The sequence below is a fragment of the Streptomyces diacarni genome, assembly GCF_003323715.1.
Lineage (GTDB): Bacteria > Actinomycetota > Actinomycetes > Streptomycetales > Streptomycetaceae > Streptomyces > Streptomyces diacarni.
The window spans coordinates 57372-114080 of sequence record NZ_QOIN01000042.1 but is presented as its reverse complement, the minus strand read 5'-3'; the positions used below and the strand labels follow the sequence as shown (position 1 = coordinate 114080).

Annotated in this window: 50 protein-coding genes and 1 pseudogene (1 of these 51 cut by a window edge); 31 read left to right on the top strand and 20 right to left on the bottom strand. The window is 71.1% G+C overall.

The genetic code is table 11. From position 1 onward, the window contains the following. On the bottom strand, positions 1–616 hold the 5' portion of the coding sequence (locus DTL70_RS13020; RefSeq protein ID WP_245979337.1) for a helix-turn-helix domain-containing protein. It extends 254 nt beyond the left edge of the window; only the first 616 of its 870 coding nucleotides appear in the window; the start codon lies at positions 614–616; its stop codon lies beyond the left edge, outside the window. 195 nt (positions 617–811) lie between these two features. Here DTL70_RS13020 and DTL70_RS13015 point away from each other — a divergent pair, with 195 nt between their 5' ends. Both DTL70_RS13015 and DTL70_RS13010 read left to right on the top strand, forming a co-directional pair. Further along, positions 812–2587 (top strand): ABC transporter ATP-binding protein, encoded by a 1776-nt coding sequence (locus tag DTL70_RS13015; protein ID WP_181860906.1) that lies wholly within the window; start codon positions 812–814, stop codon positions 2585–2587. Next, entirely contained in the window at positions 2584–4296 is a 1713-nt protein-coding gene (locus tag DTL70_RS13010; RefSeq protein WP_114022073.1) for an ABC transporter ATP-binding protein, read from the top strand. The genes DTL70_RS13015 and DTL70_RS13010 overlap by 4 nt, the downstream gene beginning before the upstream one ends. Positions 4297–4736: 440 nt before the next feature. Here the strand turns inward: DTL70_RS13010 and DTL70_RS13005 are convergent, their stop codons facing one another. The 6 genes from DTL70_RS13005 to DTL70_RS12980 all read right to left on the bottom strand — a co-directional run bounded on the left by DTL70_RS13005 (position 4737) and on the right by DTL70_RS12980 (position 13089). Beyond that, complete coding sequence (locus tag DTL70_RS13005) at positions 4737–5924, bottom strand: DNA cytosine methyltransferase (protein ID WP_245979336.1); 1188 nt, start codon at positions 5922–5924, stop codon at positions 4737–4739. A gap of 69 nt (positions 5925–5993) precedes the next feature. After that, positions 5994–6968: a DNA cytosine methyltransferase gene (locus DTL70_RS13000; RefSeq protein ID WP_114022072.1), complete on the bottom strand. Its 975-nt coding sequence runs from the start codon at positions 6966–6968 to the stop codon at positions 5994–5996. Positions 6969–7071: 103 nt separating this feature from the next. Next, entirely contained in the window at positions 7072–10044 is a 2973-nt protein-coding gene (locus DTL70_RS12995; protein WP_114022071.1) for a Z1 domain-containing protein, read from the bottom strand. A gap of 10 nt (positions 10045–10054) precedes the next feature. Next, the gene (locus DTL70_RS12990) at positions 10055–11053 is read right to left on the bottom strand and encodes a PD-(D/E)XK motif protein (protein ID WP_114022070.1); all 999 of its coding nucleotides are present in this window, start codon (positions 11051–11053) and stop codon (positions 10055–10057) included. Further along, positions 11043–12572, bottom strand: coding sequence for an ATP-binding protein (locus DTL70_RS12985; protein WP_114022069.1), 1530 nt, complete (start codon positions 12570–12572; stop codon positions 11043–11045). The genes DTL70_RS12990 and DTL70_RS12985 overlap by 11 nt, the downstream gene beginning before the upstream one ends. Before the next feature lie 73 nt (positions 12573–12645). Beyond that, the gene (locus DTL70_RS12980; protein ID WP_245979335.1) at positions 12646–13089 is read right to left on the bottom strand and encodes a very short patch repair endonuclease; all 444 of its coding nucleotides are present in this window, start codon (positions 13087–13089) and stop codon (positions 12646–12648) included. Positions 13090–13470: 381 nt separating this feature from the next. Between DTL70_RS12980 and DTL70_RS12975 the strand changes: the two genes are divergently transcribed. From DTL70_RS12975 to DTL70_RS12940, 8 genes are all read left to right on the top strand, one after another. Continuing rightward, entirely contained in the window at positions 13471–13854 is a 384-nt protein-coding gene (locus DTL70_RS12975; RefSeq protein ID WP_114022067.1) for a WXG100 family type VII secretion target, read from the top strand. Between the two features lie 55 nt (positions 13855–13909). Further along, on the top strand, positions 13910–14215 hold the full coding sequence (locus DTL70_RS12970) for a WXG100 family type VII secretion target (RefSeq protein ID WP_114022066.1): 306 nt from the start codon (positions 13910–13912) through the stop codon (positions 14213–14215). After that, positions 14212–15954, top strand: a complete 1743-nt coding sequence (locus tag DTL70_RS12965) for an RNase A-like domain-containing protein (protein WP_181860905.1) — start codon at positions 14212–14214, stop codon at positions 15952–15954. The genes DTL70_RS12970 and DTL70_RS12965 overlap by 4 nt, the downstream gene beginning before the upstream one ends. After that, a complete protein-coding gene (locus tag DTL70_RS12960) occupies positions 15951–16538 on the top strand; it encodes a hypothetical protein (protein ID WP_147266774.1) in 588 nt (195 codons plus the stop codon). The genes DTL70_RS12965 and DTL70_RS12960 overlap by 4 nt, the downstream gene beginning before the upstream one ends. A 44-nt stretch (positions 16539–16582) precedes the next feature. Then, positions 16583–16882 (top strand): RNase A-like domain-containing protein, encoded by a 300-nt coding sequence (locus DTL70_RS12955; protein WP_114022064.1) that lies wholly within the window; start codon positions 16583–16585, stop codon positions 16880–16882. 9 nt (positions 16883–16891) lie between these two features. Continuing rightward, positions 16892–17587: a contact-dependent growth inhibition system immunity protein gene (locus tag DTL70_RS12950; protein WP_114022063.1), complete on the top strand. Its 696-nt coding sequence runs from the start codon at positions 16892–16894 to the stop codon at positions 17585–17587. Between the two features lie 94 nt (positions 17588–17681). After that, positions 17682–19067: a hypothetical protein gene (locus DTL70_RS12945; protein WP_114022062.1), complete on the top strand. Its 1386-nt coding sequence runs from the start codon at positions 17682–17684 to the stop codon at positions 19065–19067. A gap of 378 nt (positions 19068–19445) precedes the next feature. Then, on the top strand, positions 19446–19931 hold the full coding sequence (locus DTL70_RS12940; RefSeq protein WP_245979333.1) for an ANTAR domain-containing protein: 486 nt from the start codon (positions 19446–19448) through the stop codon (positions 19929–19931). Between the two features lie 19 nt (positions 19932–19950). Here DTL70_RS12940 and DTL70_RS12935 read toward each other — a convergent pair whose 3' ends face one another. The 3 genes from DTL70_RS12935 to DTL70_RS12925 form a co-directional block, all read right to left on the bottom strand. Beyond that, complete coding sequence (locus tag DTL70_RS12935) at positions 19951–20310, bottom strand: hypothetical protein (protein ID WP_114022060.1); 360 nt, start codon at positions 20308–20310, stop codon at positions 19951–19953. A 168-nt stretch (positions 20311–20478) separates the two neighbouring features. Further along, complete coding sequence (locus DTL70_RS12930; protein ID WP_114022059.1) at positions 20479–21129, bottom strand: phosphoribosyltransferase; 651 nt, start codon at positions 21127–21129, stop codon at positions 20479–20481. A 140-nt stretch (positions 21130–21269) separates the two neighbouring features. Next, positions 21270–21938: a dienelactone hydrolase family protein gene (locus tag DTL70_RS12925; protein WP_114022058.1), complete on the bottom strand. Its 669-nt coding sequence runs from the start codon at positions 21936–21938 to the stop codon at positions 21270–21272. A gap of 349 nt (positions 21939–22287) precedes the next feature. Here DTL70_RS12925 and DTL70_RS12920 point away from each other — a divergent pair, with 349 nt between their 5' ends. From DTL70_RS12920 to DTL70_RS12910, 3 genes and pseudogenes are all read left to right on the top strand, one after another. Then, positions 22288–23868 (top strand): CitMHS family transporter, encoded by a 1581-nt coding sequence (locus tag DTL70_RS12920; RefSeq protein ID WP_114022057.1) that lies wholly within the window; start codon positions 22288–22290, stop codon positions 23866–23868. 208 nt (positions 23869–24076) lie between these two features. Beyond that, positions 24077–25850 (top strand): annotated as a pseudogene (locus DTL70_RS12915) (sensor histidine kinase). After that, positions 25847–26599 (top strand): response regulator, encoded by a 753-nt coding sequence (locus DTL70_RS12910; protein ID WP_114022056.1) that lies wholly within the window; start codon positions 25847–25849, stop codon positions 26597–26599. Before DTL70_RS12915 ends, DTL70_RS12910 begins: the two are co-directional and overlap by 4 nt. On the opposite strand, the gene DTL70_RS12905 is transcribed toward DTL70_RS12910, so the two are convergent. After that, complete coding sequence (locus tag DTL70_RS12905) at positions 26572–26868, bottom strand: DUF397 domain-containing protein (RefSeq protein ID WP_342776490.1); 297 nt, start codon at positions 26866–26868, stop codon at positions 26572–26574. The genes DTL70_RS12910 and DTL70_RS12905 overlap by 28 nt on opposite strands. 231 nt (positions 26869–27099) lie before the next feature. Then, on the bottom strand, positions 27100–28083 hold the full coding sequence (locus tag DTL70_RS12900; protein ID WP_114022055.1) for a formylglycine-generating enzyme family protein: 984 nt from the start codon (positions 28081–28083) through the stop codon (positions 27100–27102). 214 nt (positions 28084–28297) lie between these two features. On the opposite strand from DTL70_RS12900, the gene DTL70_RS12895 reads away from it, so the two are divergent. After that, a complete protein-coding gene (locus DTL70_RS12895) occupies positions 28298–28735 on the top strand; it encodes a VOC family protein (protein WP_114022054.1) in 438 nt (145 codons plus the stop codon). A 37-nt stretch (positions 28736–28772) separates the two neighbouring features. On the opposite strand, the gene DTL70_RS12890 is transcribed toward DTL70_RS12895, so the two are convergent. Next, positions 28773–30248 (bottom strand): GAF and ANTAR domain-containing protein, encoded by a 1476-nt coding sequence (locus DTL70_RS12890; protein ID WP_114022053.1) that lies wholly within the window; start codon positions 30246–30248, stop codon positions 28773–28775. A gap of 135 nt (positions 30249–30383) precedes the next feature. Between DTL70_RS12890 and DTL70_RS12885 the strand changes: the two genes are divergently transcribed. The 3 genes from DTL70_RS12885 to DTL70_RS12875 all read left to right on the top strand — a co-directional run bounded on the left by DTL70_RS12885 (position 30384) and on the right by DTL70_RS12875 (position 33745). Continuing rightward, positions 30384–31361, top strand: a complete 978-nt coding sequence (locus DTL70_RS12885) for a LysR family transcriptional regulator (protein ID WP_114022052.1) — start codon at positions 30384–30386, stop codon at positions 31359–31361. A 295-nt stretch (positions 31362–31656) separates the two neighbouring features. Then, complete coding sequence (locus DTL70_RS12880) at positions 31657–32055, top strand: hypothetical protein (RefSeq protein ID WP_114022051.1); 399 nt, start codon at positions 31657–31659, stop codon at positions 32053–32055. Positions 32056–32320: 265 nt separating this feature from the next. Next, entirely contained in the window at positions 32321–33745 is a 1425-nt protein-coding gene (locus DTL70_RS12875) for a carbohydrate-binding protein (protein ID WP_114022050.1), read from the top strand. A gap of 257 nt (positions 33746–34002) precedes the next feature. Here DTL70_RS12875 and DTL70_RS12870 read toward each other — a convergent pair whose 3' ends face one another. Continuing rightward, positions 34003–34542, bottom strand: coding sequence for a hypothetical protein (locus tag DTL70_RS12870; protein ID WP_114022049.1), 540 nt, complete (start codon positions 34540–34542; stop codon positions 34003–34005). Between the two features lie 123 nt (positions 34543–34665). On the opposite strand from DTL70_RS12870, the gene DTL70_RS12865 reads away from it, so the two are divergent. Both DTL70_RS12865 and DTL70_RS12860 read left to right on the top strand, forming a co-directional pair. Further along, the gene (locus DTL70_RS12865; protein ID WP_181860904.1) at positions 34666–35133 is read left to right on the top strand and encodes a MarR family winged helix-turn-helix transcriptional regulator; all 468 of its coding nucleotides are present in this window, start codon (positions 34666–34668) and stop codon (positions 35131–35133) included. Positions 35134–35500: 367 nt separating this feature from the next. After that, complete coding sequence (locus DTL70_RS12860) at positions 35501–35983, top strand: MarR family winged helix-turn-helix transcriptional regulator (RefSeq protein WP_245979352.1); 483 nt, start codon at positions 35501–35503, stop codon at positions 35981–35983. Between the two features lie 26 nt (positions 35984–36009). Here DTL70_RS12860 and DTL70_RS12855 read toward each other — a convergent pair whose 3' ends face one another. Continuing rightward, the gene (locus DTL70_RS12855; RefSeq protein ID WP_114022046.1) at positions 36010–36228 is read right to left on the bottom strand and encodes a DUF2277 domain-containing protein; all 219 of its coding nucleotides are present in this window, start codon (positions 36226–36228) and stop codon (positions 36010–36012) included. 116 nt (positions 36229–36344) lie between these two features. On the opposite strand from DTL70_RS12855, the gene DTL70_RS12850 reads away from it, so the two are divergent. Beyond that, positions 36345–36815 carry a Crp/Fnr family transcriptional regulator gene (locus DTL70_RS12850; RefSeq protein WP_114022045.1) on the top strand — a complete coding sequence of 157 codons (471 nt, stop codon included), beginning with the start codon at positions 36345–36347 and terminating at the stop codon, positions 36813–36815. A gap of 37 nt (positions 36816–36852) precedes the next feature. Here DTL70_RS12850 and DTL70_RS12845 read toward each other — a convergent pair whose 3' ends face one another. Both DTL70_RS12845 and DTL70_RS12840 read right to left on the bottom strand, forming a co-directional pair. Beyond that, a complete protein-coding gene (locus tag DTL70_RS12845) occupies positions 36853–38037 on the bottom strand; it encodes a rod shape-determining protein (protein ID WP_114022044.1) in 1185 nt (394 codons plus the stop codon). A 187-nt stretch (positions 38038–38224) separates the two neighbouring features. After that, positions 38225–40225 (bottom strand): ABC transporter ATP-binding protein, encoded by a 2001-nt coding sequence (locus tag DTL70_RS12840; protein WP_245979332.1) that lies wholly within the window; start codon positions 40223–40225, stop codon positions 38225–38227. A 196-nt stretch (positions 40226–40421) separates the two neighbouring features. Between DTL70_RS12840 and DTL70_RS12835 the strand changes: the two genes are divergently transcribed. Next, positions 40422–40661 carry a DUF397 domain-containing protein gene (locus DTL70_RS12835; protein ID WP_114022043.1) on the top strand — a complete coding sequence of 80 codons (240 nt, stop codon included), beginning with the start codon at positions 40422–40424 and terminating at the stop codon, positions 40659–40661. On the opposite strand, the gene DTL70_RS12830 is transcribed toward DTL70_RS12835, so the two are convergent. Further along, positions 40624–41376, bottom strand: a complete 753-nt coding sequence (locus DTL70_RS12830) for an ATP-binding protein (protein WP_181860903.1) — start codon at positions 41374–41376, stop codon at positions 40624–40626. The genes DTL70_RS12835 and DTL70_RS12830 overlap by 38 nt on opposite strands. A 274-nt stretch (positions 41377–41650) precedes the next feature. Between DTL70_RS12830 and DTL70_RS12825 the strand changes: the two genes are divergently transcribed. The 4 genes from DTL70_RS12825 to DTL70_RS12810 all read left to right on the top strand — a co-directional run bounded on the left by DTL70_RS12825 (position 41651) and on the right by DTL70_RS12810 (position 46916). Then, positions 41651–42556, top strand: coding sequence for a helix-turn-helix domain-containing protein (locus tag DTL70_RS12825; RefSeq protein WP_114022041.1), 906 nt, complete (start codon positions 41651–41653; stop codon positions 42554–42556). A 56-nt stretch (positions 42557–42612) separates the two neighbouring features. Continuing rightward, on the top strand, positions 42613–44070 hold the full coding sequence (locus tag DTL70_RS12820) for an aldehyde dehydrogenase family protein (protein ID WP_114022040.1): 1458 nt from the start codon (positions 42613–42615) through the stop codon (positions 44068–44070). A gap of 188 nt (positions 44071–44258) precedes the next feature. Further along, positions 44259–44921: a PadR family transcriptional regulator gene (locus DTL70_RS12815; RefSeq protein WP_114022039.1), complete on the top strand. Its 663-nt coding sequence runs from the start codon at positions 44259–44261 to the stop codon at positions 44919–44921. Between the two features lie 345 nt (positions 44922–45266). After that, positions 45267–46916, top strand: coding sequence for a threonine/serine exporter family protein (locus DTL70_RS12810; protein WP_114022038.1), 1650 nt, complete (start codon positions 45267–45269; stop codon positions 46914–46916). A gap of 290 nt (positions 46917–47206) precedes the next feature. On the opposite strand, the gene DTL70_RS12805 is transcribed toward DTL70_RS12810, so the two are convergent. Further along, entirely contained in the window at positions 47207–47695 is a 489-nt protein-coding gene (locus tag DTL70_RS12805) for an inorganic diphosphatase (RefSeq protein WP_114019035.1), read from the bottom strand. A gap of 133 nt (positions 47696–47828) precedes the next feature. Here DTL70_RS12805 and dacB point away from each other — a divergent pair, with 133 nt between their 5' ends. The 6 genes from dacB (at position 47829) to folE (ending at position 56083) form a co-directional block, all read left to right on the top strand. Beyond that, complete coding sequence (gene dacB / locus DTL70_RS12800) at positions 47829–49433, top strand: D-alanyl-D-alanine carboxypeptidase/D-alanyl-D-alanine endopeptidase (RefSeq protein ID WP_114022244.1); 1605 nt, start codon at positions 47829–47831, stop codon at positions 49431–49433. A 224-nt stretch (positions 49434–49657) separates the two neighbouring features. Next, on the top strand, positions 49658–50800 hold the full coding sequence (locus DTL70_RS12795; protein ID WP_114022037.1) for a zinc-dependent metalloprotease: 1143 nt from the start codon (positions 49658–49660) through the stop codon (positions 50798–50800). Positions 50801–51042: 242 nt separating this feature from the next. After that, the gene (tilS, locus tag DTL70_RS12790) at positions 51043–52428 is read left to right on the top strand and encodes a tRNA lysidine(34) synthetase TilS (RefSeq protein ID WP_114022036.1); all 1386 of its coding nucleotides are present in this window, start codon (positions 51043–51045) and stop codon (positions 52426–52428) included. A gap of 102 nt (positions 52429–52530) precedes the next feature. Next, a complete protein-coding gene (gene hpt / locus DTL70_RS12785) occupies positions 52531–53070 on the top strand; it encodes a hypoxanthine phosphoribosyltransferase (RefSeq protein WP_114022243.1) in 540 nt (179 codons plus the stop codon). 232 nt (positions 53071–53302) lie between these two features. After that, positions 53303–55324 (top strand): ATP-dependent zinc metalloprotease FtsH, encoded by a 2022-nt coding sequence (ftsH, locus tag DTL70_RS12780; protein WP_114022035.1) that lies wholly within the window; start codon positions 53303–53305, stop codon positions 55322–55324. Positions 55325–55477: 153 nt separating this feature from the next. Then, the gene (gene folE / locus DTL70_RS12775; protein ID WP_114022034.1) at positions 55478–56083 is read left to right on the top strand and encodes a GTP cyclohydrolase I FolE; all 606 of its coding nucleotides are present in this window, start codon (positions 55478–55480) and stop codon (positions 56081–56083) included. 124 nt (positions 56084–56207) lie between these two features. Here the strand turns inward: folE and DTL70_RS12770 are convergent, their stop codons facing one another. Further along, positions 56208–56696: a DUF3180 domain-containing protein gene (locus DTL70_RS12770; RefSeq protein ID WP_114022033.1), complete on the bottom strand. Its 489-nt coding sequence runs from the start codon at positions 56694–56696 to the stop codon at positions 56208–56210. Positions 56697–56709: the final 13 nt, after the last annotated feature.

The following is a 56709-nucleotide window of genomic DNA, read 5'->3' as shown; positions in this document are numbered from 1 at the left end:
ACCACAGCCGCTTGCGGCTCCAGCCGAGTTCGGCGGCCAGTCCGCTGATCCGGACGTGGTGGTGGTCGGCGAGGATGCGGTCCCAGGCCCAGGCCAGTTCCGCTTCGATGCCCGGCTGTGCGGCGGACCTGCGGGCCAGGAGTGTCTCGACCAGGGCGAAGCGTTCTTCCCAGGTTGCGGCCGCGCCCAGTTGGCCGGCGAGGCGCGCTGCCTGCCGGTGGCCCCACAGGTCGGCGAGGGGCACCACGGTGCCTTCCAGGTCGGCCGGTTCCACGCCGAGTACCTCGCGCGCGATCACGGGGGAGAGGCGGACCTGCATCCACTCGACGTGTGCGGCCTGTATGCGCGCCGCGCCACCGGAGCCGAATCCGAGCCCGGTGACCAGGCTTCCGGACTGCCGTCGCCCGGTGTGGTCGTGGATGACGGGTGCGCCGTCGCCGCAGGCCAGTGCCAGTGTCATGACCGGGTGCGGGTCGATCCTGTGGTCGACCGGCGCCGGGCCGCGGTCGCTGAACCCGGACAGGACGACGCCGGGCACGCGGCTGGGTCTGACGGGGCGGGCGAGGTCCCAGACGGCGTCGTTTTCGCGCGCGTGCGCGGCCGCGGCAGTTGGCACGAGCGCCATGGTACGTGGGCACTCATGCGCGGGCCTCGGCACGCAACCCCCGGCACGCAACCCCCGGCACGCAGATCCCGTCGCGCAGATCCCAGTTCACGCGAGCCCCGCTGCCCCCCAGGCCCCGGCGCGCGAGCCCGTCGACGGGAACATTCCTCCAATCCCTCGGTGTGCACCGGCGCCGAGGGTAGGCGCATGCCTGTTACCCCAACCGCTCGGCCGCCGGGCGTCAGACGCCTGGTGCGCCCGTACGCGGGCGGCTTCGCCGCCGTCGTGTCCCTGCAGATCATCGGTGCCGTCGCCGGTCTCCTGCCGCTGCTCGCGGTCGTCGCGCTGGGCCGGACGCTGCTGGCGCCCGGCCCCGCTTCTCCCGGGCACGTCCGCGGCGTCGTCGTCGCGGGCGCGGCCGGTCTCTTCGTGCGGCTGCTGTTCACGGCCGCGTCGTCCGGCGTCGGGCACCTGCTCGACGGCCATGTGCAGCTGTCGTTGCGCCGGCGACTGGCCGCGGTTTTGGGGCGGGTGCCGATCGGCAGGCTGTCGCGGTGGCGCGGCGGCGAGCTGGCGAAGCTGGTCGGTGAGGACGTCAGCGCGGTGCATCCGGTGATCGCGCACGCGCCCGGGGAGTTGGTGTCGGCGTTCGTGGTGCCGCTGGTCTCGCTGGCCTACCTCGTCACCGTGGACTGGCGGTTGACGCTGATCACGCTGGTTCCCGTGCTGCTGGCCGTGGCACTGGTGCCGCTGATGATGACGCGGGAGCGGCTGCGGGAGCAGCGGGAGTACGACGCGGCCATGGGGCGGATCGCGGGCTCGGTCGTCGAGTTCGTGCAGGGCATCGCGGTGGTCAAGGCGTTCGGCGGCGCCGAGCGCGCGCATCGCGAGTTCCGCGGTGCCGTGGACGACTTCACGCGCAGTTTCTCCGCGATGGTGCGCGGCCTGTCCGGCGTCGCGGCGGGGATGCAGGTGGCGCTGTCGCCGCCGTTCGTGCTGCTGGCGGTGCTGGTCGGCGGCGCGTACCGGATCACAGGTGGCGGCCTGGCGCCGGCCGATCTGCTGCCTTTCCTGCTGCTCGGCCTGGGGCTGACGGCTCCGGTGGCCGCGCTCGGGCACGGTTTCGACGACGTGCAGGCCGCGCGGCGGGCCCTGGGCCGGATCCGTGACGTGCTCGCCGAGCCGGCGCTGCCCGAGCCGGTGCGACCGGTCGCGCCGCGGGGGCACCGGGTGGAGTTGCGCGGGGTGCGCTTCGGGTACGAGGCCGAGCGCGAGGTTCTGCGCGGTGTGGACCTCGTGCTCGAGCCCGGCACGGTGACCGCGGTCGTCGGCCCTTCGGGGAGCGGCAAGTCGACGCTGGTGCGGCTGCTGCCCCGGTTCGTCGACCCGGACCAGGGCGCGGTGCTGCTCGGCGGCGTCGACCTGCGCGAGGTGGGCAGCCGCGAGCTGTACCGGAGGGTGTCGTTCGTCTTCCAGGACGTACGGCTGCTGCGCGCCTCGATCGCCGAGAACATCGCCCTGGCCGTACCGCACGCCGGCCACGACGACATCGTCCGCGCCGCCCGGCTGGCCGACATCCACGAGGTGATCCTCGCTATGCCGCGCGGCTACGACGCGGTGATCGGTGAGGACGCCCGGCTGTCGGGCGGCGAGGCGCAGCGCCTCTCGCTCGCCCGCGCCCTGCTCGCCGAAGCGCCCGTGCTGGTCCTCGACGAGGCGACCGCCTTCGCCGACCCGCGCACCGAGGCGACGGTACGCGAGGCGCTGGCGCTGACCCGGGGCGCGCGCACGACGCTCGTCATCGCCCACCGGATGGAGACGATCGCGGACGCCGACACCGTCGTCATGCTGCGTGACGGGGAGATCGTCGAGCGCGGCACCCCCGCGGAACTGCGCGCACGCGGCGGAGAGTTCGCCGCGTTCTGGCGGCTGCACGCCGGTGTGGCCGAGACCGGTGCGACAGGAGTGGGGGAGACCCGATGATCACCATGCTGCTGCGCGTGCTCGGCCCCGAGTACGCGGGGCGGGTGCGCCGCACCGTCGCCCTCATGACCGCGACCGCCCTCGCCGAAGGCCTCTCGTACGCCCTGCTGGTCCCCGTGCTGCGGGCGTTGTTCGGCGGTTCGCCCGACGACGCCCGGCCCTGGCTGCTCGCCTTCGGCGCCGCTGTCGCGGGCTACGCGGTGCTGCGTTACGTCAGCGACCGGTCCGGCTTCCGCGCCGGGACCACGATGCTGCACGGCATGTACGTCCGGCTCGGCGAGCACCTCGCCCGGCTGCCGCTGGGCTGGTACAGGCCGGGCCGCGTCGGCGAGGTGTCCGTCCTGGCGAGCCAGGGCGTCCTCAAGGCGATGAGTGTGATCGCGCACCTGCTGGCGCCGTTCATCTCCGCCTGCGTGACGCCGCTGACGATCGTCGGCGTGATGCTCGTCTTCAGCTGGCAACTGGGCCTCGCAGCGCTGGCCGCCGTGCCGGTCGTCGCCGCGGTCCAGCTCCGCACGGCACGTGCCACCACCGCCACCGACACCGAGCGCGTCGCCCGCGAACGCGAGGCCACAGGGCGCGTCATCGAGTACCTCCAGGCGCAGCCCGTGCTGCGGGCCGGCGGCCGCACCGCCGAGCGCTTCGGGCTGCTCGACGACGCCCTCGCCGGCCAGCAGCACGCCTCCCGCCGGGCCACGCTCTCGGCGCTGCCCGGCGTGCTGGGGCTGGCGGCCACCGTGCAGGCGGTGTTCACCGGGCTGCTCGCCCTGGGCGCCTACCTCGCTCTCGGCGGGGACCTCGGCGCGGCCGAGGTCCTGGCCGTCCTGGTGCTCGCCGCCCGCTGCGCTGACCCGCTGCTTTCGCTCGCCGAGATCGGCGGCAGCCTGCGCGCCGCCCGCGCAGAGCTGGCCCGCCTCGATCAGGTGCTGCGCATCGAGCCGCTGCCGGAGCCTGCCGTACCGCTCCGGCCGAGCGGCCATGACGTGGAGTTCGACGCCGTCACCTTCCGCCACGGCGGCCGCACCGTGACCGACGCGGTGTCGCTGTCGGTACCCCAGGGCGGGCGGCTGGCCGTCGTCGGCCCGTCGGGCGCGGGCAAGAGCACCCTGCTGCAACTGCTCGCCCGCTTCTACGACGTGGACGCCGGCGCCGTGCGGGTCGGAGGCGTGGACGTGCGGGAGATGGCGACGGCGGAGCTGATGGAGCGCGTCGCCATCGTCTTCCAGGACGTCTACCTCTTCGACGGCACCATCGAGGACAACGTGCGCCTCGGCCGTCCGGACGCGACCGGCGCCCAGGTGCGTGCCGCCGGTGCCGCGGCGCTGCTGGACGACGTGGTCGAGCGGCTGCCCGGCGGCTGGTCGGCGCACGTCGGCGAGGGCGGCGCGCTGCTGTCCGGCGGCGAGCGGCAGCGCGTCGCGCTCGCACGGGCCCTGCTCAAGGACGCGCCCGTCGTGCTGCTGGACGAGGTGACCTCCGCCCTCGATCCGGTCAGCGAGGCCGCCGTGCACACCGGGATCGAGCGGCTGATGAAGGGCCGCACGGTGGTGATGGTCGCACACCGGATGCGCACCGTCCGCCGCGCCGACCGGGTCGCCTTCCTGGACGGCGGCCGCGTCGTCGAGCAGGGCAGCCACGACGCGTTGCTGCGGCAGGGCGGGCGGTATGCCGAGTACTGGGATCTCACGGTGGGGGCGGGAAAAGGGTGAGACCGGGTCACTTCCGGTCACCAGGACGGCGTGTGTTCTCGGCGACCGTACGCGCGCTGCCGCCGTAGCCGTCGTCAGCGCGTGCCGCGATGACGCAGGGACACGGTGGCCGCACAGGCTGGACGGGCCGTACGTTCGCGATGAACACGACCCGCGTCGATCAACGCGATCCGGGGAGTGATCGGCGACAGGTCAGCGCGGACGTGGGCGCGTCCGCCGGAATCGCGTCTTTCGAGGAGGTGTCTCATCCCCTGGAACAGGGGTAGAAGCAGCGGTTCGTGGACCCCGTAACCGAGCTTGTGGCCGGTAGGTCGATGGTTTCAGCGCTTCCGATTGGCGACGGGACGTCGACCTAGAGGTAGCCGAGCCACGTGGGCAGGTCAAGCAGGACGCGCTCAGTACGACGCATGCCCCCCTCACGAAGGCGGCCGCCGGCATGCTCAGAAACGCAGTTGCACAGGCCCGTCGCGCAGAGCGGCGTAGATTGCTCCGGCAAGCGCGTGGGCCAATTGCACCGGAACTGCGTTTCCGATCTGTCGACCGATGTCGATCTTGCTTCCGCACCATCGGAACGTGTCCGGGAAGCCCTGGATCAGGGCCGCTTCGTAATGCGTGATCGGCCGCCAGGCGAAGGGGTGCAGGTAGCGGCCCTTCTCCGGCTTGTAGAACTCCGTGCGGATCGTCACCGACGGCCTGTCCCAGTACATGCGGCCCATGACGTCGTGCGACCCTGTGCGGTGAGCGATCCACTTCGGTGTGGACAGGTGGTCGGGCAGATCGTGCCGGTTGCCGCCCGGAGGGATCGCTTTGTAACGGGCCAGTGAGTGTTCGGTCGGTTGCCTGCCGATGTGCAGTTCCGGTGTCGTGTAGTACCCCGGAAGTTCGTGGTCGCCGAGAGGATTGCATGTGCGCACCGGTAGCTGGGTGCTCTCCGTGGGCAGCAAAGTTTTCGCGAAGACCGACGGGCCTACCCCGATCCAGGGGGCTGTACCATCCGAGCCCGACGGCGTGCGGGCATGGGACCGGGCAGGGTATGTGAGCCCCTTCAGGGCGTGCTCGTCGCGGTGAACCCCGATGACGATGGCACGACGGCGGGCTTGCGGAGCACCGTAGTCCGCAGAGTTCAGGACGGCATGTTCCACGAGTTCGTACTGCCTGAGAGGGCCGTCGGGCTTCTCCGTCGCGGCGTGCAGAGCAGCGAACTCAGGTGAACGCAGGAAGCCCTCGACGTTCTCGATGACGAAGATCTTCGGCTGAACCTCGTTGACCACTCGCACGTACTCGCGCCAGAGCTGGTTGCGCGGGTCGTTCGCATCTTCGAGACCGAGCGTCGAGAAGCCTTGACAGGGCGGCCCGCCAAGCACGACGTCCGCATGGATGCCCAGCTCACCCGGACGCCACTCCTGGATGTCGCCGGCCTGCACGTGGTGTCCGTGCCCGTCGTTCCCGCCGAAGTTCGCAGCATAGGTGGAGGCGGCCGCTCTGTCGTGCTCCACGGCGGCGACCGTGCGGAAAGCACCGGATCGGTGACCGTCTGGGCGGAACGAGGTGAATCCCTGAGTGAAACCCCCGCAGCCGGCGAAGAGATCAACGACCTTGATCGGGTTCGGGACGAGGTCATTGATCACGGGAGGATTGTATCCGCTGGTGCGACCGGCCGGACAGCGGAGTGCGACCTGCCGGCCGTGCGTGAGAGCTCACGTATCGGTGTCGTCCTGAGAGGCATCCTCGCCCTCAAGCGCTCGGACGAGCGCTCTGCCGATCGCCTCTGCCACTGGAGGTGGAGTGGCGTGACCGACCTGCCGGTAAGTCGATGTCTTCTTGCCCACCAATGTCCACGTCTCGGGGAAGGACTGCAGGAGGGCGGCTTGGCGCACGGTGAGCCGGGGCATGCCGTCCGCCGGGAAGTTCGCGTCCGGCACGTCGTCACCGATGCTCTTCCCGTTGATTCCGAAACGTGCCCAGGCGTTTTTCTGTCCGCTGGGGCCGAGGTCGGCACCGCCTCGGTCCGAGGAGCCTCCTACGATTGTGGGAGCGGGCGCGTTGGCACGCGCCACCCACGAAGCGGCACCGGGCCAGTCCTTCGAGGCCATCGAGTCCGAGAGAGCCTCACCCAGTGTCGGGGCTGCCACGCCGGACGGTTCGGGCCAGTGGAACTGTTCCTCGCAGTCATCGCGGAGCGCGACCAGAAAACCCTGCCGACGGACCTGCGGCACCCCGAAATCGGAGGCTGTCAGAACACCGCACGTGACGACGTACCCCAGGCTTGTGAGGCTTTTTTCCAGCCACTCCCGCGCATCCGAGAACCGGGGCCGCTCGATCAGCTCGGGCATGTTCTCAAGGAGGACAGCGCGTGGCCGCATAACCCGCGCAAGACGAACGGCGGTACGGAGCAGTCGCCACTGCTCTCCGGTCTCCACCCTGGTGGCTGTTGCAGCCGACTTGACTCTCGGGAGCCCGCCGCTGAGCAGGTCGACACCACGGGTCGCTTCGTGATGGTACGGGTCGAAGTAGTTGAGATCCACCTGCTCCACGGCCCAGGACCGTCTGTTCCAACGGAGCGTCCTGCAAGCGTCGCCCTCCACGTCCATGAGCATCGACGGTGAGATTCCGGCTCGCTCCAGACCAATGGCCTGCCCTCCGGCGCCGGCGCAGATCTCCAGCGAGGTCAAAGGACGTCGGTCGCGCAATTGTTCCCCCTGGAGTCGGTCGCGGCCCGGCACGAGGGGTATCAGCGTGCCGGTGCCGCCCCATCCTGCCCGACCGGTTCACGCATCAGTCACGTACTGCATTCGCCCCTGCATCCACCATGGCGTCGTCCCCCTGTGACGAGTCGATCGTGGTGAAGCGGACCAGGGCGTCTCCGCTTCCGCGGGCGGTCAGTGGGGTGGCGAAGTCGAATGCCGTCACCAATCTGCCGGTGTCGAACATGCCGTCCACGATCGTCTCGTCGACCTTCGCCTGCTCCACCACGGGGTAGAGGATCACGACACCACGTCGGGGCCGCACGAGGGACTCAGTGACCGGATCTTCATGACCGGTCGTCTCGCCGGAAGCGATGCGGCGGGCGATGGGACGATGCTTCGGTTCACCGATCGCGCCGAAGAGGGGATCACGACGACGGACGCGGCTGAACCATGACAGCGTCCTGTCGGCCTCCGCGAGGCGGGCGCGGCGTACGTTTGTCCGATGCTGGGGCGCCACCACGAGCCAGTCGTCCAGCTGATCACCGGCCTCCGTCACCTCGTCCAGGTACTGGAGGTGCGACTCGAATCTGTCGCCTTGCCACTTCAAGGAGCGAACGATCTCCAGGAAGTCCTTCGGTTCGATGATCGTGGTGAGCGCATCCACCTGCACGAGTCGGCCGTTGTGGGGATGGGTGAAGGTGGTCGTGCCGGGGGACAGCGACCTGATGACGGGCAACCACTGTGTCGTGTTGTGGCGCAGCTTGCCGGCTGTGACGGGGTACGCCGTCGGATCCTCGAGTCGGCCGGGCGTTCCCTGGCTCACCAGACGGGTGTTGTACATCTTGTTCCGCGACGTCGGCTTGAGCCACGGCAGTCGCTGAAATACCAAAGGTGGGATCTGTGCCGGCGTGATCTGGGGCTTTTGACCGACCATCACCGAGTACTTTTTGAGTTGCTGACGGAAGTCCTCCTCGTCCTGGCAAATGGCCTCGAATGCCTTGTACAAGTCGACCTCTTGGCCTCGACTCTCCTCCGTGCGTCCGATGTAAAGACGTACCAGGTCCCGGTAACCCTTACGGAAACCGAACCAGCGTCCCATCTGCATCAGCGTGGAGGCATTACTCGCCCTGCGCCGGTAGTAGCTCACCGTCAGTCCCTCGACGGTGAACCCACGGGACAGTTTCTGGCCACCGATGAGCATCTTCCAGATGCGGGTACCGTCGAAATCGGCATCACGGTATTCGTTCTCCTTGTCGCCGTTGATGACGATGACAGGTCGATCATCGGCGCCAATGTTCTGCCAAGCCGTGCCGATGTACGGAGCGAGTTCCTCGAAGGAGCCCGGAACCGGAAACCCGTCGGCCCGTTCCGCCGAGACAGGTCTCAGGTCGTCCTCGAAGAGTTTCTTCAGCCGGTTATTTCCCTGCTCCCCCAGATACTGGCTCGTGAGCCACAGTCTCCGAATGCGGGCGTGCAGTGCTCTGTGGTCGGCGTTGAGTCGGGACTCGTGCACCAGCATGGTGTGGTGACGGTAGTAGCCGTGCCCGAGGCCGCCCTTGTCCTCGCGATACAGCTTCACCGCGGCCGTGAGGACGAACATGTCGATCGCCGCACGCAGCTCGTCCTCGTCCCCCTCGCCGTCCTCGTCGAGATTCCGTATGTCGCGGACGTGGCACAACTCATGGGAGTTGGACCAGGCGCGTTCCTCATCGGGGTCGAGGTCGAAGTCGTGGAAGTCGCGGGCCCCCATGTAACCGTGAGGGCGGTCGAGTGCGATGATGAAATCGCTCGGGAAGATGTCGGCGGTGTCTCCTGGATCCACGAAAACATTGGCGAAAGGAGTGGCCGTGTAGCCGACGTACTGGGCGCGGGGAAGGATGCGGAGCAGTTCCGAGATCCAAGAGTTGATCGCCGTACGCTTCGTGTTGGGCTTCTTGAGATCGGTCGTATTGACGGACGCCTCGTCCGACTCGTCGTCGATGATGAGGACGGGGAGCTGCTGAAGAAGGGGCCGGTTCACTCGCTTCAGATCAGAAACGAGCTTCTTGAGTACATCATTGTTTTTCTTGACGACCATGAGTCGAGCATTGGATGCGTATAGATTCGACGGGTGGTAGAGGGGAGAATTCCGATCCTTCTTGTCGATCTCGAGGGCATCGATGCCTGCCTGGAGTGCCTTGTAGTCATCCTCTTTGGTGGTGAGACGGATGATGTCGAATGCACCCAGTTCGGACGGGCTGCCGCCGTGTCTGAGAAACTTCCCCTCCAACCAGTCGCTCTCCGTGGCGTAGTCGCTGTCGATCTCCGATTGGACGCTGCGGAGCAGGTTCTCGCGTCCGACCAGCTCCTTGTCGATGCGTCGTTGCGTCTGCGCGCGAAGGAGATTGATCGACCCTCCAAGGACGATCACCAGCCGATAGCCACCGTCCAGAGCCTTCGCGATTACGCCCGTGAAGTTTGCGGTCTTTCCCGACTGCACGTAGCCCACGACAAGGCCCCGGGACTGGTACGGAAGCTCCTGTGTCGGGTCGGCGAGCCGCTCGACCACACTCTCCGCCGCGCTTTCAAGACTGGCCACGGAGTCCGCTTCCCAGCGCTTCTGCTCGGCGAGGTAGTTCTTGTATTTCTCCCAATACCACCTGTGGCCGCCCCGTGAGGAGGCATCCCACAGCGTCGGAGTCTCTCGACTGATGACCACTTCGTCGTTAAGGATCGACACGGGTACCAGCGTGTCCAGCGCCTCACGGGTCTCGGGAGCAAGGCCGAGAAGTTCATGGACGAAATTACGGCGTTCCCTGGTGCGGGGCTCGGTGTCAGTCCACTGCGCGGACTTCGTGAAATCCCATTCGGTCAGTTGTACGCGCCATAGGCGAAGCAACGCGTCGTCCTGGTGGTACGCAGGGAGTGCCTCGCGGAACTCCTCCTCGGACAGGTCGGCGTCAGGAGCCATGTCCTCCCGATAGAAGGCGACCGAGCGCGCCAGGTTCTTCGGTCCGCGTTTCATCCCGGCGAGAGCCGCAGCGTGTACCTCGACCAGGGGGTCGGTGATCTGATCGGTCATGGGTCCTCGCTCAGGGGAGACGGAAGGTGCGAAGTTCGGGAGGGACAATTCCAGGCTGCGGTTCGATACCCGTGAGATCGACGCGGTAGGTTACCTGGTCGATGCGGTGCCGCAATTCCTCGGGTAGATGGTCGAGCACGGACGGCCCGAGCGCGGGGACCTGCCCGCAAGGTAGGACGAGGGAGGTGTCACGGAAGGACCAGCGCTCGTCGTCACGTCGGTCGGGCCTCCAGCCTGCCTCGTGCACCTGTTGGTCGAACAAATCGACGGCGGAGGGGGCATCCTCTGTGATGCGGTCCCGAATGTTCTCGAGGCACTCGGTGAGCGTCCGGCCCCTGGCCCCGCCGCGGGTCAGGCGGTGCGAGACGACCCAGAGATCGCGGCCTGGACCGGGCGTGAGCTGCTCGGCGCCCTGCACCACGTGGCGACGTCGCTCACCGGCTGTCGTCTTCACCTCGACATCGAAATTCGGGAGGCCGAAATCGTGTTCTTCATCGTCCGGCCCCTTCCAGCCGGCCACAACCGTGTTCCAGCCGAGGTGCTCGGCGAGCGCGTCGAGGACGGCCAGCTCGCCCAGCAGGCCGATACGTTGCCGGGTGTCGAGCACACGGGGTCGCTCCAGGATGGCGCTCCAAGCGCTGATCGTGTCCTGCAACGCGCGTCGAGGTGTGAGCCCTTGCGCCACGACGCGTGTGGCCACCGAGTTCAGAAAGTCGTGGAAGTCTCGGAGCAGGTGGGGTTCTGTGCACGTGAGACGAGCCATACGCATCCCTTCGACCGAAGTCTCCTGAACGCGGATGACGGGTAGTGACGAGTGCGGAAGATGGTCGCGCGGGTCCAGCTGCAGGCGTAGGCAGATGTCGGCCTGGTCCGTGACGACGTAGTCCACCCTGTGCTTCCCGGGGCGCTGCAGGGGGAAGATGACGGGCCGACCGAGACCGAGGTGTTGTTCCACCTCCTGCCAGACCACCTGTGCGGAAATGCCGCCTTCGACGGGATCAGGCGTCATGGCCGGCCACACGGCTCATTTCTGCCCGACCTGCGGACACCAGTACCGATTGCCAGAGCTGCAGGTTGTCCTTCTGCTTGGGGCCTGCACGTTCCGATTCGAAAACCTTGTTCATGAGCAGGTACATGAGGGTCTTGACCAACGGAGCGTCGTTGAGGCCACCGCGGCGGCCTCCGAGTATCGCGGTCCTGTAATGCTGGTTCAGCACGATCGTGTTCGTGTCTCGTTCGATGTCGAAAAAGACGTCGTGACCGAGCTTCCGCCAAAGAACGGAGATCGGGTCTCCGTTCTTCATGGGGAGTTCTTCCTCGATGGTCTCCCGTACCTGCGGGGAGAGACCTTTACCGGGTGGGAGCGTCTCGGGGCGGGTCGTCGCTCGCTGCCTGCGGGCACTCCGGTAGACGTCGTCGGCCTGGGACAAGTACTGAGCGAAGGTGGTCCCTGAGTCGTCGCACGCTTGTTCGAGTGAAGCTGCGAAAGCCGGCGACGTCTCCACGCCGGCCTTCTTGACCGTCAGTCGGAACACATCCGTCGTCTTCGTGGGGATGTCGACTGCGACCCGGGCCAGAGCCAGGTGTTGCTCGGGCTGGCGAAAGTTGTTCCACCCACCGGCCTGCACCAGTCGGTTGTTCCGGTAGAAGTAGAAGCCCTGCCTATCGAGTGTCGTGCCCACGGCCCGGAACTCGTGCCGGTTCGACTTCGGCGGCCAGATCACCGCGTGCAGTCCCACCTCTCCGACACCGTCCACGTCGGCGACGAACGTCTGCGGGTAGTCGGCGTGACCGGAGGCCGGGTGGGCGAACGGGTCCAAGGGCTCCACGCCGTACTGGAGGTACACGGTCCCGGTCCGTACGTCCTCGACGGCGACCGTGATGTTGAAATCCTCGCGCGCGAGGAAGCGGTGAAGTTGCAGGCCGAGATGGAGTCCCAACCTGTTCACGGTGCGAGACAGGTAGAGGTCCGTCTGTTGGTCACCTCCCTCCCGCGGGAAGTCCTTCACCCCGTCCCAGCGGACGACGGTGCCGTGCCACAGTATGGGCTTGTCGTAGTAACGGTCGATCAAGGACTGTGCGTAGTCGGCGTCGACGATGTCGCACTGGAAGTTGGAACGTGCGTGCTCCATCGTCCAGCGGCGCCCCGCGGCCCGGGTGCGCTTCGTCCTCGATACCACGGTGACGGATTCTGCTTGTGACAGAGAAGCCGACTTCAGACCCGTTCCGAACATTCCCAAGGCGTGCTCGTCGTAGAAGTGCTGCCCGCCGACCGTCATTGCGACGTCCAGTTGGGCCTCGTCCATCCCTCGGCCGTCGTCGACCACGAGGAGTGAGACGAGGTGAGCACCGTCACGGAGGAAATGCACGACGACATCCTTGGCGCCGGCATCGATGGAGTTGTCCACGAGGTCGGCCACGGCGACCTCGAAGCCATACCCCTGGCTACTCAAAGCCTCGACATACCGAGAGTCCGGCGGCAGATGTTTGCTGCCGGTGGTGGGGACTTCGAACTGCCAGTCGGCCATCCGCGTTCCTTACTCGTGTGTGACGTGACTCGAATGTTCTGCCCGGTCTCCTGGGGCACCGCCCGGGGGCCGACTACGTGCCTCGGCGGGTACCTTTCCGAGGCCGAGACCGTACGTCCACCGCCCGGGCGATCTTTTCGGCCACCTCCTCCGGGGCTTCGTGCTCCCAGAAGCGCAGGACCTGCCAGCCCAGACCTTCCAGGTGTCGAGTGGTCTCCTGGTCACGTTGGGCGTTGCGCGCCAGCTTCTGCTGCCACCACGAGCTGTTCGCTTTCGGGCTTGTGGCGTGCTGAGGGCAGCTGTGCCAGAAGCATCCGTCGACGAAAACGGCCACGCGTGGTCCCGGAAAGGCGATGTCGATGGTCCGGCGTGACATGCCGGGTACTGGTCGATGCAGCCTGTAGCGCCGCCCGTGGGCATGAAGCAGCTTCCGCACGGCGACCTCCGGTGACGTGTCTTGTCGAGCCTGTCGGCTCATGCGTGCCGACACGTCGACGGAGGAAGGAATTGCGACCATGTGTCCATGGTGCCGGCATACGGGTGTGGCCCCCTCTCGTAGGGACGCCGCCGGGAGCGCATAGTCGCGTCCTTCGGCGTCGTCCCCGGCTCCTCAGCACCTGATCCGCGAAGCGTCCAGCCCACGAGCAGTGACAAGCCGTCGATGGTTGGCGGCTACGGCCGTCGAGTTCGCGGCGCTGGTTGGAGGCCAAGGGCCCATGGTCCGGGCTCAGACGCGTGTCCGGGACCGGCCCGCACTCTCGGAGGTCTGATCGAGGGCGCACGTTCATGGGCCGTGGTATGCGCGAGAGCCGTCGGCATGGTCGAGGCGGTACGGACCTGGCGGCTTCCCTTACGCTTTTGAGGAGCAAAAGGGGAAACCGTTAGGGGGGCGACACGGGTGACCGACCTGGACGTCACGGACGACGACTTGGCTCAGCTCATCTCGGACCTGGATGCGATGGAGCGGTACCTCAAGCGGAAGATCGAGAGGATGGACGGCCTGCTCGACCTTGTGGGCAACAACTGGCGCGGCACCACGGCCAAGGCCTACAAGGACCTGCAGCGCGGTGTCACCGAGGATGCGCGGAGGGTCCGCGAATCGCTCATCCTCATCGAGGAGGCGGTGAAGATGAGCCGCGACGGCTTCACCGCGCAGGAGCTGGAGACGCTGCAGAAGTTCCGCAGCCTTCAAGCGAGTGCCGCGGGCAGCGACAGACTCCTCGACATGGCGGACGCCAATCCGCAGGCGGGCGCGCCGAAGAGCGGACTGTCAGAGCTGTAACGCCTACCGCCACGGCACTCGATGCGACGAGCCGCAGTGACACAAGGGGGGTTTCATGACGGACGACGACGACCACATCACGGTGGACTTCGCCACTCTCCAGCGCCTGTCGGGCGAGATGGAGGACATCCTCAAGGATCTGACGGAGAAGCTGGAGACTCTCTACCGCCGCTCTGAGCGTGTCGTTCTCTCCTGGCGGGGGGAGGCCCGGGAGATGTTCGTGGACACACTGGACGGGTGGGACCGCTCCATGCAGGACCTGGAGGGCGCCGAGCGCTGGCTGCACAGCGTCGTCGTCGACGGGCACATCAACTACGGTGCCGCCCACCGCGCCGTGCTGCGTGGCTGGAGCGGGCGGTGACAGGACTGGTCCTCGCTTCCCACGGCTCGGCCGGCCCGAGCGGGTCCCAGCCCTCGTCCGGGGGCGGCCCTGGTGCCTCTCCGCGCAGCGGCGGCTTCGATGTGAAGCGTTCGGACCTCTACCGGGTCTCCCAGGCGGTCGCGGCGCAGCAGGGGGTCTTCCACAGGGGGATCAACGCCTTCCTCGACGAGTTGGACAAGCACGGGGAGGCGGGCGGGGCGGGAACCGCCCCCTCGTCCTTCGCTTCCGCCTACGCCCGTGTCGCCGCACGGTTTCTCGATGTGTGCGGCAAGAGCGTCGTGAGCGTCGGCGGAGCCGCCCTCGGATTCACCGTCACGGCCAACAACTACGGCCGGGCCAACGCGGCATCGGATCCGCGCGGGGGAAACACCTCGGCCACGCGACCCGAGCCCCAGGTCAGGAGAGACGCGCCGAAGTACCGCAGCGTCAAACCGCTCGGCTGGAACACCAGCGGGGGCGACGGTCTGATCGACAGCATCCTCGACGGCATCGACACCGGGTTCTGGGCGGCCTTCCGGAAAGTGCTCGAACACGCGGTGAATTTCGGTGATGCCGCCGACGTCATGCCGTTGCCTGACTACCAGGCGCTCAACGACATCTCCACGGCATGGCTCATGCCCCAGACCACGGTCGGAACCGTCGGGGGCACGGTGATGGGTTCGGTGGGCTCCATCACCGACCAGTCCAACAGCGAGTGGTACGCGGCCATGCGCACGTTCTGCAGCAGCCTGTGGGGAAGTTCGGCGTGGGGCCAGAGCCGGCACGGGTACGACTGGGGCCACGACACCCCCTCACCCAGTGGCGGCGCCCATCAGCCCGTCTTCGCGGTCCTCAACGACACGGCCTCTGACATCGGTGCGGCAGTAAGGGGCTACGCGGAGGCTGCCGAGACCGTACGTGACGACATGCGCGGCATCTACTACCGGGCAGTGCTGGACGCCCTCCCCGACGTTACCGACGGCATCGGGTTGGACGACCTCAAAAAGGTCGGGAAGACCCTGTTCAAGGGGGCGGCGAATCTCTCCTCCGGAATCGTGCTGAACATCGACACGGGCGCGCTCGAAGCAGCCAAGCGGCGGTACGAGCGCAGCATCAACGCGGAGGTGAGCAAGCTCGAAGGCCTCATGGGAGCCCTGGACGAGGCTCACCGCAGCGCCCCGGATTTCCACGCGGAGGAGGCGCGCGCCCAAGCGTTCGCGGCGCGTTCACTCAACGAGTTCAAGGCCGAGCACACGTACGCTGTCCCCGGCGAGGACTATGACAACCATTTCTATCCGATAGACCTCGCCGCTCAGGAGGGGATCCACGGCGCACACGCTCTCGACAAGCATGTCGGGAAGACGGAGGACCAACTGGTGCAGCGGCTTCGGGACGACTCGGGAGCGGACTCCGCCTCCACGTTCCGCACCCCGGCGGCGGCGCAACGCTACACGCAGGCGGTACTCGACGACGTCGACAACGCGGAAAAGATCGAGAAGTGGGTGGAAAGGGTCGAGGCGCGCGAGCGCGCGGGGTCGCCCAGAAATCCCGAGGCGTCAACGAAGGACGTCTCTCTCAATTTCAATGATCCAACCGGGAAGACCATCTCACGTGACGAGTACAACAGGCACGGGGACAGGGCCCAGGCAAGTGACTGCAAAGAAGTAAAAGTGGTGCTGAGGTACAAGAGGAATACTGATCCGCCCTTCGTCGTGCTGACCTCGTATCCGACCACATGAAAAGAACGAAGGCGGTGACCGCGTTGACGCCGAGCCGGGACGACTGGGCCGACGCCCTCGCTTCCCTGTACGACCGCAGCCGCGTCCTCGTGGCAGCAGGCCCGCGCGCGAGCGAGAACTGGGCGCACGACGTCAACGCGGTCCTGGACCGCTCGGTGGGCGATCCGCGGGGCTGGCCCGCGGTGGACCGGATCGGCGGCGAGAACACCCCCCGGGGGCCGGGCGACCGTTTCCCCTTCCACCCCTACGAGGACGATGTGCTGCGCGGCTGTCTGGAGCCGACCGACAGGGCCACCGGGCGACTGCTCCTCCTGTCGCTGGCCGCGCAGTTCCGGAATGTCGGTGACCTTCCCGGAGGCAGCGTTCACAGACATGCGCTCTTCGAGAAGACCGAAACTCTGCTGGCACGGTTCGGCGACGACGCCACCTATTGGACGTGCGTGGAGGACTACGAAGGAGAATGCACCCCGGACGACTTCTATGTGAACGAATGGTACGGTCTTACGGATCTCACTCGGGATTTCGGCGTCATAGCGGTATCGGACAACGAGGTCGGCGTCTTCTGGTTCGGTGCGGACGACTGAATTACCTGCGTCCTCGTTTTTCCGGATTCTGTGAAAGGAGAGGTATGCGCACGCGCGCCTCCACTTACCCCGACCGCGAGACAGCGCAGTGGGCGACGCAGCAGACCGTGACGCTCAACGAACAGGTCATCCGCCGGTGGCTCGGCCAGGACGTCCGTGGGCGGCTCACCATCGAGGCCGCGTGGCCCTCCCGCTCGGAGCCCGTCGGCAGAGTGCTGTTGCAGGGAATGATGCTGGCCGGAAGGGGCTCCGTCGAAGTCCGGGCCGCACGGGTCGTGCTGCGCCGGGAGCGGGAGAGCCCGCACGGCTTCGTCGTGCACGCCTCGTTTCCGATCCACCTGTAGGGACCCGACATGGCAATGGAACCCCTCGAATTCGACCGCCGCTACGGGGAGATGCAGCGCGTCATGAACGCCCACTTGGGGTGGGCGGTCGACGCCGGTGAAGGGGAGGAAGCGTCCGACGCCGTCCAGGCCTACATCAGACATACCCGGCACAGGCAGCCCTGGCTGCTGGCCGTGGCCGAGCGACAACTTCGCGAGTACGCCCGAAATCCACCCGGCCGGCTTCGGCTGAGACTCGGCGAGTACTACAGGATTCCCGACGTCGGATTGCCCGAGACCGAAATCCAGGACTGGCTTCTGCGTCTCGCGGACGCGGTGCGGCGGGGCGCCGAGTCCGACGCCGCTCCGCGTCCCTGCTCTCCGCGGACGCACTGGGAGTGGCACGCCCGCTTCCCCGAACTGGGGCAGCTGCTGGGCGGCTGGTTCTCGCAGGACATGCCGGACGAATTCGCCGACCACATGGCGGCGCTGGACGACTATCTCGGTTCGACGGACCCGGACCTCGTCGCCCGGCTCTGCGGCGAGCTGCACGAAGTCCTCGCGCTCCGCCTGGCGGAAGAGGACTACGCGCACGTGGTCACCGAGCTGGGGATGGAGGTCGATCCCCCCGCTCCCTACACGGCAGCCGCCTGGCTGACGCTGGTCGCCGAACGCGTAGCCGGCCCTTCTCCCCGGGAGGGACTCTCGTCGGCCGACCGCGGTTGACGCGAATCTCCGGCCGGGGCGGCGGGTCTCCCGTCCGGCGCATGGGCCGGCCGAGAAGCGCGGGGTATGCCCTTTTTGCGCTACTGTCGATCGTATGAAGACCGTACGGCGGGTCTTGGGCCTCCTGCCTCTGCTCGGCGCGGTCGTGGCCGCGCTGCTGCTGACCGTGGCGGCCGCTGCCGGGCCGCGCGCGGTGGGTGCGGCGGGCGGGGTGGACGAGGCCGCGCAGGCGTTGCGGGACGGGCCCGTGTACGTGGACCCGCGGGCACGGAAGGCGCTGCCGCCGTCCGACGCCGACGCGCTGGCTGACCGGATCGAGCGCGCCGACAAGCCGGTCTTCGTCGTGGTGCTGCCGGCCTCCGGGGAGTTCGACCGGGACACACTGCTCCAGGACCTGCGGACCCGTACGGGCATCACCGGGGTGTACGCCGTCGCGCTCGGCGACCGGTTCGACGCCGGCGCGGACAGCCAGGTGATGTCCAGGGAGGCGGTGCGGAACGTGTCAGGCGCGGTCGAGCGTGCGCACTCCGGCGACCCCCGTGCGGCGGTGACGGACTTCGTCGACCAGGCGATCGAGCAGGCCGCCGGTACGGCGCCCGCCTCCTGGGACGGCGGCGGCGCGGCACCCGAAGGACGCGGTAGTGGGGGCGTGGGTGCGGTCGTCACCCTCGGTGCGCTCGTCCTGCTCGCGGTGGGCGGGGCCGTGCTCGTGAGCAGGCGGGGCCGCAAGCGGCGGGAGCGGCAGGAGCGGGCCGGTCTCGAGGCGCTCCGTCCTGTCGTGGACGAGGACATCACCGCGTTCGGTGAGGAACTGGGCCGCATCGGGTTCGACCCGACGGGCCCGGACGCGGGCCCGGAGGCGCGGGAGGACTACACCGCGGCCCTCGACGCGTACGAGGCGGCCAAGTCGGCCATGGCCAAGGCGCGCCGCGCCGACGACGTGCGGGGCGTGAGCGAGGCGCTGGAGCGTGGCCGGTTCGCCCTCGCGACGCTCGACGCGCGGCTCAAGGGGGAGGAGCTGCCTCAGCGCAGGCCGCCGTGCTTCTTCGACCCCCGGCACGGGCCCTCGGCCCGGGACGTGGCCTGGACACCGCCGGACGGAGGCACCGAACGGACGATCCCGGTCTGCGCCGCGGACGCGACCCGGCTGGCGGACGGACGGGAGCCGTCGGCCCGCCAGGTCGGCACGCCGGAAGGGCCGCGCCCTTACTGGGACGCGGGTCCCGTGTACGCGCCCTGGGCCGCGGGCTACTTCGGTGGCGGCCTGCTCCCCGGGATGCTCATGGGAACCCTGCTGGGCAGCAGCCTCTTCGGGCCGTACGCCTACGGCGCCGACGGTTTCGGCTACGGGGACGGCGGCGACTTCACCGGCGGTGACGTCTCCGGCGGCGATTTCGACTCGCGCGACTTCGGGGGCGGCTTCGGTGACGGCGGGGGCGGCTTCGGCGGTGGGGACTTCGGCGGGGGCGGCGGCTTCTGACCGGGCCGGGCGTCGGATATCGGCCCGGCAACGGCCGGTAACGACCTGTCAACGGACCGGTGGGGCGCCGTTTGGCCGGGGGCGCAGTCGGTTACCTGCATGAGTGCGCGGGGTCGAGCTCGCCTCGTGTAGGCACCGGTGGGTTGGGGAAACAGCCCCCGGTGCCGTAGCGCCTCGGTGGGTGTTTTGTCCGCAAACGTGGAGGCGGTACGGGGTTGCTGCGCCCAGGGTCGCGGGGCCACCCTCGAAGGAGGCCGAACGAGGCCGAACGAGAACCGAGGAGGCCGAACGAGGCCGCCTACGCGCCAGAACGCCACGCTGAGGACGATCACCCCTGGGGGACCGATGGGTGCCGCAACCGGCTCTGCGAGGACGTCCGTGGACCGTGCTCGCCGCAGAGCCGCGGCCACCGCGCCCTCACGCGCCGAGACGGTGGCTTTCCACCCGCCCGGCAGGCGGCACGGCGTGGACGGTGGGACCGGCCGGACCGGCCGGACCGGCGAGTTCGCGAACGGCGAGTTCGTGAACGGCGAGTCCGCGGAAGCGTCGAACGGCGCCCCGGAGCGGCAGCGGGAGCAGCTGCGCGGGCAGGTCGAGGAGCTGCGCACCGAGGTGGAGCAGTTGCGGCAGGCCGCCGAGTCCCGGCCGGTCATCGATCAGGCGCGGGGCATGGTGATGGCCCTGGCGCCCTGCGACGCGCAGACGGCGTGGTGGGTGCTGGTGCAGGTCTCCCAGCACTCCAACGTGAAGTTGCGCCGGGTGGCCCGGGCGCTGGTCGCCGGCGTGGAGGGTACGCCCGTACCCGAGCCCGTGCGCGGGGCGTTGGCCGCGGCCCTGCACCGGGTGCGTGCCGCGTCCCGGTGAGAGGCTCCGGGCAGGCGGCTCAGCCCTGGTGGCTGTCCTGTGGCGACGGCGCGGTGTGCTGCTGCTCCGGCTGCGTGCGCTGACCCAACGGGCGCGGACGCCGGGGCCGTTCCTGCGGGCCGGCGGGAGCGGCGGCAGCGTCCGGGGCAGGGGAGGGAGCAGGAGTAGGGGCAGGAGTAGGGGGAGGGGTGGGGTCGGGGGCGGGTTCCTGGGGTCTGCCGGTATCGGGGTGGCGGCCGTGCACCGGGGAGAAGTCGAGCGCCTGCTCGGCCTCCTGCTGGAGGGCCTGCGCGGTTTCGCGGACCTCCGCGAGCACGTCGCCGTGCTCCTCGATCAGGCTGTTGTAGATCGGTGAGGCGGGGCTGTTGTCGGCCGGCATGGACGGCTCTCCTCTCGGACTGTGGACACAGAACCGGCCACCCGCGTCGGAGCACGCGGGCGGCCAGACGCCGACGATACGCCCCTGGAACGGGGCACCTGGGCCTCTGAGCGCCTCTTGTGGCATACCTCGCAGTTGGCCGGTTCTGTATGGTGCTGCCGGAGTGCCTCAGCGGGCCGGTGTGGCCTGCAGAGCGGCGAGGACCTCCTCGTCCGTCGTTTGCGGGAAGTCGTCGTACCAGAGGCCGACGGCCTCGAAGGCGGCCGGCTGGTGCAGGCAGACCACCGTGTCGGCCTCGGAGCTGAGCGCCGTCACGGACTGGGGCGCGCCGACGGGGGCGGCCAATACCAGGCGAGCGGGCCCCTGTCCGCGTACGCGGCGGAGCGCGGCGCGTGCGGTGACCCCTGTGGCGAGTCCGTCGTCGACGACGATCACCGCGCGGTCCGCGACACGCGGCGCCGGGCGGTCGCCCCGGTAGAGGGCCTCGCTTCGGGTGAGTTCCGTCCGCTCGTGCGCGACCTGGGAGGACAGCTCGTCCTCGGTCAGCCCCAGCATCTCCAGCGCTGTGCGGTCGTAGACGGGCGGGTCCTCGCCGGCGATCGCGCCGACCCCGTACTCGGGTCGGCCCGGCAACCCGATCTTGCGGGCGACGAGCACGTCGAGCGGCGCGTGCAGCGAGCGGGCCACCTCCACGGCGACGGGCACGCCCCCGCGGGGCAGTGCCAGGACCAGCGGGTCGGGCAGTTCCTCCTGTCGCCGCAGGTCGTCGAGCGAGGCGGCGAGTTCGCGGCCCGCCTGGGTGCGGTCTGCGAAACGCATCGGGGTTCCTCCCAGTTTCCGAGAGTCGGGCTGTGGGCGGTGCGCACCAGCGGTGACTGTGCACACCAGCGGCGGATGCCCGGCGGCTGTCCGCGCCTTCGGCTGCTGTCCGCACCCTGTGGGGGCTGTGCGCCGCGTGGCTACTCGCCGTCCGTGGTGGGCGGGAGCGCGAACCAGCGGCTCGCCTCCCTGGCGACCTCCTCCAACGCCCCGGGCTCCTCGAACAGGTGCGTGGCCGAGGGGACGACGTGGATGCGGTGCGGGGCCCGCAGCCGGGCTGCCGCCGCCTCGTTGAGCCGCAGTACCTCCTGGTCGTTCCCGCCGATGATCAGCAGGACGGGAGACAGCACGTCCGGCAGCGCGTCCCCTGCCAGGTCGGGGCGGCCTCCCCGGGAGACCACCGCGTACACCGTGCGCCTCCGGTCGGCGGCGGCGGTCAGCGCGGCCGCCGCGCCGGTGCTCGCCCCGAACAGGCCCACCGGCAGTCCGCCGGTCAGCTCGTGCCCCTCCAGCGCGTCGATCGCCGCCACCAGGCGGCGTCCGAGGAGCGGGATGTCGAAGCGGTGTGCGGCGGTCGCCGCGTCCGTGTGCTCCTCGTCCCCGGTCAGCAGGTCCAGCAGCAGGGTGGCCAGGCCCTCCTCGCGCAGCGCGGCGGCGACCGCACGGTTGCGGGGGCTGAACCGCGAGCTGCCGCTGCCGTGGGCGAACAGCACGGTCGCGTTCGCCTGGTCGGGCACCGCGAGGTCGCCGGTGAGGAGGGCGCCGTCGCCGCTTTCGAGCGTGACGGTCCGCGTCGTCTCGGCAGCCATGCCTGATCACTTCCGTGGCTCGGCATTCCTTGTCAGGCCGCTTCCCGGGTGCCCCCGCACGAAGGGCCCCAATCACCCGCCGCCACGTCGGACCCCGACGCCACTCCCGGCCCTGTGCGCGCCGCCCACCCCCGTGAGCTGGGGTTTCGCGCATATTGCTCGCGGATGACGCTCTTGTGACGGGCATGTCGCGCTGCTTACGGTCGGGCGACCGCAGGGCATCGGGGCCCGGCCGGAGGGCTGTCGGCCGCCGCATGCTCCGCCGCCTTTCGTTGCCGGGCACCGGGGACCGACTTCCGGCCCCGGGCGGGCCCCGCCGCTCTCGCGGCGGGCGAGAGATTGGGTTTCCATGCTGACGATCCTCGGATTCGTCATGATCGCCGTCTTCCTGGTGCTGATCATGACGAAGAAGATGTCCCCCATCGCCGCGCTGGTACTCGTTCCCGCGCTGTTCTGCGTCCTGGTCGGCCAGGGCGCCGACCTGGGCGGTTACGTGCTCGACGGGATCGGTGACCTCGCGCCCACGGCCGCGATGCTGATGTTCGCGATCATCTACTTCGGCGTGATGATCGACGTGGGTCTCTTCGACCCGATCGTGCGGGGCATCCTGCGGTTCTGCAAGGCCGACCCCCTGCGGATCGTCGTCGGCACGGCGGTGCTCGCCGCGATCGTCTCGCTGGACGGCGACGGCTCGACGACATTCATGATCACTGTCTCGGCGATGCTGCCGCTCTACCGGCGGCTGGGGATGAGCGTGGTCGTGATGACGGGGGTCGCCGCCACGGCCAACGGCGTCATGAACACCCTGCCGTGGGGCGGCCCCACCGCGCGGGCCGCGACCGCGCTCCACCTCGACGCCGGCGACATCTTCGTCCCGATGGTGCCCGCGCTCGCCGTCGGCATGGTCTGCGTCCTCGCCCTCGCACACGTCCTCGGCGTACGGGAACGCCGCCGCCTGGGCAGCCTCTCCCTCGACGGGCCGGGCAAGCACGGGCCGGGTGAACGCGGGGCGGCGCACGCCACGGCCCGGCCCGAGGCGGCGGGGGAGCCGGAGACGGCGCTGGTGGGCGCGAGCGCGGGCACGAGTGCGGGTGCGGGCGCGGCTGCCGGTTCGGGTAGCGGCGGTGGTCATGGCCACGGCGGTGGCGGTGGCCGCAGCCGTGGTGTCCGGGCGCGGCTCTCGCTCCGCAAGGGCGGTGCTCCGACCGGCGGCGGCCCCGCCGCCGGCGGGAGCGCGGCGGTCGGCGGCGGGGCCGGCGACGCGGCCCCGGAGCCCGCCGGTGCGGAGTCCGCCGTCCTGGACCCGGGCCGCGCGTGTCTGCGCCCTCGGCTGTACTGGTTCAACGCGGCCCTCACCGTGGCGCTGCTCGCTCTGCTGATCGCCCAGCTGATGCCGATTCCGGTGCTGTTCCTGCTGGGCGCGGCGCTCGCGCTGACGGTGAACTTCCGCGAGATGGCCGACCAGAAGGCCCGGATCGCCGCGCACGCGGAGAACGTGCTCAACGTCTCCGGCATGGTCTTCGCCGCGGCCGTCTTCACCGGCGTCCTGACCGGTACGGGCATGGTGGACGAGATGGCCCGCTCCGTGGTCGGGGCCGTCCCCGACGCGCTCGGGCCGCACATGGCGCTGGTCACGGGCGTTCTCAGCATCCCGTTCACCTACCTGATGTCGAACGACGGCTTCTACTTCGGCATCGTGCCGATCCTCTCCGAGGCGGGGGCCGCACACGGGGTGAGCTCGCTGGAGATCGCCCGCGCCTCGCTCGTCGGCCAGCCGCTGCACATGTCCAGCCCGCTGGTGCCCGCCGTGTACGTGCTGGTCGGGATGGCGAAGGTCGAGTTCGGCGAGCACACGAGGTTCACGATCAAGTGGGCCGCGCTCACGTCGCTGTCCGTACTGGCGGCCGGGCTGCTGTTCGGCATCCTCTAGAGCCCCCGCGGGGCCTGGGGCCTCCCGCCCGCGCCCCCGGTTCCCCTACTCTGCCTGGCAGGACACATCCGGAATCCATGATTCCGGACGGCCGCGGGCACAGGCCGGCACACACCCGCACACCCGCACCCGTCCCCGCACGACGGCAGCGGTGCGACCTGCCCGCAGCCGGACGATCCCCCAGCCGGACGGAGAGGAGGCGACGCACATGCGCATCAAGCCGCCGCGCATCAGGCCGCCGCGCCGCGTCTTCTCCCACGTGCTGACCGCACAACTCGCCCTCGTCGTCGGGGTGATCGCGCTGGTCAGCGGGTTGTTCCTGGCGCCGCTCGGCGACCAGCTCGACCGGCAGGCGATGCGCCGCGCCCTCGCCATCGCCCAGACCACGGCCGCCAGGCCACACCTCGCCGCCGAGCTGGCCGCCCGCCGGGAAGCCGGACGCGCGCCCTCCGCCGACGGGCCGCTCCAGGCCGAGGCGGAGCGCGTCCGCCGGTCCACCGGCGCCGAGTACGTCGTCGTGCTGGACCGGCGCGGCATCCGCTGGTCCCATCCCTCACCCTCGGCGGTCGGGCACCACGTCTCCACCGACCCGGGACAGGCGCTCCGCGGCCGGGAGGTGACGCAGATCGACGAGGGCACACTCGGCCGCTCCGCACGCGGCAAGACCCCGCTGCGGGACGCGGACGGGCACGTCGTCGGCGCCGTCTCCGTCGGCATCGACTACGCCAACGTCCGCGAAGGGCTGCTGGCGGCCGTGCCCGGGCTGCTGACGTACGCGGGCGGTGCGCTGGCCGTCGGAGCGCTCGCCGTCTACCTCCTCGCCCGCAGGCTGCGCCGCCGCACCCACGCGCTCGCCTTCTCCGACATCTCCGCGCTGCTGGCCGAACGGGAAGCGATGCTGCACGGCTTGGCGGAAGGCGTCGTCGCGCTCGACGCGGACGGGCGCGTCCGGCTCGTCAACGACGAGGCACAGCGGCTGCTCGGCCTCGGCCCCGAAGCCCTCGGCCGCCCGGTCGCCGAAGCGCTCGGCGCCGCACCGGGCGGGGCGGGCGGCGAGCCGCCGGAGCGCGGAGGCCGCACGGCGGACGTGCTGGCCGGGCGGGTGACAGGGCGCGACCTGGTGACCGTCAGCGGCAACCGCGTCCTGGTCGCCAACCGGATGCCCACCGCGGACGGCGGCGCCGTCGCCACCCTCCGCGACCGCACCGAACTGCTGCGCCTCGGCCGCGAACTGGAGGGCACCCGCGGACTCCTCGACGCGCTCCGCGCCCAGGACCACGAGCACGCCAACCGCCTGCACACCCTCCTCGGCCTGCTGGAACTGGAGCTGTACGCGGAGGCCGCGCGGTTCGTCACCGACGCGCTCGGCGTGCACCGCGCCACCGCCGAGCAGGTCACCGAGCGGGTCCACGACCCGCTGCTGTCCGCGCTGCTGGTCGGCAAGACGGCGGTCGCCGCCGAGCGCGGCGTCGCCCTGCGCCTCGCCCCCCGCCTCCCACCTCCCCGACCGGCTGGTCGAACCGTGCGGCCTGGTGACCGTCGTCGGCAACCTGGTGGACAACGCGCTCGACGCGGCGTCCGGCGGGGCGGAACCCGCGGTCGAGGTGGAGATGTGCGCGGAGGACCGTACCGTACTGCTGGCCGTACGGGACTCGGGGCCCGGCGTGCCTGCCGCGCGGCGGCACCTGGTGTTCGAGGAAGGCTGGTCGACGAAGACCGCGGGCGCGCACCTCGACGACTCCGGAGCGCACCGGGGCCTCGGCCTGGCCCTGGTACGCCGGTTCGCCGTAAGGGCCGGCGGCAGCGTACGGGTCGGCGCCGCGCCCGGCGGCGGTGCCGAGTTCCGCGTCGTCCTGCCGGAGGCACTGACCGAAGCCCTCCCGCAGGACGCGGACGGGACCGACCAGGAGCCGCCGCGCGACGGTGGCGGCCGGCGCGACAGCCGCCCGGCGGCCGCCCGGCCGGGAGGAGCGCGCACATGACGGGTGCAGCGGACGAGAGCCCCGACGCCGCATCCCGCACGCGCCGCGCGGACGAGGTCATCGACGTCCTCGTCGTGGACGACGACCCGAACGTCGCCCGCATCAACGCCGCTTACGTCGAAAAAGTGCCCGGCTTCCACGTCAGCGGCACCGCGCACAGCGCCGCCGAGGCGCTGCTCTTCCTGCGCGGCCACCCCGTCGACCTGGTGCTGCTGGACCACTATCTTCCGGACGAGTCGGGGCTGGCACTGCTGCACCGCCTGCACGGGACCGGCGTCGAACCGGAGGTCATCATGGTGACGGCGGCCCGCGACACGGCGACCGTCCGCGCGGCCCAGCGGCAAGGGGCGCTCCAGTACGTCGTGAAGCCGTTCACCTTCGCCCACCTGCGCGGCAAACTCGACAGCTACGCGGCGCTGCGCCACGAGTTGGCCACCGCGCCGGTCGCCGAGGCCACGCAGGAGACAGTGGACCGCATCTTCGGCGCGGCGGCCGTCCCCGGCGACGGCGCCGAAACCCTCCCCAAGGGGCATTCGGTGCTCACCGCCGACCTGGTGCGCGGCGTCGTGCACGCCGCCCGGGGGCCCCTCTCTGCGCAGGAGGTCGCCGAGCGCGCGGGCCTGAGCCGTCAGACAGCGCAGCGCTACCTGAAACTGCTGGAGGGCGCCGGCCTGGTCCGCCGCCGCCTCAAGCACGGGGAGACGGGCCGCCCGGTCCATCTCTACCACTGGAGCGGCCCCGCGGCCTGAGCCCACCGCTTCCGCGCACCGGCGCGGTGACCGGAGCGGACCGCCTCACCCGTGGTCGCGGCTCGCTTTGAGGGAGTCGATGAAAGACGTCCAGGCGGGGGGAGGGGAGCAGGAGGGCGGGCCCGTGCGGGGTGCTTGGAGTCGCGGACGGGGAGGGTGGCGGGGTCCGTGTCGAGGACTTCGAGGCAGCTGCCGCCTTCGTCGTTGCTGTAGGAGGACTTGCGCCAGCCGTGCAACGTGGAAGCGTTCGGGAGGGTGCGCTCACTCATCGTCTACGCATCCCTTCGCTGAGTTCCTCAGCAGGCGAAGAGACTCCTTCAACGGGAGCGCGCCGCCCATGGCCAAAGCGTATCGGCCTTGTAGTTGCTCAACTACTGACGGCGCATCATGGACCCTGCCCAGCCGCAGGCTTTCCGTCGAGCAGGTGCGTTAGTCGCGGCCCAGCTGGTCGAGGCGCTGCGGGACGTGCACCGGATCGCGTGGGCCCGGTCCACGGACGATCAGTGACCGGGCAGCGCCGCCTCGGACACCGCGCAGCGGAAACCGCCGTGTCCCGTGGAACTGTCGGGCGCGTTCGCGGTGCGGGCGGCGACGCGGTACCGGTTGCAGTACGTGTGGTGGCACAGGTGCGAGCCGCCGCGCAGCACACGGTTGGCGCCCTCCTGCGGCCCCGCGGGGTCGCTCCGCGTCTCGGGACGGTCCGCGGCGTGCCAGTCGGGGGAGAAGCGGTCCGCGCACCACTCCCACACGTTGCCCGACGTGTTGTAGAGGCCGTACCCGTTCGCCCCGAACGCGTTCACCGGGGCCGTGCCCACGTGGCCGTCCTCCTCGGTGTTGTGCGTGGGGAAGCGGCCCCGCCAGATGTTGCAGCGGTGCCGGCCCCGGGGGGAGAGTTCGTCGCCCCAGGGGAATCTCGCCCGGACGAGGCCGCCGCGCGCGGCCTTCTCCCACTCGGCCTCGGTGGGCAGCCGCTTGCCCGCCCACCGCGCGTAGGCGTTCGCGTCGTGCCACGAGACGTGGACGACGGGGTGGTGGCCGCGCTCGCCGACCGAGGATCCTGGCCCCTCGGGCGCGCGCCAGTACGCGCCCTCCACCGCCCGCCACCAGGGGGCGCCCGGCACGGTGCCGGGCAGTACGGAAGCCTGTGCCGTGGGCGGGACGAACGGGCCGAAAACGTAGCTCCAGCCAAAGCGTTCGGCCTCCGTGCGGTACCCCGTCGCCTTGACGAAGCGGGCGAACCTGGCGTTCGTCACGCAGGCCTCGTCGATGTGGAAGGCCGAGACGGTGACCTCGCGCACCGGCCCCTCACCGTCCACCGGGACGGCGTCCGCGTCGTCCCCGCCCATCAGGAACGGGCCGCCCGGGATCGGGACCATACCGCGCAGGACGTCGGTACGGGTGCGCACTGGAACCGCGAAGTCCGCCTCCGCGACGGGGGCCGCCGTCGGCCCCGCCGCACGGTCGGGGCCGCAGCAGGCGCTCACCGCTCCCCTCCGGGGAGCGGCCGGCTCGGCGGCGACGGGCGGGCGGCTGCGGGTGCGCTCATGTCCGCATCGTCATCCGGGCGGGTGATCTGCGTCAACGCCGTGGACGGCGTCCGGTCCGTGCCGTCCCGCCACCGCCGGAGGCGCCCTGCGGGCAGTCGGCCGCGGTCTTGCCGGAACGGCCGGTCCGCTCGCCTCAGTAGCATTCCCCCGCATGGCCATCAAACTTGAGAACGTCGGCATCGCCGTGCGCGACCTCGAAGCAGCGCTCTCCTTCTTCACCGATCTCGGCCTCACGGTCCTCGGCCGCGACACGGTCAGCGGTGAGTGGACCGAGACCGCCGTCGGCCTCGACGGCAATCACGCCCGCATCGCGATGCTCCAGACGCCGGACGGCCACGGCCGTCTCGAACTCTTCGAGTACCTCCATCCCGAAGCGATCGAGTCCGAGCCCACCCGCCCCCACGAGATCGGCATGCACCGCGTCGCCTTCTCGGTCGACGACCTCGACGAAGCCCTCGCGACAGCCGCGCGGCACGGATGCCGTCCGCTGCGCGGGGTGGCGACCTACGAGGACGTCTACAAGCTCACCTACCTCCGGGGACCCAGCGGCATCATCGTGATGCTCGCCGAGGAACTGAAGAAGAACTGACGCCCCGATCGGACCGGCCGACCTCGCAGGACCGGAGCTAAGCCCACGTGCCGCCCCTGTGGTGCAGGTCCTCCAGGGCGTCGAGGACGACAGTGCGCTGATACCAGTCGAGCCAGCGGCCCGCCTGTCCCCCCACCTCGTCCAAGGCTCGGGCCTGCGTCGCGGTGAGTGCCCGCACCGGATGGGCGTGGTGGGTGGAGACCACGCCCTGGAGCTGCCCCGGGGCGGCGATCAGCGGCGTGCTGTGGCAGCCGCGGCTGCCCGCCGCCAGCAGGGCCCGCTTGGCCGACTCGGCGAAGACCGTGTCCGCCGCCACGTCCGTGACGGTGACGCGGGTGCCCTGGCGGGCGGCCTCCGCGCAGGAGGTCTGCGCACCGTCCGCGCGGGTGTGGTCGACGCGGTCGAAGAACTCCGCGAAGTCCTCGTCGAGCCCGCGGTACTTCTCCAGCCGCAGGCTGCCCGTGACCGGGTCGACGAGCCGCACCTCGCCCATCGTCGCCTCGGTGATCTCCATGCTGCGGCGCAGCACCGCGCCCAGCACCTCGGAGGAGTTCGCCGACGCGGCGCGCAGCCCAGGCTCGAACGCGAGGGCGGGCGGCACCCGCCGTTCGCGTCCCGGAAACCAGTCGGAGTGCGGGGAGCGGGGGCGCGGCACCGTGACCACGGCGGTGGCGAGAGTGCGCAGCCGCACGTTGAACCGCTGCGAGCTGGCCTCCATGAGCTGGAAGGCCGCACGGTCGTCCGGCAGGTGGTAGCGCTCTTCGAGTATGCCCTGGGCGCGGGAGACGAGCGGGTGCGTGCGCGCCTTCGCGCGGAGGTTGCGCACCTCCGTGCGCAACCGGTCCACGTCCGAGCGCAACCGCTCCACGTCCTGCCCTGCCGGGCCCTCCGCACCTCCGTGCGCCCCGGCGACCGGCGTCACCACCCCGGGGCCGGTGCCGGCGTTGCTGCGGGTGGGCTGGCCGCCCGTGTCCGCCTTGCCGGTCGTGCGACCGGTGCTGGTCCTGGCGGCCGGGCCCGCCGCCGCGGGGCTCGTGGTGGCCCCGCCGCCCTTGCCTGCCGTGCGGGCATTGCCGGCCGTACCGGCCGTGGTGGCCGGAGCCGTGGTGCGGTCCTGGCCGGCACCGGCGGCCGGAGCCGGGGTGTAGGGCGTGGTCGTGGTCGCTTCGGGGGCTCCGGGGACGACGGTCACCTCGTCCCCCAGGGCGCGGCGGATCGTCTCGTCCGTGGTGGCCACCAGCAGCTCGGTTCCGCCCGCGGCCAGGTCGTGGGCGAGGGAGGTCAGGGCGCGGGCGCCGGCGGCGGAGACCAGGGGCGTCAGGGCCAGGTCGATGAGCACGGCCGCGGGGCCGGGGGCGGGTGGTGTGGCGGCGCTCAGTGCGGGGTGGTGGGCGTCCCGGAGGCCGCCTTCGACGCGGACCACCCATAGGCTGGTCCCGCCGGGTAGCCGTACCACTTCCGTCCGCGCCTGGTCCGGGTGCGCGGTATCACAGGCGTCACCCGTGTTGCTCATGTCCCGCCCTTCTTCCTCCCCGCAACATTTGCTGTACGACAACATACTCGTCGCGCGGGCCGGTCACCCACTTCGGCCCGCTCCGGGTGGGGCACGCCTCTTGTCGGGGCCGGTGGGCCGCCCCACCGTAAGGACATGGATCTGGAACTGAGGCACCTCAAGGTCGTCTCGGCCATCGCCGAGGCGGGCAGTCTGACGCGGGCGGCCACCGGGTTAGGGCTCGCCCAGCCCGCGCTGAGCGCGCAGCTCAAACGGATGGAGCGCTCGCTCGGCGGTGCACTGTTCGTGCGCGGTCCGCACGGGGTGCGCCCCACCGAACTGGGGGAGCTGGTGCTGGAGCGGGCCCGGGTCCTGGTGCCCGCGGTGACCGAGCTCCAGGCGAGTGCGCGCAGATTCAGCCGCGAGCGGGCCGGCGGGCCGGGCGGTCCCGCCCGCTTCCGGCTCGGCGGCACCCATGGGCCGCTGCTCGGCGGGCTGGTGGACCGGCTGGCCGACGCCTACCCGAGCGCGTCGGTGACGACGTTCACCTCGTGGTCGGCCGTCGAGCTGGCGGGCCTGCTGACCGAGGGGCGGATCGACTACGCGCTCACGGGGGCGTGCGGCCAGAGTCCGCCGCCGTTCACCGCGGCGGGCGCGGACGTGGCCTGGCGCGAGGTGGCCGTCGACCCGGTGTTCGTCATGCTGCCCGAGGCGGATCCACTGGCGGTCCGCGACGAGGTGCCGCTCGCCGAGCTGGCCGGGGCGCGCTGGACGAACGTGCCCGGCGACGGCTGTTTCGCCGAGTGCTTCGCCGCCGCCTGCGCGCGCGCCGGGTTCACGCCGCAGGCGGTGTACGAGACGGACACCGCCTCCTGTGTGCACCTGGTGCAGGTGGGGCGGGCGGTGGGCCTGTGCAGGGCGACGTTCCCGCCGACACCGGGCCTGGTGACCCGTCCGCTGGCGGGAGCGCCGCTGCTGTGGCGGCACCTGCTCGGCTGGCATCCGGACGCGTCCGCCGCCGACGCGGCGGACGCCACGCTGGCGCACGCCCGCGCCGCGCACCGCGACGCCGCCGAGCTGAGCCCGAGCTACGCCCGCTGGCGCCGCGCCCGCCGCACCTCCGCGCTCCCGTGACGGCCCCCGGCCCGAACCGACTCCCTCTTTCCCGATCCCTCTGGCACCTCTGACCCCAGCCGTGCAGGGACCTGAGCCCAGCCGTGCAGAAGTGACGGAGCCGCTCCGTGCGGCACGTACGCGTCAGGCCCCTTCGACTCCGTACTGGACAGCGCTGGACATACCACGCACAGCACGGCAGCAAAGAAGTACCCATGCAGCTCTGGCACTTCGCGCTTGCCCGGGGCATGATCCTCTCTGACAACCCGGCGGGCTCGCCGCTCGGGAAGCCCGTGAGTGAAGAGAGTGGGGGCGTATGTCCCGTATCAAGCGCGTTCTGACCGTGACGGTCGGTGCTGCCGCCTGTGTCGCCCTGGCGCAGGCCCCGGCGAACGCCGTCGGGTCCTGGCACATCGCCGACGCGTCGAACGGTCGCGGAACCGGGGCGTTCAACAGCGGCGACAACAACAAGTTCCGGATCGCGGACACCAAGGCGGACGGCTACGGCATGGTGCTCCGCATCAAGTTCCCCGGCCGCTCCGAGATCACGACGTGCGACGACCGGAACGGCGCGAACAACGGGTTCGAGTACTGCAGGATCAGCAACATCCCGCACAACTCCGAGGTGCAGATCAAGGCCTGTGCCAAGGACTTCAGCGGCAAGCTCCCGGGGTGGATCGACTGCTCTTACTGGATCAAGGACTACACCAGCTGAGAAGCGGGAGGGCGAGTGGCGGTACCGCACGCGAGGGTTCCGCCACCCGCCCGCGCAACGCCCGGACCCTTCCGCGCCTGAGGGTTCTCAGCAGGCGGGGCGGCGGGGAAGTGGCCGGTCATCGGCAACCTGCCGTGGCCATAACGCCGTGGGAGGGGGGAGGTCGGGAGGTCCGGGACGGCCGGGAGCGGACCTACGGTGTCGCCACACGCCCCCCGGCCCCTGGGCCCACCCCGGGGGCATCCCCACCTCCGAGGAGAACTCCATGGCTCTGCCCGCGAGTTCCGGTCCCGTCCCCACCCCTCCCAGACCGAGTCCGGTACGCCGCCGGGCCGCCGCCGCGGCAGCGGCCACACTGGCGACCGCCGGCCTCGTGCTGGCCGGACTCACCGGCCCCGCCCAGGCCAGGCCCGCCGACGACGGCCCCGCCTCCGCCGCCCGCGCCGGGGCCGCCGCCTCCGATCCCGACCCCGACCTCGTCGAGGCGATGACCCGCGACCTCGGGCTGACCACCGCGCAGGCCGAGAAGCGGTTGGCCAACGAGGCCGACGCCGCCGACACCGTGGCCGCGCTGCGCACCGCGCTGGGTGACAGCTACGCCGGTGCGCACGTCAGCGGGGAGACCGCCGCGCGGCTGACCGTCGCCACGACCGACGCGAAGGAGCGCGCCCGCATCACCGAGGCGGGGGCCACCGCGCGTCTCGTCGACCGTGACCTGGGCGCGCTCGACCGCGTGCAGAAGGCGCTCGACCGTGCCGCGGGGCGTGCGGCCCCCGAGGGGGTGCGCGTGTGGTACGTCGACACCCGGCACAACGACGTCGTGGTCGAGGCGGCGGACCAGGACGCCGCACGGGCCTTCCTCGCGCGGGCGGGCGTGCGCGGGGACGCGGTGACGGTCCGGCACACCGACGCCGAGCCGCGCACGTTCGCGGACCTGCGCGGCGGTGACGCGTACTACATGAACGGCAGCGGCCGCTGCTCCATCGGCTTCTCCGTCACCCGGGGCGGTGGCCAGGCGGGCTTCGTGACGGCCGGCCACTGCGGCACGCCCGGCACGCCGACCTCCGGCTACAACCAGCAGGCGCAGGGCAGTTTCCAGGGCTCCACGTTCCCGGGCCGCGACTACGCCTGGGTGGCCACCAACGGCAACTGGACGCCGCGCCCGCTCGTCAACGGCTACGGCATGGGCGAGGTGACCGTGGCCGGTTCGACGCAGGCTCCGGTGGGCGCTTCCGTATGCCGCTCGGGGTCGACGACCGGCTGGCACTGCGGCACCGTCCAGCAGCACAACACCAGCGTGACGTACCCGCAGGGCACCGTCTCGGGCGTGACGCGGACGAACGTGTGCGCGGAGCCGGGCGATTCGGGCGGCTCGTTCATCTCCGGCGACCAGGCCCAGGGCACGACCTCGGGCGGCTCGGGGAACTGCACCAGCGGCGGTACGACGTTCTTCTTCCCCGTCAACCCGGCCCTCCAGGCCTACGGCCTCACTCTGGTCACCAGCGGTGGCGGCGGCCCGACCGACCCTCCGACGGACCCGCCGACCGAGGGAACCTGGGCGATCGGCACCCAGTACCAGGTAGGCGACCAGGTCACCTACAACGGTGCCACCTACCGCTGCGTCCAGGCGCACACCGCGCAGCCGGGCTGGAACCCGCTGGACGCGCCCTCCCTGTGGGCCCGCGCCTGACGGAGTGACCGGCCGCGGCGCTCCCCGGCTGACCGCCTCCCCGTTGTCTTCGTGGTCTCGCCGGAGAGCCGCCGGCCTCCGGGCCCGGCCCGGCGTTCGGCCCGGCCGTTGAGGCGCCTTCGCGTCTCGACGGCCGGGCCGACAGGGCTGACGGGGCCGATTCGTTGTTCTCGTCGATGCCGCGCGGTGCGGCGCGCGCGGCGGGGTCCCGCTGCCGCTCCGGCGCATGCCGTGGAGGCCGTCGCCCCGCGGGACGCTCAGCGTGCAAGCCGGCGGGCGATGCCCAGCGTGCCGAAGTCGACCGTGGCGCCTGTGCGGCGGGCGCGAACGAGGACGCCGGCGGTCCGGACGGTGATCATGGCCAGGACCATCAGGACGAACGCGGTGCCGTAGGTGGCGGCCGGGACGTGGTGCCGCGCGGAGAACGAGACCAGCGCGTGCGTGAACCAGTGGGTCGAGCCGTAGGCGAACAGCATGCGCAGGGCCATGGCGGCCGTCCACAGCGCGGCGTAGGGCCAGCCTGCGACGGTGACCAGGCGGGAGTCGGCCGGGTCGCGGCGGACCTCGATCAGGGCGAGCGAAGCGGCACCGAACACCAGCCCGAGCACGAGTCCGGCCGCCTCGATCAGGTGGGCCGTGTCTCCGGCCGGCACGTCCTTGAGGTACTTGAACCCCACGCCCGCGACGACCGCGACGGGCAGCAGCAGCCGCCTGGCGTCCGGACGCCGCGTACCGAGCTGAGTGGCGAGGATCGCGACGAACACGCCGGTGTAGAGCAGGTAATCGCTGAGGCTCATGGTGCTTCTCCAATGGATTGCGGGCTCGCAGCCCCTTTCGACCTCCACCAAGATGCATCCGTAGAGATTGATCTGTCAAGATGCATCTATTGAGATGCATACATGGAGATGTACTTTGGAGGCATGGAGATGAGCGACCTGTACCAACTCGGCCGCCGCCTGGCCGAGATCGCACTCGAAGGCATGGGCGCGCACGCGCTCAACCTCGCGCCCGGCGAGTTCCTGGTCCTCCAGGACCTCTTCCTGCATCGCCGCAGCACCGTCGGCGACATCGCCAAGCGCACAGGACTGGCACAGAGCCGCGTCTCCACCAGCGTGCGCACCCTGGCCGCCCGCGACTGGGTCACCACCGCGGCCGATCCCGCCGACGGCCGCAAAACCCTGGTCGACCTCACCGAGGCCATCCGCGCCGCCAGCGAGCAGCGCCGCGCCGCACACGCCGACAACGCGCTGACCACCGCGCTGGCCGGCGTCGACGACGAGGAACGAGACACCCTCCTGTCCGCACTCGCCCGCCTCCACCACCTCCTCGTCACCGACCACCCACCGCGCCGGTTCCCCCATACGGCGACACCCCCAACCGGCCAGTAGTCCCCCGAAGCGCCCTCGCCCGGTCGCGCCCCGCACGCGCACCCGCACGCGCCCTCGTCGAGTGGCGCGGCGCGCTGACGCCCGCGGCGGGACCCCGCTCCACCGTCGCCGTGCCCCCCGGCGGCAGAATTGAGCGGTGAACGGGAGACGACAGCTCGGGCGAGAGGGGCAGCGCGTGCCGGAGGACGCCGCACCCGGCGAGAGAGCGGACGCGAACGGAGGAACGGCGGCCGAGCGGGGCCGCGGTACGGGAGGGGCCCCGCGGCTCGCGGAGCCCGAGAGCGACGGCGAGGCGACCGAGAGCGCGCAGAACCCGGAGGGTGCAGAGGGCGCAGAAAGCTCCGAGGGGGACGTCGTCGCCAGGGTCCTGGGCCAGTGGCAGCGGGTGCTCCCGGATCTCGACACCGAGCCGATCGGCGTCATCGGGCGTCTGACCAGGTGCGCGGCGCTGCTGCGGCAGGCGTCCGACGCGCCGCTGGCGCACGAGGGGTTCTCACGCCCCGAGTTCGACATCCTCAGCGCCCTGCGCCGGGAGGATCGCGAGCTGAGCTTCGGCCGGCTCGCCAGGGAGACGTACGCCTCGGGCACGGCCGTCACCAAGCGGGTGCGCACACTGGAGGAGAAGGGCCTGGTCGTACGGCGTCCGGACGCCCGCGACCGGCGCGTGGCCCACCTGTCGCTCACCGACGGCGGCCGGCAGCTGGTGGACCGGATCATGCCCGAGCAGGTCGCCTACGAGCGGTCGCTGCTCGCGGGGCTCGGCGGCGAGCGGCGCGAGCAGCTCTCCGAGGTGCTGGGTGAGCTGCTGCAGCTGCTGGAGGGCCGGGAGGGGGCCCGCGAGGGCGGCTGAGGCGGAGCGGGGCGCGGGGCCGGGGCTCAGCGGGAGGCCGCGCCTCTCACCTGGAGGGTGTCCAGCAGCGTGCCGGTCGCCTCGGCGATCTGCTCGACGGCCAGGTCGAAGGCCGCCTGATTGTGCGCGGCGGGTGCCCGGAAGCCGGACACCTTGCGTACGTACTGGAGCGCGGCTGCCCGGACGTCCTCGTCGGTGACCGCTTCGGCGTAGGGGGGACGTAGCGTCCTGATGTTCCTGCACATACTGCCGACGGTACGTTCCGTCCGGCTGTTACTCGCCTGTTCGGGTGATGCGCGTTACGCTGAAAAAGTCGTGACGTGGGAATACGTCGCTCTGTTCCCGGAAGGGAGGGCGGGCCATGCAGACCACGACGGGACTGCTCGCCGAGCTGACCTCCGACCAGCGCGAGCGGGTGCGCTCCCTTGGCCACGAAGTGCACTTCGAAGCCGGAGAGCAGATCTTCGAAGAGGGCACCAGGGCCGACCGCTTCTGGATCCTGCACACCGGATCCGCGACACTCGCCATGCACATACCAGGACATCGGGACGTGGCCATCGACCATGTCCGCCACGGGGAGCTGCTCGGCTGGTCCTGGATGTTCCAGCCGTACGTGTGGTCGCTGGGCGCCCAGGCGGACAGCCCCGTACGCGCGCTGGAATTCGACGCGCAGTCGGTGCGGCTGCTGTGCGAGGAGGACAAGGACCTGGGCCTGGCGATGACGCGCTCCATCGCGGCGGTCATGGGCGACCGCCTCCAGCGCTCCCGATCCCGCCTGGTCGATCTCTTCGGCCCCTACGCCCCCAGAGACCGGGCCGCCGGGGCCATCTGAGCCCCGGCCCGGCGGGCGCGCCCCGGCTTTCCGGGGCTCACCCCGCCTCCTGGCCAGGCACGGGTACCGCGTCGGCCGCCGCCCCGCTCTCGGGCGCTCCGATGACCTCCCGGTCGCCCGACAGGGGGTGGTGGCCCGACAGCGCGCCGCGCCCGGCGCCTGCCGCGGCCGCGTCCTGGCCCACCTCCTCCGCCGCGGGGCTCGGTGCGAGACGCCCGGCCATCAGGGCCGCCAGCCCGTTCACCGAGGTCAGCTCGGGCTCTTGGGCGAGTCGCACGCCCATCCCCGTGTGCTCCCGCAGCTGGTCGGCGAGGCTCGGCAGGACGGCGCTGCCGCCGGTGAGGACCATGCCGCGGTCCGCCAGGTCGGCCACCAGGTCGGGCGGGCAGCGGTGCAGGACGGCGCGGATGGTGTCCAGCAGCCCGGTGAGCGGGGTCTGGATGGCGCTGCGCACCTCTTCGGGGTCGATGGTGACGGTGCGGGCCAGACCCGAGACCACGTCGCGGCCCTGGACCTCGATCGATCCGGTGTAGACGCCGTTGCCGACGCCGCCGCTGCCGAGCAGTGCCAGGTGCAGCGGGCGCACCTCCTGGCTGGGCAGCAGCAGCTCGTGCCGGTTGCGCAGGTACTGCACCACGGCGTGGTGGATGGTGTCCCCGCCCAGGCCCACCGTCCCCGCCGCGACGATCGCCCCCACGGAGACGACCGCCACCTGCGTCGTGGTCGTGCCGCACACCAGCACCATGGCCGCCTCGGGCTGGGCGACCGGCAGGCCCGCGCCGATCGCCGCCGCGATGGGCGCCTCCACCAGCTCGACACGGCGTGCGCCCACCCCGGTCAGGGTCTCCACGGCGGCGCGGCAGGCCAGCGGGTCGGCGTCGTGCGGGACGGTGGCCGCCGCGTGGGCCATCACCCTGCGCCGTCTGACCCGGCGCAGCCTCTCGCCGATGAAGGAGCGCACCATCCGGCGCGCCATGTCGATGTCGCGTACGGTGCCGCCGGCCACGGGCCGGACGACCCGGATGTGCTGCGGGGTGCGCCCGTCCATCCGCTCGGCCGCGTCGCCGACCGCGATCAGCGCGCCGGAGGAGGTGTTCACGGCGACGACCGAGGGCTGGTCGACGATCAGCCCCGTCCCCTTGGCGTAGACGCGGGTCCTGGCGGCGCCCAGGTCGACGGCGACGGAGCAGCGGGTCAGGGCCTCCAGGCTGGAGCAGCTCATGGCGCTCGTGTCCTTCCGGGATTCGTGCGGCGGTCGGCCGGCCGGCGTCGAGGAGGGGCCGCCCCGCGGGGGCGGGCCGTTCTCCCACCCTGTGCCGCCCCCTTCGCCGCCGCCCGCCGAGCGCGCCCGCCCGGGTGAGGACCGCTCCGGCGAGCGCGCCCGCGCCCGCCCCCGCGCCCGCCACCGCTCACGCGAGCGCGCCCACCTCGGCTCCACCGCCGCTCCGGCCGCCGGCGGAACCCCTGGCCGCTGCCCCGCCGTTCCCGACGGCCGCCCCCTCTCCGCCGTCGGCACCGGTCCCGTCGTCGGCACCGGCACCGTCGGTGCCGGACTCGCTGAACTGGGTGCGGTAGAGCTGTTCGTAGCGGCCGCCCGCGGCCAGCAGCTCCTCGTGGGTGCCCCGCTCGACCACCCGGCCCGCCTCCAGGACGAGGATCTGGTCGGCGGCCCGCACGGTGGACAGCCGGTGGGCGATGACCAGCGAGGTGCGGGAGGCCAGCGCCTCGCCGAGGGCTTCTTGGACGGCCGCCTCCGAGGTGGAGTCCAGGTGCGCCGTCGCCTCGTCGAGTACGACGACCTGGGGCCGGGCCAGCAGCAGCCGGGCGATCGTCAGGCACTGCCGTTCGCCGCCGGAGAGCCGGTAGCCGCGCTCGCCGACCAGGGTGTCCAGGCCGTCGGGCAGTGAGCCGATCAGCTCGTCCAGGCGGGCGCGGCGCAGCGCGGACCACAGTTCCTCGTCGGTGGCGTCGGGGCGGGGGAGCAGCAGGTTGGCGCGGATGGTGTCGTGGAAGAGGTGGCCGTCCTGGGTGACCATGCCGAGCGTGGCCCGCAGGGACGCGGCGCTCAGGTCGCGCACGTCCTTGCCTGCGAGCCGGACGGCGCCGCTGTCCACGTCGTAGAGGCGGGGGGCCAGGGAGGCGAGCGTGGACTTGCCCGCTCCCGAGGAGCCCACCAGGGCGATCATCTGTCCGGGTTCGGCCCGGAAGGAGATGCCGTGCAGCACCTCCTCGCCGCCCCGGGTGTCGAGGGTGGCGACCTCCTCCAGGGAGGCGAGGGAGACCTTGTCGGCGGACGGGTAGCTGAAGTGGACGTCGTCGAACTCGACGGAGGCCGGCTCCCCTGGCAGGTCCTCTGCGCCTTCCTTCTCTTCGATCAGCGGCTTGAGGTCGAGCACCTCGAACACGCGCTGGAAGCTGACGAGTGCGCTCATCACCTCCACGCGGGCGCTGGCCAGCGCGGTCAGCGGGGCGTACAGGCGGGTCAGCAGCAGGGCGAGGGAGACGACGGCGCCGGGGTCGAGGCTGCCGCGCAGCGCGTAGGTGCCGCCGAGCCCGTAGACGAGGGCGAGCGCGAGGGCCGCCACGAGGGTCAGCGCGGTGAAGAAGACCTCCTGCACCATGGCGGTGCGCACGCCGATGTCCCGTACGCGTCCCGCCCGCTGGGCGAACGCGGCCGACTCCTCCCCGGGCCGCCCGAACAGTTTGACGAGGGTGGCGCCGGGCGCGGAGAAGCGCTCGGTCATCTGGGTGCTCATCACCGCGTTGTGGTTGGCCCGCTCCCGCTCCAGCCGGGCGAGCCGCGCCCCCATCCGCCGGGCGGGCAGGACGAAGATCGGCAGCAGGGCGAGGGTGAGGAGGGTGATCTGCCAGGAGAGGTTGAGCATCACCACGAGGGTCAGCAGCAGGGTGACGAGGTTGCTGAAGACCTCGGAGAGGGTGGAGGAGAAGGCGCGCTGCGCTCCGATGACGTCGTTGTTGAGTCGGCTGACAAGAGCACCTGTACGAGTGCGGGTGAAGAAGGCCACCGGCATGCGCTGTACGTGGTCGTAGACGGCGGTACGCAGATCGAGGATGAGGCCTTCACCGATCCGCGCGGACAGCCAGCGGGTCAGAATGCCGACCCCCGCCTCCGCCAGGGCGATGGCCGCGATCAGCCCCGCGAGGACGAGCACGGTGGAGGTGCTCTCGTGCCGGTCGATGGCGTTCATCACCCGGCCGGCGAGCAGCGGTGTGGCGACGGTGACGACCGCGAGCACGCTGCTGAGAAGCAGGAAAGCTACCAGTTTACGGTGGTGGCGGTGTGCGAAGCGGACGATGCGGCGGACCGTCGCGGCGGAGAACGGGTGCTGGTCCTGGTGGGCGTGGCGCGAGTTGTAGAGCGCGTTCCACGCGGTCATCTCCATGCTCATGGGACGAAGCTAGGACTTGAAGTGAAGTTCAAGTCAAGGGTCTGACCCGCTGTGATGAGTTTGCGACCGCGTGTCGTGCACGTGCATCGGCACATGCATCGGTACGTGAACGCAGTTATGATCCCGGGGAGTTGGCAGTCGGCACTGACCTGCTGTTCAACCTGCACGGCCCACCGGACGAGTCCAGGAGACCCCAGTGCCTCACGCGTACAACGGCATGGCCGCCAAGGACCTCCAGGGGGTCGTGTGGCGGAAGAGCCGGTTCAGCAATTCGCAGGGAACGTGTGTGGAACTCGCGAAGCTGCCGGATGGCGACATCGCCATGCGCAACTCGCGTTTCCCCGAAGGCCCCGCGCTCGTCTACACGCCGGCGGAGGTCGAGGCGATGATCCTCGGCGTCAAGGCCGGGGAGTTCGACGATCTGTTGCGTCCATGACACTCCGGGCGCCCGCAGGGGTGCCGGCGCCCCCGTCCACCCGGAAGAGGGCCCACACGACCTTCCCGGCCAGTGGGCCCGGCAGCGGGTGCCATCCCCAGGTGTCGCTGAAGGAGTCGACCAGGCACAGTCCCCGGCCCGACTCCGCCGTGATGCCGAGCGCCTCGGCCTCCCCGTAGGGAGCCAAGGCGCTCGACGCGTCCCACGCGCCCTCGGCATCCACGACGCCCCCGTGTCCCCCGTTACCCCCGTATCCCCCGTTACCCCCGTGTTCGAGGATCCCGCCGGGCACTCCCTCCAGCCCGCCGAAACCCCCGTCTGCCGCCGCCCGTGCGGCCCGCACGGCCGACACGTCGGGCGGTTGGTCGCTGGGATCGCGTACGGCACAGACCAGTCGGGCGGACCAGCAGGTCAGATGGAGTCTCACCTGCTGGTCGCCCTCGTCCCCCGACGCCGCCCCGTGATCGGCGCCGGGGGTCAGGCCGTGCCGCATGGCATTGGTCACCAATTCGGAGACCACCAGCGCCACGTCATCGAACTCTTCGGACAGGCCCCAGCGCTGCAGCGTCCTGCGGGTGAAGTCCCGCGCGCCGGAGACGGATCGGTGGTGCGCGGGGAGCGCGCAGGAGACCGAACCGGAAACCGAGGCGGCATCCGGTGTGGGGAGCCCCTCCCATAAGGGCTCCAGCACCGTCGATCCTTCGGTCCCGTGCAACGGCCACTCCTGGCTGTCTGCGGCAGCGGCGATCCTGTACGGATCCCTGTCGGACGTGCTTCCCCGCTGGTGCGGGCGTCACGGCGCACCCGAAAGCCAACTCCTCGGCCGACGGGTCCACTTGTGCCTTCCCCATGGTTCCCAATGCTCACAGCAGATGCAAGGGCAGATGCACGTGCACGCGCTACTTTCCTTCGTGTGTAATCGGGTGCGCACCCAACGGAGCGCGGAGATGGCACACTTCCCCTCGAGCAGGGGTGGAGGGCTGATCGGAATGGCAACACAACCGGCACAGAGCAGCACCGCGGTACCGAAAGGGGCGGGCGGAGCCAGCGGTTCCATGGTGCGCCGCATCCTGCTCGGGTCCCAGCTGAGGCGATTGCGGGAGGCGCGCGGCATCACCCGCGAGGCCGCCGGCTACTCGATCCGGGCCTCCGAGTCGAAGATCAGCCGCATGGAGCTGGGCCGCGTCAGCTTCAAGGCCCGCGACGTGGAGGACCTCCTCACGCTCTACGGCGTCACCGACGACACCGAGCGCGAACCCCTGCTCTCGCTCGCCCGGGACTCCAGCATCGCGGGCTGGTGGCACAACTACAGCGACGTGCTGCCCGCCTGGTTCCAGACCTACGTGGGCCTGGAGGGAGCCGCCTCCCGCATCAGCACCTACGAGGTGCAGTTCGTCCACGGCCTCCTGCAGACCGACGCGTACGCGCACGCCGTCGTCAGCGCCGGGCACCGCACCCCCCTCGCCGACGACGAGGTCGCCCGCCGCGTCGCGCTCCGCCTGGAACGCCAGAAGCTGTTGCAGGGGGAGCACGCACCGCACCTGCTCTGCGTCCTCGACGAGGCCGCGCTGCGCCGCCCCTTCGGCAGCGCGGCCGTCATGGACGCCCAGCTGCTCCACCTCGCCGAGGTCTCCGAGGCGCCCAACATCTCCCTGTACGTCGTCCCGTTCGGGCTCGGCGGCCACGCCGCGGAGAGCGGCGCCTTCACGCTGCTGCGCTTCCCCGAGTCGGACCTCAACGACATCGTCTACCTCGAACAGCTGACCAGCGCGCTGTATCTGGACAAGCGTGACGAGGTGGCGCAGTACGATCAGGTGCTGCGACGACTGGTGGAAATCGGCCTTTCTCCCGAACACACCCGGGATCACCTTCACCGAATCCGCCAACTGCTGTGATCGGCCGGTACGATGACCAGCCAGCAGCATCTCCTTCAACCCCACGAAGGAATGGCATGTCCTACTTCACGGATCTGGCCCTCCAGTGCATAGACGGCCAGTGGCGTCCCGGCACGGGTTCCTGGGACATCATCGACTTCAACCCCTACAACGGGGAGAAGCTCGCCTCCATCACCGTCGCCACCCGCGACGAGGTGGACGAGGCGTACCGCGCCGCGGAACGGGCCCAACGTGAGTGGGCGGCCACCAACCCGTACGCGCGCAGACGCGTCTTCGAGCGGGCGATCCGGGTGATCGAGGAGCAGGAGAGCGCGATCACGGAGGCCATCGTCGCCGAGCTGGGCGGCACCCGGCTCAAGGCGGCCTTCGAGATCCACATGGTCAAGGAGTTCTTCCGCGAGGCGCTCCAGCTCGCGCTGACTCCGAGCGCCCAGATCCTGCCGTCCTCCGTGCAGGGCAAGGAGAACCGCGTCCACCGCGACCCGGTGGGAGTCGTCGGCATCATCTCGCCGTTCAACTACCCCTTCCTGCTGGCGGTCAAGTCGGCCGCGCCCGCGCTCGCGCTGGGCAACGCCGTCGTCCTCAAGCCCCACCAGTCCACGCCCATCTGCGGCGGCACCCTGGTGGCCAAGATCCTCCAGGACGCCGGACTGCCGCCGGGGCTGGTGAACGTCGTCATCACCGACAGCGCGGAGATCGGCGACACGCTCATCGAGCACCCGGTGCCCAAGGTCATCTCCTTCACCGGGTCCGACCGGGTGGGCCGCCACGTCTCCACCGTCGCGGGCCGCACCTTCAAACGCGTCATCCTGCAACTGGGCTCCAACAGCGGCCTGGTGGTGCTGGACGACGCCGATGTGGACTACGCCGTCGACGCCGCCGTCTACAGCCGCTTCGTCAACCAGGGCCAGCTGTGCATGGCGGCCAACCGGATCATCGTCGACCGGCGCCTGGAGCCTCGGTTCACGCCCAAGTTCGTCGAGCGCGTCCGCCGGCTCGTCGTCGGCGACCCGGCCGACCCCGCCACGCACATCGGCCCGCTCATCAACTCCCGGCAGGCCGAACGCGTGACCGCCATCGTCGAGCAGGCCCTCGCCGAGGGCGCCACCGCGCTGCTGCACGGTGCCGCCGACGGCAACCTCGTCTCGCCCAGCGTGCTCACCGACCTGCCGGTGGCCTCGCCGCTGCTGCACGAGGAGATCTTCGGCCCCGTCGCGCTGATCGTCCCGGTGGACGGCGACGAGGAGGCCGTGCACGTCGCCAACGACACCCCCTACGGGCTCGCGGGCGCCGTGCACAGCTCCGACATCGAGCGCGGGATCGCCGTGGCCCGGCGGATCGACGCGGGCATGGTCCACGTCAACGACTCCACGGTCGCCGACGAGCCCACCGTGCCCTACGGCGGCGAGAAGCTCTCCGGGCTCGGGCGCCTGAACGGCCCCCAGGTGGTGGAGGCGTTCACCACCACCCGCTGGCTGTCCATCCAGCGGGAACGCAGCGAGTTCCCGTTCTGACGCCGTACCCGCACCGCCCGTGCCCCCGCCGCTGTCGGGGGCACGGGCGGGTGGTCTTCGGGGCCGGGGCGATGCCCGGGTCCGACTGGTCCGCCTGGCGGTCCGCGGAGTACCCCCCGTGACCGGCAACTGGTCAAACTTGACCAGAGCGTGCGCGGAGACGAAGCACTCAACACGCAGGGGAAGCGATGTCGGCGATCCGGCTGCTGGTGCTGGGAGACGTGCGCCTGCGCGGACGGGCACACGGCTACCAGGTCCGAGCCGACCTGGAGTACTGGGGCGCGCACGAGTGGTCGAGCGCCAAGCCCGGCTCGCTCTACCACGCGCTCAAACAGCTGGCCAAGCAGGGACTGCTGCACGCGCACGACACCGCCCCCAGCACGGCGGGCGGCCCCCCGCGCACCGAGTACGAGATCACCGCGGCAGGTGAGGCGGAGTTCTTCCGCATGCTGCGGTACGCGCTGACCGCCACCCGCGAGAAACGGGAACTGCTGACCTCCGCCATCGGCTTCCTCGTCGACCTCCCGCGCGGCGAAGCCCTTGACCTGCTCGCACAGCGCGTGGCCGCGCTGGAGAGCCGGCGGGACGAGGTGAGGGCGAAGGGGAGCCCGGCCGGCGCGGGCACCGAGGAGCAGGGCCACATCGGGGAGATCATGAAGCTGCGGGTCCGCACCGCCGACAGCGACGCGGCCTGGGCGCGCGAGCTGATCGCCCGCCTGGAGGGGGGCGCCTTCGTCATGGCGGGCGAAGGCGCACGCGACCTCAGCGTCCTGTCCGACCGCCCGGCGTGGGAGCCTTCGGCGACCTCGACCCGGACAGGCACGCCGAAGAGGCCGAGCAGCGCGGGGTGACACGCCCGAGCGGCGGCAAGCGCGGCGCCGGACGGCGCCGTACACCAAGGACGGCTGGAAGGCCCTCACCCGCGAGCTGGTGATGCCATTCCTCCGTTGCGCCGCCCGGCTGCATTCAGCGGCCGGGTCTCGCACGTCACACCCCTCATCGGCGCTGACTGCCTTTTAATCCCCCTGAGCAGGGGGACCTTTGGGGGGAGGATCACGCTCCATGCTCCACTGTGAGGTAAGACGCTTCCGGCACGTGGAACCGGCATCGTTGGACACCGCGTCCGTGGTGTGGCACTGCTGGAAAGATGAGGCGTACCGCGCGTAAGGCGCAAGAAGGCAAGGAGCGGACAGAACGTGGTGGGGCAGCCCAAGGGAAACGGCGACGCCGCAGAGCAGGGCGGTGAGTCGGAGGACGCCAGGACGTCCTCCGACGAGTCGCGGAGCGCCTTCACCGCCCCCATGGGCGTGCCGCTTCCCCCCGTCCCCGAGGAGGAACACCCGACCTCCGAGTTCACCCTCCCCGAAGGGCTCAAGGCCTCCCCGCACTTCGAACACGGCAGCGCCTTCACGCCACCCGAGGGCGTTCCCGTCATCGGCCCCCTCGCCAAGCCGGGCTCGCCCTGGCAGGACCGCATGCGCTCCATGGTCCGCATGCCGCTGGCCGAGCGGCCCGTACCCGAGAAGCCCGCACGCACCGAGGAGACCGAGAGCGGACCGCCCCCGCCCCGCGTCCTCGACCTCACTCTGCGTATCGGTGAACTGCTGCTGGCCGGCGGTGAGGGCGCCGAGGACGTCGAAGCCGCCATGTTCGGCGTCGCCCACGCCTACGGGCTCGACCGCACCGAACCCACCGTCACCTTCACCCTGCTCTCCATCACCCACCAGCCCTCACTGGTCGACGACCCGGTGACGCTCAGCAGGACCGTGCGGCGGCGCGGCACCGACTACACGCGGCTCTCCTCCGTCTTCGGCCTCGTCGCCGACATCACCCAGGGTGACGTCTCCCTGGAGGAGGCCTACCGGCGCCTCGCCGAGATGCGGCGCAACAGGCACCCGTACACCAAGTGGGCGCTCAGCGTCGCCAGCGGCGCCCTCTCCGGCGCGGCGTCCCTGCTCGTCGGCGGCGACGCGCTGGTCTTCTTCCTCGCCGCGCTCGGCGCCGTCCTCGGCGACCGCCTCGCCTGGCTGTGCGCGGCCCGCGGACTGCCCGAGTTCTACCAGTTCGCGGCCGCCGCGATGCCGCCCGCCGGCATAGGGGTCGGCGTCGCGCTGCTCTCCCAGCACACCGACATGGACATCCAAGCCTCGGCCGTCATCACCGGTGGCCTCTTCGCGCTGATCCCCGGGCGGGCGCTCGTGGCGGCCGTCCAGGACGGGCTGACCGGCTTCTACATCACCGCCGCCGCACGCCTGCTGGAGGTCGTCTACCTGATCGTCGGCATCGTCTGCGGCGTGCTGATGATCCTCTACGTCGGCGACCGGCTGCACGCCCAGCTCACCCCGGACGTCGTCTACCACGCCGACCGGCCCGTCACCCAGCTGCTGGCCGCGATGCTGCTGACCCTGGCCTTCTGCATCCTGCTCCAGCAGGAGCGGCACACCATCGTGCTGGCCACGCTCAACGGGGGCGTCGCGTGGCTGATCTTCGGAGCGCTCTCCACGGCGGGGGTCAAGCCGGTGCCCGCCACCGTGATGGCCGCCGGGCTCGTCGGCCTCTTCGGCCAGCTGCTGTCCCGGTACCAGTTCGCGTCCTCACTGCCGTACATCACCGCGGCGATCGGGCCGCTGCTGCCCGGTAGCAACACCTACTTCGGGCTGCTGAACATCGCGCAGGAGGACGTCAACAAGGGGTTCGAACACCTGGCCACCGCGGGGGCGCTGGCGCTGGCCATCGCGATCGGGGTGAACCTCGGCGGGGAGCTCGCCAGGCTGTTCATCAAGACCCCCGGCCAGGAAACCCCCCTCCCCGGCCGCCGAGCCGCCAAACGCACCCGCGGCTTCTGAGCCCCCTCCCCACAGCCGCCGGTCCGTTTCTCACCCAAGAGAGAGCCCCTTCTCCCTACGGGGGCTCCTAGGGGGGGCGGAGCCCCCGTAGCGGGGGGCAGTTGGGGGGCGGAGCCGCCCCAACGCCTGGTCGGCGAGACCCCGGGGGCTTGGGGTGGGGGTCCCCCCGGACGGAGTCTGGGGGAGGAGCCCCCCAAACAGAGAGCAACCATTCGGGGGTGGGCGGCCCACAGGAAGAGGGAGAGCCATGGGGGGCCCGCCCCGGGGGAGCGGCAACAAAAAGAAAAAGCTCAGTGCCCCGCGGCAGCCAACCGCTTGATGGACGCCTCCACCTCGGACTCCGCCTCAGCCCGCCCGACCCAGTCCGCACCCTCGACGGACTTGCCGGGCTCCAGGTCCTTGTACACCTCGAAGAAGTGCTGGATCTCCAGCCGGTCGAACTCGCTGACGTGGTGGATGTCGCGCAGGTGCTCCATCCGCGGGTCGGAGGCGGGCACGCACAGCAGCTTGTCGTCGCCGCCGGCCTCGTCGGTCATGCGGAACATCCCGATGGCGCGGCACTTGATGATGCACCCGGGGAAGGTGGGCTCCTCCAGCAGGACGAGCGCGTCGAGCGGGTCGCCGTCCTCACCCAGGGTGCCGTCGACGAAGCCGTAGTCCGCGGGGTACACGGTCGAGGTGAACAGGTGGCGGTCCAGGCGGATGCGGCCCGTCTCGTGGTCGACCTCGTACTTGTTCCGCGAGCCCTTCGGGATCTCGATGGTGACGTCGAACTCCAAGGGAGGCTCCTTGTGTATAGATCATGATGAGATCAGCACTCGTGTGCCCTGGGGGCCGTCCCCCAGAAGAACTCCAGTCTGGTGATTAAGTGTCCCCCACGCACATGTGTGCTCGCGAAAGGGGCTGGTCGTGGTGCATGACGCCGTAGCGAAGGTGCGTGACACCGCGAACCGGGCATACCGTTCCGCCTCCCGGGTGGCCCGGCAGGTGCGTGGTCGTGCCAGGGCCGGCGCGCGAGCGGCCCGGCGTCGCTGGCGGGCCGCCGCCCCGCAGCAGCGCCAGACCGTTCGGCTGGCCACCGCCTCCGCCGCGCTGGGACTCGTGGTCGCGCTGGTGGCGGTGTCCGCCGCGGGGCCGTGGGACTCGGGTCAGCGTACGGCCGAGCGGGTGTGGGCGGCCCGGCAAGGGGCGGGAAGTGGCGGGGACCACACGCCCGGCGGGGGCACGGCTGTGCTCACGGCGCCGCAGGTGCTGGCCGCGGCAGGGCCGACGGTGCGCCGGGACGGGGGAGAGGGCGGGCCGCAGAACGGTTCGGCCGGTACCCGCCCCGAGCAGGTGCCGCCGCCCACGGTCTCGGCGCTCGCCGACACGCTCGAACCGCTGATCGAGGACGGGGCGCTCGGCTCGGTCCGCCACGCGTCGGTGGTGGACGCCGTCACCGGGCGGCAGCTGTTCTCGAAAGGCGCCCGTGAGGTCTCGGCGCCCGCCTCCACGATCAAGCTGGCGACGGCCGTCGCCGCGCTGAAGGCGCGCGGGGACACCTACCGCCTCGCCACCAGAGCGGTGGGCTCGGGCGACCGCGTCACCCTGGTCGGCGGCGGCGATCCCACGCTGACCGAGGGCCAGGTGAAGAGGCTGGCCGAGAAGGCGGCCCGTGCCCTGGAGAAGAAGGGCGTCGAGGAGGTGCGGATCGGCTACGACACCTCGCTCTACGAGGGGCCCGAGCAGCACCCCATCGGGCCCAACGAGAACATCGCCCGGGTCACCGCCTTGATGGTGGAGGAGGGCAGGAGCGACGGCAGCGACCACGGCCCCGCGCCCCGGGCCGCCCATCCGGCGGGGGCGGCCGCAGCGCTGTTCGCCGACCGCCTGCGGGAGGCGGGCGTCACCGTCGAGGGCGAGCCGGAGGAGCGCACGGCGGCCGAGGACGCACGCACGCTCGCCGTGCACACATCGCAGCCGCTGAGCGCGCTGGTCGAGCGGATGCTCACCAACAGCGACAACGACATCGCCGAGGCCCTCGCCCGCCAGACGGCACTGGCCGAGGGCGCCGACGCGAGCTTCGCGGGGGCGGGCCGCGCGGTCGAGGGGATCCTCGAACGGTTCGGCCTGCCCGTCGAGGGCGCCCGCTTCGAGGACGGCAGCGGCCTCGACCGCGGCGACCGGATCTCGCCCGCGCTGCTGACGAGGCTGCTCACTCTGGCGGCCGACCCGCACCGTCCGGACCTGCGCACCGTACTGACGGGGCTGCCCGTCGCGGGGTTCACCGGCACGCTGGACGACCGCTACGGGGGCGAGCGGGGCGCGCCGGGCGCGGGCCTCGTACGGGCGAAGACCGGCACGCTGACCGGGGTGAACACGCTGGCAGGCACGGTGGTGGACGCGGACGGGCGGATGCTGGCCTTCGCCTTCATGACCAGCGGCGCCCCGGGCGCCGACGCGGCTCAGAAGTCGCTCGACCGCATCGCCTCGACGCTCGCCAACTGCGGCTGCCGCGACTCGCCGTCCGCGAGCTGAGCCGGCCGCACCCCGGAGCGCGACCGGCCGCCCCCGTGCCGCCGCCGGCCCGCACCTGGTACCACCGCCGGGGCGGCGGGTACCCCGCTGCCGAGCGGCGGGTACCCCGCGAAGAGGCGGCCCGCTCGGCCGGGAATCCCCGGGAGACCGGGCCCGCGCCCTTAGGGGACGCCTGGTCCTCCGGTCGGCTCCCGGACGGGGCGCACGGCACGTACGGTGAAGGAATGACGAGCCTCGGTGGTGTGGAGATGGTCGACTGGAATCTCGCGGTCTCGACCGCGACCCGGCTCGGGCGACCGGGCCCTGAGGTGAGCCGGGAGGAGGCGCGCGGCATCGTCGCGGAGCTGCGGCGGCACGCCGAGGCCTCCGAGGAGCACGTGCGCGGCTTCACCCGGTTGAGTCCCGCCGGTGAGCACGCGGACACCCCCGTCCTGGTGGTGGACCGGGCCGGCTGGGTGAAGGCCAACGTCGCGGGCTTCCGCGAGCTGCTCTCCCCGCTGCTGACGAAGGTGCGGGAGCGCCGTGCCGGGATGCCGGGCGGCACCGTGCTGGGCGCCGTCGGCGGCAAGGTCACCGGCGTCGAGGTGGGGATGCTGCTGTCGTTCCTCTCCTCCCGGGTGCTGGGGCAGTACGAGACGTTCGCGCCCGCGGGCCGTGACCTGCCGGGCGGTGCCGATGGCGGTGGCCGCCTGCTGCTGGTGGCGCCGAACATCGTGAGCGTCGAGCGGGAGCTGAAGGTGGACCCGCACGACTTCCGGCTGTGGGTGTGCCTGCACGAGGAGACGCACCGTACGCAGTTCACGGCCGTGCCGTGGCTCCGTGACCATCTGCGGATGGAGATCCAGGCGTTTCTGGAGCAGACCGATATCGACCCCACCACGCTGGTGGAGCGGATCAGGGAGGCCGCGCAGGCGCTGAGCGGCGGCAAGCCGGGTGAGGGCGAGCCGGGGTCCGAGTCCGGCGCGGAGGAGAAGCCCAGCCTCGTCGAGCTGGTGCAGACCCCGGCCCAGCGCGAGGTCCTCGGCCGGCTGACGGCCGTGATGTCGCTGCTGGAGGGGCACGCCGACTACGTGATGGACGGGGTGGGGCCGCAGGTCGTCCCGTCGGTCACCGAGATCCGGGAGAAGTTCCAAAAGCGCCGTGCGACCGGTGCGAGCCGCCTCGATCTGGCGCTGCGCAAGCTGCTGGGCCTGGACGCGAAGCTGCGCCAGTACCGGGACGGGGAACGGTTCGTGCGCGCCGTGGTGGACGAGGTGGGCATGGAGGGGTTCAACCGGGTGTGGACCTCCCCGAACACCCTGCCGACGAAGGCGGAGATCGCCGAGCCCGCCGAGTGGATCGCGCGGGTGCACCGCAAGGCCGAGTGAGGGCTGAGTGAGGGCCGGGCGAGGCGCCGGGGGGCGCTTCGGACGCTGTTCCAATCACTCTTCCGAGGGACCGTGTGGGCGGGGCACGCGTGCGATGCTCGGGTAACCCGGTTCGTCTCTGTCACCATCAGCATACTCAGCGTGATAAGAGTCGGCCTTCAACTCCCCCCAAGCGCCCCGAGTACCGCGGAGCCCCCACCCGCGGTGTAGGCGCAGATCCTTGACGAGGAAGTGAATCGGACATGGGTCCCCACCCCGCGGTCGCCGCGATACGCCTGGCGGTACGCCGCACACTCCACGACGTGCTCAGCGTCCCCGGCCCGCAGGCCGGGCAGGTGGCCGCCGCGGGCGGCGCCGCCCCCGCCGCAGGCCCCGCGGCGACGGCCCCCACCGCAGCGGTCCCCGCGGCCTCGGCCCCGACGGCCCCCACACCCCGCGCCGCCGCCCCCGCCGAGCCGCTGCCGCCGCTCGTCCTGGTGGCCTGCTCCGGCGGCGCCGACTCGATGGCGCTCGCGTCGGCGCTCGCCTTCGAGGCCCCCCGCCTCGGCGTGCGTGCGGGAGGCGTCACGGTCGACCACGGCCTCCAGGCCGGCTCCGCCGAGCGCGCCGAGGACGTCGCGGGCCGCCTCACCGACCTCGGCCTGGCCCCCGTCGAGTCGGTCGCCGTGCGGATCGCACGTACCAGCACCGGGCCCGAGGCGGCCGCGCGCGAGGCCCGCTACGCCGCGCTCGACGAGGTCGCCGAGCGGCACGGCGCGGCCGCCGTCCTGCTGGGGCACACGCGCGACGACCAGGCCGAGACGGTGCTGCTCGGCCTGGCGCGCGGCTCCGGCACCCGCTCGCTGTCCGGCATGGCCGCGGTCTCCGGGCCGCAGGGCCGCTACCGGCGCCCGTTCTTGGGTGTGGACCGCCAGACCACCCGCAAGGCGTGCATGGTCCAGTCGCTCCCGGTCTGGGACGACCCGCACAACGCGGACCCCGCCTACACCCGCTCCCGGGTGCGCCACGAGGCGCTGCCCGCGCTGGAGAAGGCGCTCGGCAAGGGCGTGATCGAGGCGCTGGCGCGCACGGCCCAGCTCTCCCGTGACGACGCCGACGCGCTGGACGCCTGGACGGACGACGCCGAGCGGGCGGTCCTGCGCACACCGCAGCAGGCCGCCTCGCCCGAGGACACCGGCGACGCGGCGCCCGTGGGCCGCTTCGAGGACACCTGCCAGGCGGCGCCCGTGCCCCGCGCCGAGGACGTGCCGGGAGCGGCGCCGGGGCCCCGTGCCGAGGCGGACCCGGTGGCGGTGTGCGGGCCGCAGGCCGGCTCCGACGCGGCGGCGGGCGCGGTGGTGCGGTCCGTGACCGCGCAGCCGGGCGACCCCGTCGCCGGATCGGACGTACGCGTGGAACTGGATGTCGCGCGGCTGTTCGCGCTGCCGCCCGCGGTGCGCCGCCGGGTGCTGCGCCGGGCGGCCATCGAGGCGGGCTCGCCCCCCGGCTCCCTCTTCGCCCGGCACATCGAGGAGATGGACCGGCTGTTGACCGCCTGGCGCGGCCAGCGGGCGCTGAACCTCCCCGGGCGTGTGGAGGTCGCACGGCAGGGTGGCAGACTGGTCATTCGGCACGGCTCACCGAACTGACCGGCGTCCCGGCACCCACCCGGGTCGACCGTCCGGTCTCCCGGCGGGTCGGGACCTTGGCGGACTCGACGAGCGAGAGCGGCACGGGTGGACGAGAAAGACATGGGCACGGACCTGGAGTCGGTGCTGGTCAGCAAGGAAGAGATCGACGCGAAGCTGGCCGAGCTGGCCGCACGGATCGACGCGGAGTACGCGGGCAAGGACCTGCTGCTGGTCGGGGTGCTCAAGGGCGCGGTCATGGTGATGGCGGACCTGGCGCGGACGCTGTCCACCCCGGCGACGATGGACTGGATGGCGGTCTCCTCCTACGGAGCCGGAACCCAGTCCTCGGGGGTGGTCCGCATCCTCAAGGACCTGGACACCGACATCAAGGGCAGGCACGTCCTGATCGTCGAGGACATCATCGACTCGGGCCTGACGCTGTCGTGGCTGCTGTCGAACCTCGGCTCGCGCGAGCCCGCCTCGCTCAACGTGTGCACGCTGCTGCGCAAGCCGGACGCGGCCAAGGTGGCGATCGACGTGAAGTGGGTGGGGTTCGACATCCCCAACGAGTTCGTCGTCGGCTACGGGCTGGACTACGCGGAGAAGTACCGCAACCTCCCCTTCGTCGGCACGCTCGCCCCGCACGTCTACGGCGGCTGACGCAGTTCGTGCAGATGTTCGGCTCGTACAGGCTTTCGGCTCGCGAATCCCCGGCGCTCCGCACGGGATTCCGGACCGGGAACACAGGGACGGTTCCCCTCGTTGGACGTGCGGAGGACGGTGTGGTTGACCGTCCTCGGCGGCGCCGGGTGACAATGCTGGGGTACCGTCCGAAGGTCAGGCTTTTCAACTCACTGTGGCAGGAGGGACGGGGCGCACGCGCTCCGTATGGATGGACGTGAAGCGATACTTCCGCGGGCCGGTCATGTGGATCGTGCTGGCCGTCCTTGCCGTGGTCGTGTTGATGCAGGTCGTCGGCTCGTCCGGCGGCTTCAAGACGGTGGACACCGGCCAGGTCGTACAGGCGATCCGACAGGACAAGGTGAAGTCCGCCGAGCTCACCACGGGCGACGAACAGATCGTCAAGCTGGAGCTCAAGGACGGCGCCAAGGTCGAGGACAGCGACAAGATCAAGGCGAGCTACATCGACGACCAGGGCGTCGACATCGCCAAGGAGCTTCAGCAGAAGTACGACCAGAAGGAGATCCCGAAGGGATACACGGTCGCACCGCAGAAGCAGAACCCGTTCGTCGGGATGCTGATCTCCTTCCTGCCGTTCGTGCTGATCATCGTCATCTTCCTGTTCTTGATGAACCAGATGCAGGGCGGCGGCTCCCGAGTGATGAACTTCGGGAAGTCCAAGGCCAAGCTCATCACCAAGGACACCCCGAAGACGACGTTCACCGACGTGGCAGGTTCGGACGAGGCCGTCGAGGAGCTCCAGGAGATCAAGGAGTTCCTGCAGGAGCCGGCCAAGTTCCAGGCGGTCGGTGCCAAGATTCCCAAGGGCGTGCTGCTCTACGGTCCTCCGGGTACGGGTAAGACACTGCTGGCCCGCGCCGTCGCGGGCGAGGCCGGCGTGCCCTTCTACTCGATCTCCGGCTCCGACTTCGTCGAGATGTTCGTCGGCGTCGGCGCCTCCCGGGTGCGCGACCTGTTCGAGCAGGCCAAGGCCAACGCGCCGGCCATCGTCTTCGTCGACGAGATCGACGCCGTCGGCCGCCACCGCGGCGCCGGCATGGGCGGCGGCCACGACGAGCGCGAGCAGACGCTCAACCAGCTGCTGGTCGAGATGGACGGCTTCGACGTGAAGGGCGGCGTCATCCTGATCGCCGCCACGAACCGGCCCGACATCCTGGACCCGGCGCTGCTGCGCCCGGGCCGCTTCGACCGGCAGATCGCCGTCGACAGGCCGGACATGCAGGGCCGCCTGGAGATCCTCCAGGTCCACCAGAAGGGCAAGCCGATGGCGCCCGACGTGGACCTGAGCGCGGTCGCCCGGCGCACCCCCGGCTTCACCGGCGCCGACCTGAGCAACGTCCTCAACGAGGCCGCGCTGCTCACGGCCCGTGGTGACCAGAAACTGATCGACAACAAGTTCCTGGACGAGGCGATCGACCGCGTCGTGGCGGGTCCGCAGAAGCGGACCAGGATCATGAGCGACAAGGAGAAGAAGATCACCGCGTACCACGAGGGCGGACACGCCCTGGTCGCGGCGGCCTCACCGAACTCCGATCCCGTTCACAAGATCACCATTCTGTCCAGAGGCCGGGCCCTGGGCTACACGATGGTGCTCCCCGACGAGGACAAGTACTCCACCACGCGGAACGAGATGCTCGACCAGCTCGCCTACATGATGGGCGGCCGCGCGGCCGAGGAGCTCGTCTTCCACGACCCGACCACGGGCGCGGCCAACGACATCGAGAAGGCCACGACCACGGCCCGGGCGATGGTCACCCAGTACGGCATGACCGAGCGGCTGGGCGCCATCAAGTTCGGCTCCGACCAGTCCGAGCCCTTCCTGGGCAAGGAGATGGGCCACCAGCGCGACTACTCCGAGGAGGTCGCCGGGCTGGTGGACGAGGAGGTCAAGAAGCTGATCGAGACGGCGCACAACGAAGCCTGGGAAATCCTGGTGGAGAACCGCGACGTCCTCGACAACCTCGTCCTGGCCCTGCTGGAGAAGGAGACGCTGAACAAGGAGGAGATCGCCGAGGTCTTCGCCCCTGTCGTCAAGCGTCCCGGGCGCCCCGCGTGGACCGGTTCCTCGCGCCGCACCCCCTCCACCCGGCCTCCGGTCTCCGCCCCGCCCGCCGCCCTGACGGGCGGTAGCAACGGCACCAACCTCGGCAAGGAGATCGGTCCCCGCGACTCGGACGCCATCGTCGAGCCCGTGGACCCGGACAACGGATAATCCCAGGTCGGCGGGGTAGCCCCGCGCCCGGGAGACCACCGGCGGAATGACAGCCGCGCCCCTCGCGTTAACGTCGAGGGGCGCGGCTTTCCGCTGTGTGCACGCAAGGGCTGAGGTAGAGCCCCCTGCGCGAGTGAAGGAACGAGGGACCACATGACCGACCCGGTGACCCTGGACGGGGCCAGCCCGATAGGCGAGTTCGACGAGAAGCGCGCCGAGAACGCCGTACGCGAGCTCCTCATCGCGGTCGGTGAGGACCCCGACCGCGAGGGGCTGCTGGAGACCCCGGCGCGGGTGGCGCGGGCGTACCGCGAGATGTTCGCGGGGCTGCGCCAGCGCCCCGAGGACGTGCTGACGACGACGTTCGACCTGGGCCACGACGAGCTCGTCCTGGTCAAGGACATCGAGGTCGTCAGCCAGTGCGAGCACCACCTGCTGCCGTTCCACGGCGTGGCGCACGTGGGCTACATCCCCGCCGCCAGCGGCAAGATCACCGGCCTGTCGAAGCTGGCCAGGCTGGTCGACGTGTTCGCCCGCCGTCCGCAGGTGCAGGAGCGGCTGACCACCCAGATCGCCGACTCGCTGATGCGGATACTGGAGCCGCGCGGGGTGATCGTCGTCATCGAGTGCGAGCACATGTGCATGTCGGTGCGCGGGGTGCGCAAGCCGGGGGCCAAGACGACGACGTCGGCGGTCCGCGGGCAGCTCCGCGACGCCACCACTCGCGCCGAGGCCATGAGCCTGATCCTGGCCAAGTAGCCGCCGGCTCGGGACGTAGGGGCCGGCTCGTGACGCGGCCGCCGGCTGCTCGACGAGGGCCGCGGAGCGCTCCGGGCCCGCACAGCGCCCGGCGGGGGCGCTGTGCGGAGTGCCCGGCGGGCCGCTACGCGCGGGCCGTCGGCGGGCGGTGGTCCTCGTCGTCGTCGGGAAGGCGGCAGACGCGTTCGAGGTAGACGGCGGCCGCTATCACGGCGATGCCCGCGACGACGGAGAGTCCCGCGTAGAGGGACTGGGTCGCACGGGCCGGCACGTCGGCGCGCTCGGTGATCAGGAACAGCCCCGCACCGCCGTACATGCCGGACACCAGTGCCGCGACCAGGGCGCTCGCCTGGCCGAAGAGGGCGGCGCGGGCGGGCATCATCGGATCCACGCCCTCGGCGTCCGGCTCCCGCTCGCGCTGCGCCTTCAGCCTGGAGCGCAGCGAGAGCGCGGTGGCCAGCAGGACCGCCGCGATGGCGCCGAGCACGATGGGGGCGGCGACGGGGACGCCCGGCAGCGTGCCCAGCGAGTCCCAGAGCCTCGCCGCGCCCCACGAGAGCACCCCGGCGACGGCGAAGAGCGCCGCCAGGGTGCGGACTCGGAGTTGGTTCATCGGTCTTCCACCT

Excerpts from the sequence above, each read along its gene's own strand:
- DTL70_RS12990 (WP_114022070.1), bottom strand. The coding sequence starts at position 11,053 with ATGACGCCTGATCCCGTCGAAGGCGGCATTTCCGCACAGGTGGTCTGG.
- DTL70_RS13015 (WP_181860906.1), top strand. The coding sequence starts at position 812 with ATGCCTGTTACCCCAACCGCTCGGCCGCCGGGCGTCAGACGCCTGGTG.
- DTL70_RS12865 (WP_181860904.1), top strand. The coding sequence starts at position 34,666 with ATGGAGATGAGCGACCTGTACCAACTCGGCCGCCGCCTGGCCGAGATC.
- DTL70_RS12870 (WP_114022049.1), bottom strand. The coding sequence starts at position 34,542 with ATGAGCCTCAGCGATTACCTGCTCTACACCGGCGTGTTCGTCGCGATC.
- DTL70_RS12815 (WP_114022039.1), top strand. The coding sequence starts at position 44,259 with ATGTCGGCGATCCGGCTGCTGGTGCTGGGAGACGTGCGCCTGCGCGGA.
- DTL70_RS12995 (WP_114022071.1), bottom strand. The coding sequence starts at position 10,044 with ATGACCGATCAGATCACCGACCCCCTGGTCGAGGTACACGCTGCGGCT.
- DTL70_RS12820 (WP_114022040.1), top strand. The coding sequence starts at position 42,613 with ATGTCCTACTTCACGGATCTGGCCCTCCAGTGCATAGACGGCCAGTGG.
- ftsH (WP_114022035.1), top strand. The coding sequence starts at position 53,303 with ATGGACGTGAAGCGATACTTCCGCGGGCCGGTCATGTGGATCGTGCTG.
- DTL70_RS12945 (WP_114022062.1), top strand. The coding sequence starts at position 17,682 with ATGAAGACCGTACGGCGGGTCTTGGGCCTCCTGCCTCTGCTCGGCGCG.
- DTL70_RS12950 (WP_114022063.1), top strand. The coding sequence starts at position 16,892 with ATGGCAATGGAACCCCTCGAATTCGACCGCCGCTACGGGGAGATGCAG.
- DTL70_RS12925 (WP_114022058.1), bottom strand. The coding sequence starts at position 21,938 with ATGGCTGCCGAGACGACGCGGACCGTCACGCTCGAAAGCGGCGACGGC.
- DTL70_RS12980 (WP_245979335.1), bottom strand. The coding sequence starts at position 13,089 with ATGGTCGCAATTCCTTCCTCCGTCGACGTGTCGGCACGCATGAGCCGA.
- DTL70_RS12885 (WP_114022052.1), top strand. The coding sequence starts at position 30,384 with ATGGATCTGGAACTGAGGCACCTCAAGGTCGTCTCGGCCATCGCCGAG.
- DTL70_RS12905 (WP_342776490.1), bottom strand. The coding sequence starts at position 26,868 with ATGAGTGAGCGCACCCTCCCGAACGCTTCCACGTTGCACGGCTGGCGC.
- folE (WP_114022034.1), top strand. The coding sequence starts at position 55,478 with ATGACCGACCCGGTGACCCTGGACGGGGCCAGCCCGATAGGCGAGTTC.
- DTL70_RS12770 (WP_114022033.1), bottom strand. The coding sequence starts at position 56,696 with ATGAACCAACTCCGAGTCCGCACCCTGGCGGCGCTCTTCGCCGTCGCC.
- DTL70_RS12930 (WP_114022059.1), bottom strand. The coding sequence starts at position 21,129 with ATGCGTTTCGCAGACCGCACCCAGGCGGGCCGCGAACTCGCCGCCTCG.
- DTL70_RS12955 (WP_114022064.1), top strand. The coding sequence starts at position 16,583 with ATGCGCACGCGCGCCTCCACTTACCCCGACCGCGAGACAGCGCAGTGG.
- DTL70_RS12850 (WP_114022045.1), top strand. The coding sequence starts at position 36,345 with ATGCAGACCACGACGGGACTGCTCGCCGAGCTGACCTCCGACCAGCGC.
- DTL70_RS12845 (WP_114022044.1), bottom strand. The coding sequence starts at position 38,037 with ATGAGCTGCTCCAGCCTGGAGGCCCTGACCCGCTGCTCCGTCGCCGTC.
- DTL70_RS12920 (WP_114022057.1), top strand. The coding sequence starts at position 22,288 with ATGCTGACGATCCTCGGATTCGTCATGATCGCCGTCTTCCTGGTGCTG.
- DTL70_RS12960 (WP_147266774.1), top strand. The coding sequence starts at position 15,951 with ATGAAAAGAACGAAGGCGGTGACCGCGTTGACGCCGAGCCGGGACGAC.
- DTL70_RS12795 (WP_114022037.1), top strand. The coding sequence starts at position 49,658 with ATGACGAGCCTCGGTGGTGTGGAGATGGTCGACTGGAATCTCGCGGTC.
- DTL70_RS12825 (WP_114022041.1), top strand. The coding sequence starts at position 41,651 with ATGGCAACACAACCGGCACAGAGCAGCACCGCGGTACCGAAAGGGGCG.
- DTL70_RS13010 (WP_114022073.1), top strand. The coding sequence starts at position 2,584 with ATGATCACCATGCTGCTGCGCGTGCTCGGCCCCGAGTACGCGGGGCGG.
- DTL70_RS12970 (WP_114022066.1), top strand. The coding sequence starts at position 13,910 with ATGACGGACGACGACGACCACATCACGGTGGACTTCGCCACTCTCCAG.
- DTL70_RS12985 (WP_114022069.1), bottom strand. The coding sequence starts at position 12,572 with ATGGCCGACTGGCAGTTCGAAGTCCCCACCACCGGCAGCAAACATCTG.
- DTL70_RS12910 (WP_114022056.1), top strand. The coding sequence starts at position 25,847 with ATGACGGGTGCAGCGGACGAGAGCCCCGACGCCGCATCCCGCACGCGC.
- tilS (WP_114022036.1), top strand. The coding sequence starts at position 51,043 with ATGGGTCCCCACCCCGCGGTCGCCGCGATACGCCTGGCGGTACGCCGC.
- hpt (WP_114022243.1), top strand. The coding sequence starts at position 52,531 with ATGGGCACGGACCTGGAGTCGGTGCTGGTCAGCAAGGAAGAGATCGAC.
- DTL70_RS12855 (WP_114022046.1), bottom strand. The coding sequence starts at position 36,228 with ATGTGCAGGAACATCAGGACGCTACGTCCCCCCTACGCCGAAGCGGTC.
- DTL70_RS12875 (WP_114022050.1), top strand. The coding sequence starts at position 32,321 with ATGGCTCTGCCCGCGAGTTCCGGTCCCGTCCCCACCCCTCCCAGACCG.
- DTL70_RS12890 (WP_114022053.1), bottom strand. The coding sequence starts at position 30,248 with ATGAGCAACACGGGTGACGCCTGTGATACCGCGCACCCGGACCAGGCG.
- DTL70_RS12840 (WP_245979332.1), bottom strand. The coding sequence starts at position 40,225 with ATGAGCATGGAGATGACCGCGTGGAACGCGCTCTACAACTCGCGCCAC.
- DTL70_RS12935 (WP_114022060.1), bottom strand. The coding sequence starts at position 20,310 with ATGCCGGCCGACAACAGCCCCGCCTCACCGATCTACAACAGCCTGATC.
- DTL70_RS12895 (WP_114022054.1), top strand. The coding sequence starts at position 28,298 with ATGGCCATCAAACTTGAGAACGTCGGCATCGCCGTGCGCGACCTCGAA.
- DTL70_RS12880 (WP_114022051.1), top strand. The coding sequence starts at position 31,657 with ATGTCCCGTATCAAGCGCGTTCTGACCGTGACGGTCGGTGCTGCCGCC.